The 57,671-nt window shown below is 71.8% G+C and carries 43 protein-coding genes and 1 tRNA gene (2 of these 44 running past the window's edge); 19 read left to right on the top strand and 25 right to left on the bottom strand.

Annotation, left to right across the window (positions count from 1 at the left end; all coding sequences use genetic code 11):
* The 10 genes from ACIQOE_RS41025 to ACIQOE_RS40980 all read right to left on the bottom strand — a co-directional run.
* Positions 1-2,715: the 5' portion of a GH92 family glycosyl hydrolase gene (locus ACIQOE_RS41025; protein ID WP_401417166.1), read on the bottom strand. 570 nt of this gene lie to the left of the window's left edge; only the first 2,715 of its 3,285 coding nucleotides appear in the window; it begins with the start codon at positions 2,713-2,715; its stop codon lies off the left edge, out of view.
* Between the two features lie 434 nt (positions 2,716-3,149).
* On the bottom strand, positions 3,150-6,083 hold the full coding sequence (locus ACIQOE_RS41020) for a hypothetical protein (RefSeq protein WP_401417165.1): 2,934 nt from the start codon (positions 6,081-6,083) through the stop codon (positions 3,150-3,152).
* A gap of 2 nt (positions 6,084-6,085) precedes the next feature.
* The gene (locus tag ACIQOE_RS41015; RefSeq protein WP_399013206.1) at positions 6,086-7,936 is read right to left on the bottom strand and encodes an HSP90 family protein; all 1,851 of its coding nucleotides are present in this window, start codon (positions 7,934-7,936) and stop codon (positions 6,086-6,088) included.
* A 43-nt stretch (positions 7,937-7,979) separates the two neighbouring features.
* Entirely contained in the window at positions 7,980-8,966 is a 987-nt protein-coding gene (locus ACIQOE_RS41010) for a hypothetical protein (protein WP_351315019.1), read from the bottom strand.
* 108 nt (positions 8,967-9,074) lie between these two features.
* Positions 9,075-9,680: a class I SAM-dependent methyltransferase gene (locus ACIQOE_RS41005; RefSeq protein ID WP_365557681.1), complete on the bottom strand. Its 606-nt coding sequence runs from the start codon at positions 9,678-9,680 to the stop codon at positions 9,075-9,077.
* Positions 9,681-9,711: 31 nt separating this feature from the next.
* Positions 9,712-11,679 (bottom strand): discoidin domain-containing protein, encoded by a 1,968-nt coding sequence (locus tag ACIQOE_RS41000; RefSeq protein WP_401417164.1) that lies wholly within the window; start codon positions 11,677-11,679, stop codon positions 9,712-9,714.
* An 84-nt stretch (positions 11,680-11,763) separates the two neighbouring features.
* A complete protein-coding gene (locus ACIQOE_RS40995) occupies positions 11,764-15,324 on the bottom strand; it encodes a choice-of-anchor D domain-containing protein (RefSeq protein WP_351315028.1) in 3,561 nt (1,186 codons plus the stop codon).
* A gap of 240 nt (positions 15,325-15,564) precedes the next feature.
* Entirely contained in the window at positions 15,565-18,351 is a 2,787-nt protein-coding gene (locus ACIQOE_RS40990) for a discoidin domain-containing protein (RefSeq protein WP_401417162.1), read from the bottom strand.
* Between the two features lie 183 nt (positions 18,352-18,534).
* Complete coding sequence (locus ACIQOE_RS40985) at positions 18,535-19,962, bottom strand: MFS transporter (RefSeq protein ID WP_401417161.1); 1,428 nt, start codon at positions 19,960-19,962, stop codon at positions 18,535-18,537.
* 32 nt (positions 19,963-19,994) lie between these two features.
* Positions 19,995-20,393, bottom strand: coding sequence for a VOC family protein (locus ACIQOE_RS40980; RefSeq protein ID WP_401417160.1), 399 nt, complete (start codon positions 20,391-20,393; stop codon positions 19,995-19,997).
* Positions 20,394-20,485: 92 nt separating this feature from the next.
* Here ACIQOE_RS40980 and ACIQOE_RS40975 point away from each other — a divergent pair, with 92 nt between their 5' ends.
* Positions 20,486-21,475: a helix-turn-helix transcriptional regulator gene (locus ACIQOE_RS40975; RefSeq protein ID WP_401417159.1), complete on the top strand. Its 990-nt coding sequence runs from the start codon at positions 20,486-20,488 to the stop codon at positions 21,473-21,475.
* A 70-nt stretch (positions 21,476-21,545) separates the two neighbouring features.
* Here the strand turns inward: ACIQOE_RS40975 and ACIQOE_RS40970 are convergent.
* The 4 genes from ACIQOE_RS40970 to sucC form a co-directional block, all read right to left on the bottom strand.
* Positions 21,546-21,630, bottom strand: a tRNA-Leu gene (locus ACIQOE_RS40970).
* 205 nt (positions 21,631-21,835) lie between these two features.
* Complete coding sequence (locus ACIQOE_RS40965) at positions 21,836-23,371, bottom strand: aldehyde dehydrogenase family protein (RefSeq protein WP_401417158.1); 1,536 nt, start codon at positions 23,369-23,371, stop codon at positions 21,836-21,838.
* Positions 23,372-23,373: 2 nt separating this feature from the next.
* Positions 23,374-24,258 carry a succinate--CoA ligase subunit alpha gene (gene sucD / locus ACIQOE_RS40960; protein WP_401417157.1) on the bottom strand — a complete coding sequence of 295 codons (885 nt, stop codon included), beginning with the start codon at positions 24,256-24,258 and terminating at the stop codon, positions 23,374-23,376.
* A gap of 11 nt (positions 24,259-24,269) precedes the next feature.
* Entirely contained in the window at positions 24,270-25,400 is a 1,131-nt protein-coding gene (sucC, locus tag ACIQOE_RS40955) for an ADP-forming succinate--CoA ligase subunit beta (protein ID WP_401417156.1), read from the bottom strand.
* Positions 25,401-25,588: 188 nt separating this feature from the next.
* Here sucC and ACIQOE_RS40950 point away from each other — a divergent pair, with 188 nt between their 5' ends.
* From ACIQOE_RS40950 to ACIQOE_RS40930, 5 genes are all read left to right on the top strand, one after another.
* Entirely contained in the window at positions 25,589-27,271 is a 1,683-nt protein-coding gene (locus ACIQOE_RS40950) for a thiamine pyrophosphate-binding protein (protein ID WP_365576421.1), read from the top strand.
* A gap of 12 nt (positions 27,272-27,283) precedes the next feature.
* Positions 27,284-28,516 carry a formyl-CoA transferase gene (gene frc, locus ACIQOE_RS40945; protein ID WP_401417155.1) on the top strand — a complete coding sequence of 411 codons (1,233 nt, stop codon included), beginning with the start codon at positions 27,284-27,286 and terminating at the stop codon, positions 28,514-28,516.
* 4 nt (positions 28,517-28,520) lie between these two features.
* Positions 28,521-30,665: an acetate--CoA ligase family protein gene (locus tag ACIQOE_RS40940; RefSeq protein ID WP_365576423.1), complete on the top strand. Its 2,145-nt coding sequence runs from the start codon at positions 28,521-28,523 to the stop codon at positions 30,663-30,665.
* Positions 30,666-30,789: 124 nt separating this feature from the next.
* On the top strand, positions 30,790-32,178 hold the full coding sequence (locus ACIQOE_RS40935) for an OFA family MFS transporter (protein WP_351315057.1): 1,389 nt from the start codon (positions 30,790-30,792) through the stop codon (positions 32,176-32,178).
* Position 32,179: 1 nt separating this feature from the next.
* On the top strand, positions 32,180-33,580 hold the full coding sequence (locus ACIQOE_RS40930; protein WP_401417153.1) for an OFA family MFS transporter: 1,401 nt from the start codon (positions 32,180-32,182) through the stop codon (positions 33,578-33,580).
* Between the two features lie 62 nt (positions 33,581-33,642).
* On the opposite strand, the gene ACIQOE_RS40925 is transcribed toward ACIQOE_RS40930, so the two are convergent.
* The gene (locus ACIQOE_RS40925; RefSeq protein ID WP_399011382.1) at positions 33,643-34,494 is read right to left on the bottom strand and encodes a helix-turn-helix domain-containing protein; all 852 of its coding nucleotides are present in this window, start codon (positions 34,492-34,494) and stop codon (positions 33,643-33,645) included.
* Positions 34,495-34,510: 16 nt separating this feature from the next.
* The gene (locus ACIQOE_RS40920; protein ID WP_399011380.1) at positions 34,511-35,266 is read right to left on the bottom strand and encodes a DUF6879 family protein; all 756 of its coding nucleotides are present in this window, start codon (positions 35,264-35,266) and stop codon (positions 34,511-34,513) included.
* Between the two features lie 173 nt (positions 35,267-35,439).
* Here ACIQOE_RS40920 and ACIQOE_RS40915 point away from each other — a divergent pair, with 173 nt between their 5' ends.
* Positions 35,440-35,646 (top strand): hypothetical protein, encoded by a 207-nt coding sequence (locus ACIQOE_RS40915; protein ID WP_365557717.1) that lies wholly within the window; start codon positions 35,440-35,442, stop codon positions 35,644-35,646.
* Positions 35,643-35,882, top strand: coding sequence for a hypothetical protein (locus tag ACIQOE_RS40910; RefSeq protein ID WP_401417168.1), 240 nt, complete (start codon positions 35,643-35,645; stop codon positions 35,880-35,882). The genes ACIQOE_RS40915 and ACIQOE_RS40910 overlap by 4 nt, the downstream gene beginning before the upstream one ends.
* Positions 35,883-35,925: 43 nt before the next feature.
* Here the strand turns inward: ACIQOE_RS40910 and ACIQOE_RS40905 are convergent, their stop codons facing one another.
* From ACIQOE_RS40905 to ACIQOE_RS40890, 4 genes are all read right to left on the bottom strand, one after another.
* Complete coding sequence (locus tag ACIQOE_RS40905) at positions 35,926-36,603, bottom strand: GntR family transcriptional regulator (protein ID WP_351315067.1); 678 nt, start codon at positions 36,601-36,603, stop codon at positions 35,926-35,928.
* A 136-nt stretch (positions 36,604-36,739) separates the two neighbouring features.
* Positions 36,740-37,687, bottom strand: coding sequence for a beta-ketoacyl-ACP synthase III (locus ACIQOE_RS40900; RefSeq protein ID WP_365557720.1), 948 nt, complete (start codon positions 37,685-37,687; stop codon positions 36,740-36,742).
* 147 nt (positions 37,688-37,834) lie between these two features.
* Positions 37,835-37,969, bottom strand: coding sequence for a hypothetical protein (locus ACIQOE_RS40895; RefSeq protein ID WP_351315073.1), 135 nt, complete (start codon positions 37,967-37,969; stop codon positions 37,835-37,837).
* A complete protein-coding gene (locus ACIQOE_RS40890) occupies positions 37,944-39,272 on the bottom strand; it encodes an OFA family MFS transporter (RefSeq protein ID WP_401417151.1) in 1,329 nt (442 codons plus the stop codon). The genes ACIQOE_RS40895 and ACIQOE_RS40890 overlap by 26 nt, the downstream gene beginning before the upstream one ends.
* Positions 39,273-39,477: 205 nt before the next feature.
* Here ACIQOE_RS40890 and ACIQOE_RS40885 point away from each other — a divergent pair, with 205 nt between their 5' ends.
* From ACIQOE_RS40885 to fdhD, 5 genes are read left to right on the top strand one after another with little or no spacing between them, the layout of a single operon-like run.
* Positions 39,478-40,449: a 2-dehydropantoate 2-reductase gene (locus ACIQOE_RS40885; protein ID WP_362183160.1), complete on the top strand. Its 972-nt coding sequence runs from the start codon at positions 39,478-39,480 to the stop codon at positions 40,447-40,449.
* On the top strand, positions 40,446-42,365 hold the full coding sequence (locus ACIQOE_RS40880) for a molybdopterin oxidoreductase family protein (RefSeq protein ID WP_401417150.1): 1,920 nt from the start codon (positions 40,446-40,448) through the stop codon (positions 42,363-42,365). The genes ACIQOE_RS40885 and ACIQOE_RS40880 overlap by 4 nt, the downstream gene beginning before the upstream one ends.
* 4 nt (positions 42,366-42,369) lie before the next feature.
* Complete coding sequence (locus ACIQOE_RS40875) at positions 42,370-44,187, top strand: NAD(P)H-dependent oxidoreductase subunit E (protein WP_401417149.1); 1,818 nt, start codon at positions 42,370-42,372, stop codon at positions 44,185-44,187.
* On the top strand, positions 44,184-45,044 hold the full coding sequence (locus ACIQOE_RS40870) for a 2Fe-2S iron-sulfur cluster-binding protein (RefSeq protein ID WP_365557726.1): 861 nt from the start codon (positions 44,184-44,186) through the stop codon (positions 45,042-45,044). The genes ACIQOE_RS40875 and ACIQOE_RS40870 overlap by 4 nt, the downstream gene beginning before the upstream one ends.
* Before the next feature lie 7 nt (positions 45,045-45,051).
* On the top strand, positions 45,052-45,900 hold the full coding sequence (gene fdhD, locus ACIQOE_RS40865) for a formate dehydrogenase accessory sulfurtransferase FdhD (RefSeq protein ID WP_351315089.1): 849 nt from the start codon (positions 45,052-45,054) through the stop codon (positions 45,898-45,900).
* Between the two features lie 72 nt (positions 45,901-45,972).
* Here fdhD and ACIQOE_RS40860 read toward each other — a convergent pair whose 3' ends face one another.
* Positions 45,973-46,806 (bottom strand): LysR family transcriptional regulator, encoded by an 834-nt coding sequence (locus ACIQOE_RS40860; protein ID WP_399011370.1) that lies wholly within the window; start codon positions 46,804-46,806, stop codon positions 45,973-45,975.
* Between the two features lie 139 nt (positions 46,807-46,945).
* Between ACIQOE_RS40860 and ACIQOE_RS40855 the strand changes: the two genes are divergently transcribed.
* Positions 46,946-47,665 (top strand): SDR family oxidoreductase, encoded by a 720-nt coding sequence (locus ACIQOE_RS40855; RefSeq protein WP_401417148.1) that lies wholly within the window; start codon positions 46,946-46,948, stop codon positions 47,663-47,665.
* A 4-nt stretch (positions 47,666-47,669) separates the two neighbouring features.
* On the opposite strand, the gene ACIQOE_RS40850 is transcribed toward ACIQOE_RS40855, so the two are convergent.
* Together ACIQOE_RS40850 and ACIQOE_RS40845 are read right to left on the bottom strand one after the other, a co-directional pair.
* The gene (locus ACIQOE_RS40850) at positions 47,670-48,197 is read right to left on the bottom strand and encodes an isochorismatase family protein (protein WP_401417147.1); all 528 of its coding nucleotides are present in this window, start codon (positions 48,195-48,197) and stop codon (positions 47,670-47,672) included.
* Between the two features lie 87 nt (positions 48,198-48,284).
* Positions 48,285-49,337: a bile acid:sodium symporter family protein gene (locus ACIQOE_RS40845; protein WP_401417145.1), complete on the bottom strand. Its 1,053-nt coding sequence runs from the start codon at positions 49,335-49,337 to the stop codon at positions 48,285-48,287.
* 157 nt (positions 49,338-49,494) lie between these two features.
* Here ACIQOE_RS40845 and ACIQOE_RS40840 point away from each other — a divergent pair, with 157 nt between their 5' ends.
* Positions 49,495-50,358 carry a LysR substrate-binding domain-containing protein gene (locus tag ACIQOE_RS40840; RefSeq protein WP_351315103.1) on the top strand — a complete coding sequence of 288 codons (864 nt, stop codon included), beginning with the start codon at positions 49,495-49,497 and terminating at the stop codon, positions 50,356-50,358.
* 4 nt (positions 50,359-50,362) lie between these two features.
* Here ACIQOE_RS40840 and ACIQOE_RS40835 read toward each other — a convergent pair whose 3' ends face one another.
* Complete coding sequence (locus ACIQOE_RS40835) at positions 50,363-51,358, bottom strand: Lrp/AsnC family transcriptional regulator (protein ID WP_401417143.1); 996 nt, start codon at positions 51,356-51,358, stop codon at positions 50,363-50,365.
* Positions 51,359-51,469: 111 nt separating this feature from the next.
* Between ACIQOE_RS40835 and ACIQOE_RS40830 the strand changes: the two genes are divergently transcribed.
* The 3 genes from ACIQOE_RS40830 to ACIQOE_RS40820 all read left to right on the top strand — a co-directional run bounded on the left by ACIQOE_RS40830 (position 51,470) and on the right by ACIQOE_RS40820 (position 56,157).
* A complete protein-coding gene (locus tag ACIQOE_RS40830; protein WP_401417141.1) occupies positions 51,470-52,969 on the top strand; it encodes an MFS transporter in 1,500 nt (499 codons plus the stop codon).
* Positions 52,970-53,216: 247 nt separating this feature from the next.
* Complete coding sequence (locus ACIQOE_RS40825) at positions 53,217-55,043, top strand: long-chain fatty acid--CoA ligase (protein ID WP_351315112.1); 1,827 nt, start codon at positions 53,217-53,219, stop codon at positions 55,041-55,043.
* 277 nt (positions 55,044-55,320) lie between these two features.
* Complete coding sequence (locus ACIQOE_RS40820) at positions 55,321-56,157, top strand: aldo/keto reductase (RefSeq protein WP_401417140.1); 837 nt, start codon at positions 55,321-55,323, stop codon at positions 56,155-56,157.
* A 97-nt stretch (positions 56,158-56,254) separates the two neighbouring features.
* On the opposite strand, the gene ACIQOE_RS40815 is transcribed toward ACIQOE_RS40820, so the two are convergent.
* Positions 56,255-56,866: a hypothetical protein gene (locus ACIQOE_RS40815; protein ID WP_401417139.1), complete on the bottom strand. Its 612-nt coding sequence runs from the start codon at positions 56,864-56,866 to the stop codon at positions 56,255-56,257.
* 226 nt (positions 56,867-57,092) lie between these two features.
* Here ACIQOE_RS40815 and ACIQOE_RS40810 point away from each other — a divergent pair, with 226 nt between their 5' ends.
* Positions 57,093-57,671, top strand: the 5' portion of a protein-coding gene (locus tag ACIQOE_RS40810) for a glycoside hydrolase family 75 protein (RefSeq protein ID WP_351315121.1). It continues 117 nt past the right edge of the window; 579 of the gene's 696 nt are visible here — the first part of the coding sequence; its start codon is at positions 57,093-57,095; the stop codon falls past the right edge of the window.

Raw genomic sequence — 57,671 nt, 5'->3', positions numbered from 1 at the left:
GTACGGCCACAGCGCGCCGGCCTTGGCGACCGCGACCCGCAGGACCGCGCCGGGCAGGGCCGTGCCGGTGGCGTGGTCGGTCAGGGCGAAGGAGACCGGGAAGGTGCCCTCGTCCTGGCCGGCCGTGACGTGGATCTTCGCCTCGGCGCTGCCCGAGGCGGGCACGGTCAGCGAGCCGGACGCGGTGTCCAGGGTGACGCCGGCGGGTGCCGTCGCCGTCCAGTCGACCGTGGCCGTCCTACCGCCCAGGTTGGTCAGGTCCAGGGTGGCGTCGTCGCTCGCGCCCGGCTGGAGGACCAGCCCGTTGGCGGGGCCGGTGGCCGCCAGCACCCGGTCGCCGCCGGTGGTGTCCGACGGCGGCACCGCCGACGGTCCGGACGCCCAGCCGGTGTCCGGCTGCGTGCCGAGCGTGAAGTCGAGCGTGCCGGCACCCTTGAACTGCTGGTAGGTGAGCCAGGAGGCGTTCCACGCCTTGCCCTTGACGTTCAGCGACTGCACGTAGGGCGCGTCGGTCGCGGCCTGCGGGGCGTTGATCCGCACCGTCTTGCCGTTGCCGAGGGTCACCTGGGCCACCGGGAACACCGGGCTGCCGAGCACCAGGGTGTCCGCGCCCGGGGTCTCCGGGTACATGCCCAGCTCGGACCAGACGTACCAGGAACTCATGGCGCCGAGGTCGTCGTTGCCGAACGAGCCTACGGGGGCGTTGAAGTACAGGCCCTGCTGGGCCGCGCGGACGGCCGCCTGGGTCTTCCACGGCTCACCGGTGTAGTTGTACTCCCAGGGGATCTCCACGCTGGGCTCGTTGCTCAGGTCGGCGTCGGTGCCGCCGGGCCGCGTGATGTCGTCGAGGAGGCTGTCCAGGTAGGACGAGTAGGCCTTGGTGCCGCCGCGGGCCTGGATGAGCTGCTTCAGGTTGAAGGGGACCATCGGGGTGTACTGGGCCGAGGTGCCCTCCACGAAGCCGTTGGAGGTGCCGGGGGTGAACCCGGTCGCGAACTGGCCGTCCTTGTTCTTGGCCTGGAGGTAGCCGGACTGCGGGTTGAAGACGTTCATCCAGTCCTGGGCGCGGGCGGCGAACTTCTCGTAGACGGACGTCTTGCCGAGCGACTTGGCGAACGCGGCGAGGGCGTAGTCGGCGGAGTCGTACTCCAACTGCGTGGAGACCGGGCCGTAGAAGTTGCAGCAGCCGTAGCTCTGGTCGAGCGGCAGGTAGCCCATGGCGTCGCGCACCGACTCGCCGGGGCGGTCGTTGTTCGGGACGGTCGCCTCGTGCTGGAGGGCCGCGAGGGCCTTGTCGGTGTCGAAGCCGGTGGCGCCGAAGGCGTACGCGTCGGCGATGATGCCGGCGGCCGGGTCACCGACCATCACGTAGCTCTCGCCGTTGTTCGAGGCCCACTTGGGCAGCAGACCGGTCTGGTCGTAGCCGTTGAGCATCGAGGTGACGACGTCGCTCGCGACCTTGGGCTCCACCAGTGCCATCAGCTGGGTCTGGGAGCGGTAGGTGTCCCAGCCCGAGTAGTTGGCGTACTGGGCCTGCTGTCCCTTGGCCAGCTTGTGGACCTGGTTGTCCATGCCCATGTACTGGCCGTTGGTGTCGGAGAAGACGTTCGGGTGCAGCAGCGCGTGGTAGAGCGCGGTGTAGAACTGCGTCTGCTGGTCGGTGGTTCCGCCGCCGACCTGGAGCTTCTTCAGGACCGTGTTCCAGGCGTCGTGGTTGGCCTTCTCGACGGCGCCGACGTTCCAGCCGCCGATCTCCGCGCCGAGGTTGGCCGAGGCGTTCGCGTCGCTCGTGTACGAGATGCCGACCTTCGCCGTCACCTTGGGGTTCGCGGAGGTGTCGAAGGTGAGGTACATGCCGTTCGCGCCGGTCGTGGGCGGCTGGGCGGCCGCCGCCTGCGAGGCGCCGTGCGTGTGGACCGTCGGGGACGGCTTCGCCGGGACGGTGAAGTGCTTCTCCTTCAGCGGCGCGGGCGTCGCCTTCTTCGGGACCGGCGCCACCTTGCCGGCCTTCAGCGACGTCGCGTCGGGCGTGATGGTGCTGCCGACCCAGGTGCCGCTCGCGGTGAACGGCCGGTCGAACTTGATGTCGAAGTGCAGCGTGTACCGGTTGGCGGCGCCGCAGAAGTGGCCGCTGTCGATCGCGCCGCTGATCTCCTTGCTGTTCACCACCTGGACGCGGGTCCCGTCCACCTGGGTGGCGCCGCCGCTGAGCTTGAACAGCAGGTTCGCCTGCCGGTCCGCGGGGAAGGTGAAGGTGCCGATCCCGGCGCGGGTGGTGTCGGTCAGCTCGGTGGCGACCCCGTTCGCGTCGGTGACCTTGTAGGAGCCGACGGCGGCCTGTTCCCTGTCGTGGCCGAATCCCACGGACGTGCTGCCGAGGTCGCCGGTCAGGGCGCCGGTCACCGGCAGGACGGGCAGGTCGCCGGCGACGGGGCAGCCGGGTCCTGAGATGTGGGTGAGGCTGAAGCCGGAGATCTTGCTGTCGGCGTACTCGTAGCCGCCGCCGTCGGGGCGGTGGGGGGTGGTGTCGGGGCCCCACTGCACCATGCCGGCCGGCATGTCGGGGCCGGGGAAGGTGTCCACCGCACCGGAGGTGCCGATGAGCGGGTTGACGAGGGACGCGGGGTCCTTCACCAGGGGCGGGGTCGCGTTGCCCGCGGCCTGGGCGGTGCCGGCCGCCTGGAGCGGCAGGGCCGCCAGGCCCAGGACGCACACGGCGACCAGGTGTCGGCGGATTCGTGCTCGGTCGGCTGGTGCAGGTTGACGTCGGGGTCTCACCATCGGTTGCCTCCGCAGCGGTTCGTGCTTCGCACATCAGGTGTCGGCGCGCCGAAAAACACCGGACTGCCGGCGACAGGCAACGGATCGGGTCGCTCCCACGGCCTGACAACGTTGCCATGCACGAGTGTCGAGTGAAACGCCTGTGCTTGCGGCGTGTCAACGAGGCCAACAAGACTTTCTGAGTGCGAAGTTCACGTCCGGCCCCGGTGCGCGCTCCGGCGGCCGCGCCACCGCGGACGCATCCGCGCGGGTCCGCGCCGTCACTCCCCGGTTCCGCCCGGGATGCGGGCGGAACCGGAGAGCGCGGCCGAACTCGTCGATTCCTTGCGAGAGTTACGACCGCTCGGCAAACGTCTTCGGCCGGCCGCTCACTGCTCGTCGCGCAGCTGGGCCGCCAGGGAGGTGAGCGCCTCGGTCTCCTCGGTCCGGCCCAGGGCGGTGAGACGGGAGACCGCCGCGTCGAGGCGGGCGAGGGCGGGAACGGGGCGTTCCAGGTAGAGGCCCTCCACGACCGACGCGAGGCGGACGCATTCGGCCCACTCGCCTTCGCGGCCGTCGTCGGGCCCGGATCCGCCGAGGAGGACGACGGCCTTCTCCAGCGCGGACAGGGCCGTCCCGTACTCGCCCGCGTAGGCGTTGACCCGCCCGTGCTCGTAGGCGAGGGCGCTGTCCAGGGAGCGGTCGCGGGCCTCGTACCCGGCTTCCCTGGCCTCGTCGGCGACCCGGCCCGCGTCGGCGAGGAGGCCGAGGGCGTCGGACAGCCCCTCGGCTCCCTGCCGCTGGGTCCGCAGCCGGGCGATCTCGCGCAGGCAGCTGCTGACCTGCTCGTAGCGCGGGGACCGGGCGTGGGCGGCGAGGGCCTGGTCGGCGGCCTCGCGGGCCCGGTCGAACTCACCTGACTCGGCGAGGAGCACGGCGGTCTCGGCCGCGATCATGGCATGGCTCGCGGGGTCGTCGTCCCAGCCGGCCGACTCGGCCGCGAGGGCGGCGAACTCCGCGGTGGCCGCCTTGAGGTCCTCCCCCGCGTGCAGCGCGCGGGCCCGGTACAGGCGCAGTTGGGCGACGAGCCGGTCGTCGACCTCGCCGGCGGTGACGTCCGGTTCGGCCAGCACCGAGTCGAGGAGCGCGATGCAGTCCTCGACGCGGCCGAGTTCGAGGCTGATCTGGGCCGCGGTGCCGTAGGTGCAGAACGCGTCCGTCCGGCTGCCGTGGCGCAGTTCCCGCTCGGCCGAGCGGGTCAGGTGCCGCAGCGCCTCGTCGTGGCGGCCCAGGCGCATGCAGGTCTGCGCCAGGTCGGTGTGCAGGCGGGCCGTGTCGACGGCCTCCGACGGCCACCCGGCGGCCAGCCGCAGGCCCTCCGCCAGGTCCGTGTACGCGGCCTGCGTGTCGTCCTGGCCGAGCCGGAGCCGGCCGCGCAGACCGAGGGTGCGGGGCAGGTGCCAGGCGGGACCGTGCGACCTGAGCCGGTCCAGGAGGTCGTCGGTCTCCGTGAGCGCGGCGGGCAGGTCGCCGGCGAGGGCGTACGTGGTGGCGCGCAGCAGACGGGCGCCGGAGATCTGTCCGGCGATGTCGTGCCGGGCGGCGAAGTCGAGCAGCAGGTCCACCTCGGCGTGGACCGCCGCGGCGTGCTCGTCGTCCCCGGTCGCCTGGAGCCGCAGGCCGAGCGCGCTCGCCCGCAGCCGCAGCACCCGGGCCTCCTGGTACGGGGCGAGGCCGGACGCCTCCTCCTGGAGCCGGACCAGGGCCTGGTGGGCGGCGGTCAGCGCGGCGGCCTTGGCGTCGGGCCCGTCGTCGTCGCCGGTCGGGATGTCGGAGGTGGGGAGCACGGCGCAGGCACGGGCGAGCGCCGCGTCCCCCGCGGCTCCGGCCTCGTCGTACAGGCGCGCGGCCTCCTGCCACAGCGCGGACGCCTGGTCGAAGTCGTCCTTGTCGCCCGCGCGGGTCGCGTCGTCGGCCAGCAGGTCCGCGCGCAGGCGGGCGAGCGGCCCCACGGCGGGGTCGACGGGGTGGACGTAGCCGGGGTCGGCGACCAGGGTGCGCAGCCGGGCCCGGCAGACCGTCGCGTCCGGATGTCCCTGCTCCTCCAACTCTCTTGATGTGAGGATGAGTTCGGGCAGGGACTCGGGGACGGTGGTGGTGGCGGGGCGGGCGGCGGGCGGGGCGGCCGGGGCCACTTCGTCGAGGCCGCGGGTGCGCAGGGTCAGCTCCAGTGCGTCCAGGAGCGGGGCGCGGTCCAGGCGGGCGGTGCGCCGGTCGGCGTGGGCCGTGGTTCCGTTGCGGGCGTCGAAGCGGGCGGCGAGGCCGTCGGCCCGCTGTCCCACCTCGGCGCGCAGGGCGGCGACCGTCCAGGTGCGGCCCGGGTACCCGGCGGCGGGCAGGTCACCGTGGCCGAGGGCCTCGACGCGCCGCAGCAGGACCTCGACGCCGGTGAGGAAGGCGAGCTGGTCCAGCGGCGAGTCGACGTCGTCGAACAGGTTCCGGTTCTCCGCGAGGAGTTCCAGGCCGCGGGCCTCGTTGCCGGTCAGCGCGCAGAACTCCAGGTGCCGCCCGACCTCGCCGGACATCGACGGATTGCGGCGGCAGGCGCGGTAGCCGGTGAGGTGCAGTTCGCGGGCCTCCTCGGTGCGGCCGGCGCGCAGCAGCGGGAGCAGGGCGTGGGAGACGGAGCGGGCGGGCTCCTCCTGGCAGGACTCCTTGCCGGTCAGGACCGGCTCCCAGGCGCGCAGCGCCCGTTCGTCGTCGTCCGCCGCGAGATGGTGCAGGGCGCGCTCGCAGATCTCGCACGCCTCGCAGTCGCTGAGCCGGGTGCGGGCCCGCCCGGCCCACAGCTCGAAGGCCAGGTCGGTGTCCTCGCCGACGTGTGCGGCGAGCCGGTGGGCCTGCCCGTAGTAGGGCTGGAGTTCCAGTCCGGCCTTCTCGTAGCGGTCGCGCATCTCGGTGAGCCACTGGCGCAGGCTGGCCAGCGGTATCTCCGGGAGCGCCAGCAGGGCGTTGGCCACCCACTTGAACCGCCAGAAGAGGGTGTGGCGCATCCGCTCGTCGAAGACGTCGGGCTGCTCGTCGAAGAGGGTGAGCAGGCGGGCGAAGACCACGGGCGACTTGCGGGGCTCGGAGCCGTAGGTGTACGCCTCCTGGAGTTCCAGCAGGGCGTGGACGAGCGGCCGCGGCTCCGCGAACTGCTCGGCCAGCTCGGTCAGTTCCTCGGCCGTGACGGTCCGGGCACGGCCGTAGGGGCGCCGGTCGTTCTCCTGGAGCGCCCGGTACAGCTCGTCCGTGTTCTGGGGAGGGGGTGCGGTGGGCATCGTCAGCTGTCCTTGCGGAGGGCGTGGGCGAGGAGGTCGAGGAAGGAGCGGTTGATGAGGCTCGACTCGGCGGGCCTGAGCGGACGCCGGGACAGCATCGCGGCCTGTCCGTAGAGGGCTTCGGCGCTGGTGCGGGCCAGTTCGGGTTCGTCGATGGTGACCGCGGTGCGGACCAGCGGGTTGAGCTGGTTGAGGATCAGCTGCGCGCGCGGTGCCTCCTGGCGCAGGTGGCCGAGGATGTCGCCCCACACGCCGCCCTGCTGTTCGCGGGCCAGTTGGGAGCGGGTGCGTTCGTGCCGGGCCTCGCGGCTGTCGAGCAGGAGGGCGGGGGCCGAGGCGGGCTGGAAGGTGCGCAGCGCCACGTCGCAGTCGAAGACGGCGAGGGCGTCGCGGGCCTGGGTGAGGTAGGCCGCGGCGGCGAGTTCCGTCTCCCGGTCGACGGGGTCGAGGTGGGCGGTGAGGGTGGCCGGGTCGAGGTCGGCGACGCTGATCTCCGGCCTGATCTCGGGCAGCCGGTGGACCAGTTCGCGGTCGTAGGTGTAGCCGCCGTTGACGACGCCGAGGCCGGCGGCCGAGGCGATCGCCGCGACCTGCCGGAACTCCTCGACGCTGGCGGTGACGAGCACGGTGCGGTGGGTGCGGGCGAACTCGTCGAGGGTGGCGTGTCCCGCGGTGGTCTCGAACGGCAGCCAGGGCAGCAGCATCCGCAGGATCTCGTCGTCGTGCACGGCCAGCGATTTCACGGCCAGGTGGTGGGCCTGGAGGAAGCGGCCGAGGAGGTCCGGGTCGCTGGCGGCGGTGCGGGCGATCCAGGCGCGCAGCCGTTCGGCGAGGGCGTCGCGGACCGCGGCGAGGGTGTCGTCCTCGTAGAGGGACTCGCGGGACGCGGTCGGGCGCAGGCTCTCGGCGTCGAGGACGCAGCGGACGAAGAACGCCCACTCGGGCAGGATCTCGGCGGCCTGTTCGGACAGCAGCATGCCCTTGACGTGCACCCGATGACCGTGCCGGCGTCCGGCGGGCACCGCCTCGGGCAGGACGCACGCGATGCCCTTCAGGCCCACGGCCGGCAGGTCCAGCTCGATGGTGTCCAGCGGCGTGAACCCGAAGGTCTCCTCGCCGTGGGCGGCCAGCGCGCGGGCGCGGGCGCCCGGCGTCGGGTAGCTGCGCGCCCAGGGCGCGGGCTCGGGATTGACGGGCGTGCCGGGGCCGCCGGTGCCGCCGTCGAAGGTCACCGGGTGGCGCAGCAGGGCGCCGAAGTGCTGTGCCAGGGCCTGCACCCGGGCCGGGGCGGTCCACTCGCCGGCGTCGGCGCGGGGCGTCAGGGTGACGGTGGTGCCGGGCCGGGTGCGGGCGGAGGCGGGCAGGGCGCGGACGGTGTAGCTGCCGTCGCCGCGTCCGCGCCACTCGACGGCGGGCGCGTCAGGGGTGCGTGCGGACCGGCTCAGGACGTGGATCTCGTCCGCGACCAGGAAGCAGGAGAGCAGTCCGATGCCGAACTGGCCGATGAAGTCGGCGCGTTGCTCGGCGATCTTCTCGGCGCGCTTGCTGCTGCGGCCGATCGTGGCGAGGAAGGTGTGGACGTCGGCCTCGGTGAGGCCGACGCCGTCGTCCTCCACCCTGACCACCGAGCCGTCGGCGTACAGCCGGATGCCGAACGCGCCGTCACCGGCGTCCGGTTCGAGGGCGTGCCGCGCGGTCAGTGCGTCGACCGCGTTCTGCAGGAGTTCCCGCAGGTAGACGCGGGGGCTGGAGTAGAGGTGGTGGGAGAGGAGGTCGACGAGGCCGCGCAGGTCCACCTGGAAGGTGCGGTCGGCGCCGTCGGCCGGATGCGAGGGGGTCTGGGACAGGGTCATCGGGCAGTCCGGGGTGAGAGGGGCGGCGGGCGGGGTGGCGGGGTCAGGCGTTGCGCCGGGCGCGGGCGTACATCTCCTCGGGCCGCGCCATGTACTCCCAGGGCCACGGGGTGTACGCGCCCCGCAGCTCGCGGAAGACCAGCGGCGTCGCGGTGCTCACGGACGCCAGGGACAGGGCCATGGCGAAGATGTTGAAGTCGTGCTGCCACCCGGGCCGCCGCACGTACGCGGGATGGAGGATGCTGTGCACGGCGGCCTCCACCAGCTCGTCCTGGATCTCGGGCTGCCTGAGGCAGTCCTTGCGGTCGGACTCGACCCAGTCCTCGATGTGCGCCATGGCGAGCACGCAGCCGAGGCGGTGGCCCTCGGGTGCGCCGGTGAACGCCTCCCGGGCGAACGCCAGCGCCTCACCCGGCTCGCCGCCCCAGCGGGGCTGCAGCTGCGACACCCACGCGAGGTGGGTCTCCGCATCGAGCGGGTCGCGGCGCAGGGCGGCGGCGAGCCGTACCTCGTTGACCGCGGCGCCCCGGGAGATACCGCGGCCCGAGGTGAGCAGACGGCGCCAGGGCGTGATCCAGTCGGGCCGCAGTTCGGCGGCCTCCAGCAGTTGCTCCTCGGCGATGTCCAGCCGCTCCCGGAAGACCCGCCACTGGTCCCGCGTGACGTCCACGGCACGCGCGGCGGTGCGCGCCTCCCAGCCCCAGTTGACGTGGCGCGCCCCGGAGATCAGCAGCGCCGTAGCCCGGTGCTCCTTGTCCTCCTCGACGGCCCGGCCGATCCAGTCCTGCACGCCGTCGAGGTCGGCCAGCTCGCCGAGGACGGCGTGGTCCCTGCCGAGGTCGAAGGGGGCCAGGGCGGTCCTGACCGCCGCCCAGTCACCGGCCTCGGCCGCCTGCACCAGCGCGAGCACCCGCACGTCCCCGAGCGCGCGCAGCGTGTACACGCCGTTCCTGGTCCTGCGCGGCGCGGGCAGCGCGTGCGGATCCGCCGCCGGTCTCTCCCCGCCCCTGCCGAACAGCTTGCCGAACATGCCGCGCCCTCCCCAGGATCCGCGTGATCATCGGGGTGCAGCATAAGCGGCGTCACCGACATCGCTTCCACAGGGTTTCCGCCCGGTGGCGCACGGCGACCGGAGGAGTCAGCGGCGGTGCACGCTGACGGCGTAGCCGCCGCCGTCGTAGGGGTCGGCGTCCCAGGTGGCGAAGCGGTCGACGAGGGTGAGGCCGGCCGCGGCGCAGCAGTCGTCGTACTCCGGCAGGGTGATGCCGGGCGGCACGGGCAGGTGGGCCTCGTCCAGGCCGAACCCGGCGACCAGCAGGCCGCCGGGGCGCAGGGCCGCGGCCAGGCGTCCGGCCACGGCGGCCTCGGTGCCGGGCGCGAGCAGCGGGAAGATGTTCCCGGCGGCGACCACGAGGTCGAAGCCGGCCGGGACGCCGAGCGCGCCGGGCTCGAACTCGGTCAGGTCGGCCTGGAACCAGGGCAGTTCGGGCGCCTGCTGCCGGGCCACGGCCAGCATCGACGCGTCGAGGTCCACTCCCGTGCAGTCGTATCCGAGTGCGGCGAGCCGGATCATGACCCGTCCGGTGCCGCACCCGGCGTCCAGCACCCGGGCTCCCTCGGGCACCAGGGCCGCGCACAGCCGCGCCTCTCCGTGCATGTCCTTCCCGCTGCGGGCCAGGGCGGCGAACCGTTCGGCGTAGTCCTGCCCGGACGTGCCCCCGGTCAATTCGTGCCAGCGACTCATGCCCGGAACTATAGGCCGCGGCGGCGGGGCGTCAGGCGCCGTAGACCTGGAACTCCGCGACCTGTGCGGCCGGCCATCCGGTGTTGGCGGTGAAGGTGAGCCGTACGTAGCGGGTGGTGGCCGCGGGGAGGGTGAGGGTCGCGGTGTTGCCGGTCGCCGGGTCGAAGGTGCGGCTGGTGGAGGCGAGCAGCTGGGTGAAGGTGCCGCCGTCGGTGCTGCCCTGCACGGAGAGCGTCTGGGTCCGGGCGGCCCAGGCGGTCGCCGGAGGCAGGCGCAGGACGATCCTTCCGACCGTGGCGGCGGCGCCGAGGTCGACCTGGAGCCACTGCGGGAAGGCGTTGTTGGCCGACTCCCAGTAGGTGGAGGTGTCGCCGTCGGTGGCGTTGCCCGAGGCGTAGACCTGGGTGTGGCTGCTCTCCGCGGTGGGCCGGTGCAGGGCGAGGTCGGTGCTGGTGGACGGGGCGTCGGTGGTGGCGGTGACCTGGTTGGAGGGCTGCGACACGTTTCCGGCCGCGTCGAGGGCGACGACGTCGAAGGTGTAGGCGGTGGACGCGGCCAGTCCGGTGACGGTGAACGAGGTGGCGCCGGTGGTGCCGACCTGGGTGCCGGTCGTGCCGGACACCCGCAGGACGCGGTAGCCGGTGACGCCCACGTTGTCGGTCGCGGCGTTCCAGGACAGGGCGACGGAGCCGCTGGTGTGCCCGGTGACGGTCAGGCCGCCCGGCGCGGCCGGCGGGGTGGTGTCGCCGCCGGACAGGACCGGCTGGGTGGGGCGGGTCGCGGTCAGGGCGATCCGGCCCTTGAGCATGCGGCCGCCGTCGCCGGTCAGGCGCAGGTAGTAGTCGGAGGAGCAGGCGGTGCCGTCCTCGTCGAGGGCGAGGAACCCGGAGTCGGTGGGCACCCAGGCCTGGGTCTCGGCGGTCTTGGCGATCTGGTTGCCCTCGTTGTACTCGTCGAACATCGAGATGTAGATGCCCTGCGCTCCGGCGCGCACCACGTTGTAGAACTGCCGCCACATGAAGTCGCCGTGCGCCCGCTGCCGGGCGGAGACGTCGCCGGGCAGCACGCAGGGCTGGTAGTCGACGCCGTTGGCGTTGCAGTCGGCCTGGTCGCCGAGGGTGTAGGTGGTGTACGCGTTGTCGGCCTCGGAGACGGTCCCGATGGCGCCGACCATCCATGGCGAGAGCATGTGGAAGGCGTGGTAGACGCCGAGGAAGCCGGCCCGTGAGCCGCCGGTGCCGGTGCGCCATTCGCGCGGGACGCCGCCGATGACGTAACAGCCCTGGCTCTTGAACCAGTTGATGACATCGAGGCAGGCGTCGGCGGTGAAGGGGTGGTTGGGGTCGTTGAAGCCGAAGCCCCAGACGCACACGACCGGCCGGCCGTTCTGCCGCGCGTAGGCCGCGCTCGCGGTGTGCGCGGACATCTTGTTCGTCCAGTCCGTCTTGATCTCGGACTGCATGTTCGTCCAGTTGGAGACGTCGTACATGATGTAGAACTTCCGCCCGTACGCCTCGGCGGCGCTGCGTACCTTGGCCGCCATGGCGTCGCGGGTGGGGCCCTCGCCGCCGGTGGGGTTGAAGCGCTGCAGGGCGGCGGTGTCGATGTCGTTCTGCTGCATCCACAGGAAGTGGGTGTTCACCGTCTGCTGGTCGTACGAGGAGAACAGCCTCGCGGGCTGGCCGTTGCCGAGGGCCGCGTACGAGGTCTGATAGGTGCTGGTGTAGTCCCGGGTGTCGGGCCAGCACTTGATGTTGGTGTTGGTCCGGGACGGCGAGCGTCCCCAGTCCTGGCTCCAGTGCCACCAGCCGTTGATGGGCGCGCCGTCGCCGGCGCAGGCGAACCAGCCCTGGTAGCCGACGGTGACCTTGCCGACCACGTCGCCCGGCGCACTGGCCGCGGACGCGGCGGGGGCGAGCACCGTTCCGGTTGCTCCCACGGCTCCCACGGCGGTGGACGCGACCGCGGCCCTCAAGAACACTCTGCGTGTGACACCCATCTGGACTCCTCTGGTCGGCGTGGCCTTCGGTGGTCGGTGCCGCCGGACGCGGGTGCGTCCGGCGGCACCGTCAGGTCTGGATCGTCAGGTGTTCCAGACCTGGACCTCGGAGAGCTGGCCCGCGGGCCAGCCGTTGTTCGCCGTGATGTTCACTCGCACGTAGCGCTGGGTGGTCGCCGTGAAGGTGATGGTGACCGTGTTGTTGGTGGCGGGATCGAAGGTGTAGGCGGCCGACGACTTGATGGTGGAGAAGGAGGAGCCGTCGGTGCTGCCCGACAGGGACAGCGTCTGGTTGCGGGCGCCCCAGCCGGCCGGGAGCTGGAGGACGACGCGGCTCACGCTCTGCGCGGACCCGAGGTCGGCCTGGACCCACTGGGGGAAGGCGTTGTTGGCGCTCTCCCAGTAGGTGCCCTGGTTGCCGTCCGTCACGTTCGACGACGGGTAGACGTCGGTGTGACTGGACTCCGTGGTGGCCGCGCCGGCCGCCAGGTTCCGGCTGGTCGTGCCGGCGCCGGTGCCGGTCAGCGCGACGGTGGTCGTGCCGTTCGACGCGTTGCTGGCGATGCTGAGATCACCGGTGCGGGTGCCGGAGGCGGTGGGCCGGAAGGTGACGTTCACGGTGCAGGAGGCGTTCGCCGCGATCGACGTCCCGCAGGTGTTGGTCTGCGAGAAGTCGCCCGTGACGGTGATACCGGAGACGGTCGCGGCCGCTGTTCCGGTGTTGGTGACCGTGACCGTCTGCGCGCTGCTGGAGGTGTTGAGCGCCTGGGTGGCGTACGTCAGCGACGCCGGGCTGGCCGACAGGGTCGCCGGTGAGGATCCGCCGCCGCTGGGGAACACTTCGAGGTCGGACAGTTGGGCCGCGTTCCAGCCCGTGTTGGCGGTGATGTTCACGCGGACGTAGCGCGCGGTGGCGGCGCCGAACGTGATGGTCGCCGTGTTGTTGTTGGCGTTCGGGTCGAAGGTGTATCCGGCCGACGCCTTGATGGTGGAGAAGCTGGAGCCGTCCGTGGAGCCCTGCACCGACAGGGTCTGGGTGCGGGACGACCACGCGGTGGCCGGCGGGAGCTTGAGGACGACCTTGCCGACGCTGTAGTTCTGGCCGAGGTCGACCTGGGCCCACTGCGGGAACGAACCGTTCGTGCCCTCCCAGTACGTGGAGGCGTCCGGGTCGGTCAGGTTCGAGGCGACGTAGGGGCTGCTGCTGGAACTGGCCGTCGCGGGGCGTCCGGCCGCGATGTTCGTGGTGCTGTCGATGCCGCTGCCGGTCAGGGAGACGACGGTCGGGCTGTTGTTGGCGTTGCTGGTGACGGTCAGGCTGCCGTTGCGGGTGCCGCCGGTGGTGGGCTTGAACCCGACGTTCACCGTGCAGGAGGCGCCGACCGCGAGCGTGGCGCAGTTGTTGGTCTGGCTGAAGTCGCCGGAGGCCGAGACGCCCGAGACGGTCGCCGACGTGGTGCCCGAGTTCGTGACCTTCACGGTCTGGGCGGTGGCGGACGAGCCGACGACCGTGCCCTCGAAGGAGAGGCTGGCGGGGTCGGTGTTCAGGACCGGGCCGGGCGCGGTGCCGGTGCCGGAGAGGCTGACGGTGCTGGTGGTCCCGCCCGCGTTGACGGTCAGGGTTCCGGTGCGGCTGCCGGTCGCCGTCGGCGCGAACTTCACGCTGACGGTGCACGAGCCGTTGGCGGCGATCGAGGATCCGCAGGTGTTGGTCTGGGAGTAGTCGCCGGAGGCGGTGATCGAGGAGACGGCCGCGGCGCTGTTGGTCGGGTTGGAGACGGTCACGGTCTGGGCGGCGCTCGTCGAACCGGTCGCGACCGAGCCGAAGTTCAGCGCGCCGGGGGTGGCCGTGACGCCCTCGGACGGGTACGGCGGGTAGTTCGGGGCCGGCCAGCCGCCGCAGTACGGGGTGCCGCCGATGCCGGAGTTGCCGCCGCCGTCGGTGACGACGAAGTTGCCGCCGTTGCAGCTGTACACCGGGGAGGAGTAACCGACGCCGGTCGCGGTGACGTTGGTGAACTTGGCCGCGCCGCCGGTCTGTTCCTGGAGGGCGAAGGTCCCGGTGCCGGCGATGGTCACGTTGTTGAGGTTGACCCCGCTGATGGTGCCCTCGACCCACTGGACGGCCTCGTACGGGCTCTGCTGGATCAGCGCGTTGGTCACGTTGATCGGCCCGTTGATGGCGCCCTGGCTGCCGTCGAACCAGAGGGCGCCCACGCCGAACTGCCAGTTCGGGTCGAGGCTGCCGTCCCGGATCAGGGTGTTGTCGGAGATGGTGGTGGTGCCGACGGGCGTCGACGTGAAGCGCTGCCCCACGTGGATGCCGCCGCCCTGGGCGATGCCGGAGTCCACCACGCGGTTCCCGCTGACGGTGTTGTCGTGGCCGCCGTAGATCGCGATGCCGTTGGCGAGGATCTGCAGGGAGACGGTGTTGTTGGAGATGGTGTCGTTGGCGTCGGCTCCGATGGCGGAGTCCGCCCAGGTGGCGATGCCGTCGTCGCCGGTGTTGCGGATGTCGCTGTTGGTCACCTTGGAGTTGGTGACGCCGCCGTGGAAGTTGATGCCGTCCGCGGTGGTGTCACGGATGCGCATGCCGGTGAACGTCAGCCCGTCCATCGGCCCGTCCATCCAGGCGCCGACCTTCATGTGGTCGATCCACAGGTTGGAGACGGTCGAATTGCTCATCGCGCCGCCGATGCCGTTGACCTGGGCGCTGTCGTCGCGCTCCTGCACGTTCCCGAAGATCGCGAAGTTCTGCAGGCGCACGCCGGTGCTGCCCGAGGGCGCGGAGTTGCCGTAGAAGCCGGGCGCGGTGCCGGTGACGGTCGAGTACCACATGCCGGCGCCGGCGATCGTGACGTTGTTGACGCTGATGTGGCCGGGGATGTTGTAGGTGCCCGGCGGGATCCAGACGGTGCCGCCGGGTCCTGCCGCGCTGATCGCGGCGTTGAACGCGCTGGTCGCGTCGTTCGCACCGGTGGAGTCGGCGCCCTTGCTGGTCACCGACACCGCTCCGGAGGGCGCGGTCAGGGCCGCCCCGACCTGCTCGAAGTCGGCGAAGTCGATCGTGTACGAGGAGGCGGTGTCACCGGAGTCGACCTGCAGCTTGAAGGTCGTGCCGGCGGGATAGGTGGTGGAGAACAGCCGGTGCGCCTCGTCGAAGAAGTGGTGCGGGTTGCTGCCCGGGGTGTTGGTGAAGGGGTAGCTGCCGTAGTACCAGCTGTAGGCATTGGTCAGAGTGAAGTCGGGCTGCTTGACACCGTTGATGTAGAGGGAGAGCGCGGCGGTGTACACCGAGCCGCCCGAGGTGTCGGGGATGCTGTAGCGGAAGTTGATCGAGTTGGTCGCCACCGGGGTGGTGAAGGTGACGTACTGGCCGGTGCCCTTGAGCGTCGTCGCCTTGCGGTACGACGCCTCGTCGGCGAGTTGGCCCTGGGTGTAACTCGGCCCGATGTTGGTGCCGTTGGTGGCGGAGTTCTCCGCCTGCACCTCCACGTAGGGCAGGCTCGCGCCGCTGCCGCCGGTGGCGGTGGACGCCGCCCACGCGGGCTGGAGGGCCAGGGCGACGACACCGACGGCGGCCACCATCGCGGTGCTGACCGCCCAGACGAGGGCTCGTCTCAGATTTCGTAGGGAATGGAACACTTACCACTCCTTTCATCACGGGATGCCCGAACAGTTCCGCCGGTACCGCCGGAGGCGGGAGGGGAGACGGAGGGTGGTGATGACGCACGGGGGACCGTAATATCCGTGACATGGCCGCGCAATAACTAGACAGAACATTGCAACATTAAAAACTTGACCTGCAAGATCTAATGCGCCTCCGGGTGCGGGTACGGGTGCCGCCGGGCGGGGCGTCCGGCGGCACCGCGGGACCGGTGGCGGTCAGGAGTCCCAGACCTGGAAATCGGACACCTGGCCCGCGGGCCAGCCGTCGTTGGCCGTGACGGTGACGCGGAAGTAGCGCCTGGTGGCCGCGGGGAAGGTGAGCGTGACGGTGTTCCCGGTGGCCGGGTCGAAGGTGTGGGCGGCCGAGGACTTCAGGGTGGTGAAGGCGGTGCCGTCCGTGCTGCCGGAGAGGCTCAGCGTCTGGGTGCGGGCACCCCAGCCGGCGGGCAGTCGCAGGACCACGCGGGACGCGCTCCGGGCGGCGCCCAGGTCGACCTGGACCCACTGCGGGAACGCGTTGCCCGCGCTCTCCCAGTAGGTGGCCCGGTCGCCGTCGGTGACGTTGGACGACGGGTAGACGTCGGTGTGGCTGGACTCGCCGGTGGGCCGGCCGGCGGCGAGGTCGGTCCCGGCGGGGGCGTCCTGCGCGGCGAACGCGAGGTGGTTGATGTTCCAGCCGCCGGTGTCCTGGAAGAGCGTGAGGGTCTGCCGGCCGGCGGGCAGGGTGACGCGGGTGTCGGCGGTGGCCCAGCTCTGCCAGTCGCCGGTGGCGGGCAGGTCGACCGGGCCGGTGAGGTCCGCGCCCGAGGCGTCGGCCAGGTGCAGCGCGCCGGTCACCGCGGACGGGGCGGCGATCCGCAGTCCGAGGGTGTAGGTGCCGGCCGCGGCGACGTCCACGGTGTAGCGGAACCACTGCCCGCCACCGGTCCAGCCGAGGTTGTGCCCGCCGCCGGTGTCGGCGGTGTCGTCCAGGTCCACGCCGTCGGCGCGGTAGGAGTTGGCGTTGCCGTTGACGGAGGTGACGTTGTAGGCCACGCCCTGGCCGCCGGTGTCGTAGTCCTCCGCCTGGACCGTGCCCGGCACGGCGGCCGGGGTGCCGCCGAAGGGGCCCTCGGGCGCGGGCGGCGGCCAGTGGTTGCCGCTCAGCGTGGCGGCGAACCCGGTGGAGTTGTCGGCGTAGGCGGAGGCGCCCGCGGTGAGGCCGGAGACCGTGTTGCCGGTGATGGTCGCGGAGCCGGTGGGCGCGGGGTAGAACGGCGGTGAGATCACGATGCCGTTGCGGCCGGGGTCGCTGACCGTGTTGTCCTTGAGCAGGGTGCCGGTCGAGGTGGAGAAGCCGATCCCGTCGTAGAGGGAGTCGGTGACGGTGTTGCCGGTGACCGTGACGTCGTCGACGGTACCGGTGTTCTGTCCGTCGCCGCCGTTGCCGATGTGCAGGGCGGGCTGGCCCTGGCTGTAGGCGTTGCCGCCGGAGCGGACCACGGTGTTGCCCGTCAGGGTCGCGGACAGCAGGTCGCTGCCGTTGACGCCGAACCGCCCGGCGCCCAGACCTATGTAACGGGCCGTGTCGCTGATGTAGTTGTTCCTGACCTGGTGACCGCTGCCTCCGTAGACCGCGACGCCCTTGCCGCCCCACGGCGCGATCGAGGTGTTGTCGCTGACGGTGACGTCGGCCATCGGCTGGTAGTAGGTCCGGGAGCCGTCACTGTCGGTGTTGTAGGCCACCGAGTTGACGGCGATGGCGTCGTCCCCGGTGCCGCGGACGAAGTTGCCGGTGACCGTCAGGTCCTTGCCGGTGTCCGCGCCCAGCGACACGTTGTTGACGTTGATGCCGTCGGCCCAGATCGACGTCAGTCTGCTGTCGCGGACCGTTCCTCCGGTCCCGGAGGCCCAGAAGCCCGACATGGTGTGCTGGGTCCAGATGCCCTCGGCCAGCCAGCCGGTGCCGGTGGTGTCCATCGCGCCGCCGTCCCCGCCGATCGTGCTGCGGCTGACGGCGTTCGCGTCGATGTGGAAGTTGCGCACGGTGCACGAGGTCAGGTCGAACAGGGCGGCCAGCGGGGTGGTGTTGGGGACCGGGACGTCACGGTAGACGGTGCTGTACCACAGGCCCGCGCCCTCGATGGTGATCCCGCGCGCGTTCAGTCCCTGGGTGCCCTTCACGTAGAAGGTGCCCCGCGGGATCCACAGGGTCCGGCCCTGCGACTGGGCCTGGTCGATGCAGCTCTGGATGGCGGCCCTGCTGTCCACCGACCCGCTCGCGGCGGCGCCGTTGGTCGGGGTGTCGTCCGGGACCGCACCGCAGCTCGTGATCGAGAGCGAGCCCGCCGGCTGTGCCGCCGGCGCCGGCGGGTCCTCCACGTCGACGGAGTCCACGTCGTAGAAGGAGGCACCGTTGCCGGTGTCCTTGCGCAGCGAGAACGTGGCGCCCGCCGGGATCGGGGAGCCGGTGACGAAGGTGTGCGACTCGTCCCAGAAGACCCTCGGGTCGCCGTCGGCCGGGTTCTGGTTGTCACTCGTGTTGTAGTTGCCGTTGCCCTCGTACACCCAGCTCTGGCGGGAGTTGAGGTTCAGCGCCTGCCGGAACACGCCGTCGACGTACAGGTCCAGCGTCGCGGTGAGGCCGCCGCCAGCGGCCGAATCCGGGATGGCGGCACGGACGTTGAGGAAGGAGATGGGCCGCCCGGTGGTGTTCGTCCACTGCACCGACTGGCCGGTGCCGTCGAGGTGGACGTAGGAATGGCCCGAAGCCTCCAGGGCCGCGCTCGAGTACGGGGTGGTCGGCGCCGAGGTCAGCGACCGTACGGCGGCGCCCTGGCCCGGCGTTCCCGCCTCGGCCTCGTACACCGAGAACGGGGTCGCCGCGCCCACGGCCGGCCGCGCCGGGGGTGCCTCGGGTGCCTGGGGTGCCGCCGCGGCGGCCGGCAGGACGGACGCGCACAGCGCGCCGGCCGCGGCGACGGCTGCCACCGCCAGGCGCCGCGGTCCCGGGATCATCCGCATGTGATGCTCCTTCAGAAGTGGGGGGAAACGGCCCCGACCGTACAGAGCCCCCACCCGGCCCGCTAGATTCTGACGAAGCAAAGAAATGAATCATGTAAGTGATTGCAAGTTTCTGGCCAATATCCGCAAATCATGGATAGTCCGACCGTTCGGGGCGCCGGGAGACTCGCCGGGGTACCGCGCTCAGGTCCGCTTCGGCCGCGCGGGCACGCAGCGCCACGCGAGTCCGGCGGCGGTCAGGTACGCGAGCGCGCCGACGGCCATGCCGGTGCGCAGCCCGGTGCCGTAGTCTCCGGCCGTGGCGAGCAGGCTGCCGCCGAGCGCGACACCGGCGGCGCTGCCGATCTGCCGGGCGGTGTTGAACAGGGCGGACGCGGCGCCGGAGTACGCCGGGGGCGCGGCGCCCATGACGGTGGCGGTCGAGCCGGTGAGGGCGAAGGAGGTGCCGAATCCCGCCGCCGCCATCGGACCGATCAGCAGCGGGTAGCCGGGGTCGGCGCCCGCCGCGGCCCAGCCGGTCAGGCCGAGGGCGGCCAGCAGCATGCCGGAGACCACCAGCGGACGGTCGCCGGTGCGGCGGGCCAGCCGCCCCGAGAGGACGGAGGCGAACATGGTCATCGCGACCGCGGGGAACAGCGCGAGCCCGGTGCCCAGGGCGCTGAGCCCGCGCTGGTGCTGGAACTCCAGGCTGGCGGTGAACACCATGCCGTAGAAGCCGAAGTTGAACAGCAGGCCGATGGCGGCGCCGCCGCTCATCGCGCGGGACCGCAGCAGGCTCGGCGGCAGCACGGGCGAGCGGGCCAGCCGCTCGCGCACCACGAACGCGGCGGCGGCCAGCACGGCCAGACCGGCTCCGGCGAGCACGGCCGGGTCGGACCAGCCGCGCCGGCCGGCCTCGTTGAGGGCCGCGGTCAGCAGTGCGGCGGCGGCCACCACCGCGCACTGCGCCGGCCAGTCCAGGGCCCGGTCCGCGCGCCGGGGCGAGCGTGCCACGTGCCGCAGCGTCAGCAGCACGCAGGCCGCGCCGACCGGCAGGTTGACGAGGAACACCCAGCGCCATCCCAGCGTGGCGACGAGCAGCCCGCCCAGCAGCGGGCCCGCGGCGGCGGCGATGCCCGCCATCGAACCCCACAGCCCGAAGGCCCGCGAACGGGCGGCCGTCCCCGGATAGGCCTGCTGGAGCAGGGCCAGGGAACCGGGCACGATCAGCGCCGCGCCGAGCCCCTCCGCCAGCCGGGCGGCGACCAGGAACGGGACGCTCGCCGCGAGCGCGCACGCGGCCGAGGACAGCGTGAAGACGGCCACGCCCAGGATGAAGATCCGGCGGTTGCCGAGCCGGTCGCCGAGCGCGCCGCCCGTCAGCAGGAATCCGGCGAAGACCAGGGTGTACCCGTCGGTGATCCACTGGATGCCGGTGAGCGAGGCCGACAGCTGCCGGCCGATCACCGGCACGGCGACGTTGATGGCCGTCACGTCGAGGATCACCATGAAGTACCCCGCGCACACGGCGAGGAGCGGCGCCCGGGACCGTCGCCCGGACCGCGGATCCGGCTCAGCGCAGGCCACGGCCCCAGCTCCCTCCCGTCCGCCGACACACGACCCCCACACCATAGGGGACATATGCTGCGAAAAGGCGCTCGGCGTCAGCGCGCGAACTTCTCCTTGGCCGCGGCGGTGACCGGGGTGAAGAAGTTGACGAGGTTGCCGTCGGGGTCGCGGAAGAGCAGCGCGCGGTTGCCCCAGGGCATCGTGGTGGGCTCGGTGACGAAGTCGGTGACGACGTCGGCCAGGTTCCGGTGGACACGGTCCACGTCGTCGACGAGGAACTCGACGATCACGCTGCGGTTGTCGGCCGGGCGGGCGGAGCCCGGGGCGAAGAGCGGGACCGTGCGGGTGCCGCCGATCGCCAGCGTCGCGCCCGCCGTCCGCAGCTCGGCGAAGTCCTCGGTGGCCCATTCGGCCCGCGCCCCCGTGGCCCGCTCGTAGAAGTCGACGAGGCGCGCGACGTCGGCGGTGATGATGCGGATCGAGACGAATTCCATGGGATCTCCCAGGCCGTGCTGAAGGCTGACCCTGTGCACGCTAGGAGAGATAGCGGACAGAATCGGTCCGGTATCGGCGTTAGATTGTCCGCATGTCTCGTCCCACCGGCCGTGTCCTGACCCTGCTGGAGCTCCTGCAGTCCGGCGGCACCCGGACCGTGGCCGAACTCGCCGAGCGGCTCGGCGTCGAAGGACGCACCGTGCGGCGGTACGTGAACCAGCTGATCGACCTGGACGTGCCCGTGGAGTCGGTGCGGGGCCGCTACGGCGGCTACCGGCTCGCCCCCGGGTACCGGCTGCCGCCGCTCATGCTCGGCGACGACGAGGCGCTGGCCGTCCTGCTCGGCCTGGTCCTGGGCCGCCGGGCGGGGCTGACGACCGCGGAGCGCACGGCGAACGAGACGGCCGCGGCGAAGATCCGCCGGGTGCTCCCCAGACACCTCGCCCGGCGGCTCGACGCCCTCACCGAGGCGCTGGAGTTCACCGAGCGGCCCGGCGACCTCGACACCCCGGACGCCGATGTCCTGCTCACCGTCGCCGACGCGGTGCGCCACCGCCGTCCGCTGGCGCTGCGCTACACCGACCGGGAGGGGCGGCGCAGCGAACGCACGCTCCACGCGTACGGGATCGTCGCGCACGCGGGCCGCTGGTACGTCACCGGGCGGGACGCCGGCATCGGCGAGGACCGCACCCTCCGGCTCGACCGCATCGCGGACGCCCGGACCCTGCCCGGCTCCTTCGAGGCACCCGCGGGACCCGGCCCCGCGGAGCGCGTGCTGACCGGGTTCGCCGCGGCCCCCTACCGGCACGAGGTGGTCCTGCGGGTGCACGGGACACCCGAGCAGGTCCGCGCCCGCCTGCCCGTGACGGTCGCGAGCATCGAGGAGCACCGGCCGGCGGCGGACCAGGACCTGACGGCGGAGCGCTGGCTGCGGGTCGCGCTGCGGGCGGAGCGGCTGGACTGGCTGCCCGCGGTGCTCGCCGCCCTCGACCGGCCGTTCGTCGTCGAGCGCCCGGAGGAACTGCGCGGCCTCGTCACGGCACTCGCCGACCGCCTCGCGTCCTGCGCCCGCCAGGAGTGACACCCCGCGAAACGCCTCGTGCGGGCCGGGACTCAGCCCGACCCGCACGAGGGGAAACGATATGTATACGTGTCCGAGGGGGGACTTGAACCCCCACGCCCGATAAAGGGCACTAGCACCTCAAGCTAGCGCGTCTGCCATTCCGCCACCCGGACCAGGTGTCTGCCACCCGACCGGGGGTGTTCCCCGCGGCGACATGGACAACAATACCAAGCTTTCGGAGTGCCCTTCACCTGCGTTTCCGGTGGCGTTTGCGCAGGTCGGATCCTGCTCACCGTCGGTGTCCGGATCGCTACCCGCCCGGTCGCGCCCGTCGTTCCGGGCCGCCGCACGAGGCCGTGCGGCGGCCCGGAACCGCCGTCACGGCATCAGCTGGTAGTCCGGGAAGTTGCCGGGCAGCCGCTCCCCCGCCGGCCCCTGGGTGACGGCCCGCACGAGCAGTTCGCCGCCGACGAAGGCGCCCCGCCAGGAGGCGCCGAAGCCGCCGAACAGCTCGTCGCGGTCCCCGCGGGAGCGGGGCTTGCCGTGTCCGACCTTGAAGGCCCGGATCTGCGGGGCCAGCCGCGCGAAGGTGGCCTCGTCGTCGGTGGAGAGCGTGGCGACCAGCGCGCCGTTGGACGCGTTCATGGCGGCCAGCAGTTCGGCCTCCGTGTCGGCCAGGACGATCGTGTCGACCGGGCCGAACGGTTCCGCGTGGTGCAGCGGGGAGGACCGCGGCGGGTTGAGGAGGGTGACCGGGTGGACGTACGACGACGTGTCCTGGCCGGGCAGGAAGCGCGCGTCGGCGGGACGGCCGCGGTGCAGCGGGACGGCGCCGCGGTCGATGGCCTCGGCCACCTGGTCGGTGAGGTCCTTGGCCTTGGCCGGGTTGATCAGCGGCCCGAGGTCCAGCTCGGGCAGCGGATCGGCGGGGTCGGACACGGCCAGCGGATGACCGATCCGCAGGCCCCGGACGGCCGGCAGGTAGGCGGTCAGGAACTCGTCGAAGAGGTCGCGCTGGACGACGAAGCGCGGGTAGGCGGTGCAGCGCTGCTTGCCGTAGTCGAAGAGCTTGGGGACGACCGCGGTGAAGGCCTTCCAGTCGGTGAAGTTCCAGATGCCCCAGGTGTTGAGTCCCTCCTGTTCGAGCACGTGCCGCTTGCCGAGGTCGGTGACGGCGGTGGCGACCGCGGCGCCCGTGTCCCGGCCGCCGACGAACGAGACGCAGCCGATCTCCGGGGCCCGTACCAGCACCTCGGACAGCTCGCGCCCGCTGCCGCTCAGCAGCGTCACCGGCAGGCCCTCCCGGGCGGCCAGCGCGCAGGCCAGGGTGAGGCAGGCGACGCCGCCGTCGGTCGGGGTCTTCGCCACCACCGCGTTGCCCGCGAGGGCCTGGACCAGGACCGCGTGGACGAGGACGCTCATCGGGTAGTTCCAGCTGGCGATGTTGGACACCGGACCGTCCAGCGGCGTGCGGCCGGCGAGCATCGGCTCGATGCCGTCGACGTACCAGCGCACCCCGTCGACCGCCCGGTCCACGTCCGCCTGGGCGGCCCGCCAGGGTTTGCCGATCTCCCAGACCAGGAGCAGGGCGAGCAGTTCGCGGTGCGCGGCCAGGGCGTCCAGGGCGGCCGCGACCCGGGCCCGGCGCTCCGCCGGGGGCACGTGGCGCCAGGCGCGGTGCTGGTCGAGGGCGGCGCGGACGGCCCGGCGGGCGGTGCCGCGGTCGAGCCGCGGGGCGCCGGCGACGGGGCTGCCGTCGACGGGGCTGGTCGCGGGCAGCGGGCGGCCGTCGGGGTGCCAGGCGGCCGTGTGCAGGTTGAGGACGCGGTCGTCCCTGAACGCCTCGGGGGCGGCGGCGAGGCAGCGCGCCCAGGCGTCGTCCCAGCCGGTGCCGGGCTTGCGGACCAGGGCCATGGTCAGCCTCCGGCTTCCAGCAGTTCCAGCACCAGCCGTGCGGTCTCGGTCGGTGTGCTCCCCACCCGCACGCCGGCCGCCTCCAGTGCCTCCCGTTTGGCCCGCGCGGTGCCGGCCGAGCCGGAGACGATCGCGCCCGCGTGGCCCATGGTCCGGCCCTCGGGCGCGGTGAATCCGGCGATGTAGCCGACGACGGGCTTGGTGACGTGCCCGCCGATGTAGGCGGCGGCCCGCTCCTCCGCGTCGCCGCCGATCTCGCCGATGAGGACGACGAGTTCGGTGTCGGGGTCCTCCTGGAAGGCGGCCAGGCAGTCGATGTGGCTGGTGCCGACGACCGGGTCGCCGCCGATGCCCACGCAGGTGGAGAAGCCGATGTCCCTCAGTTCGTACATGAGTTGGTAGGTCAGGGTGCCCGACTTGGAGACCAGGCCGATCCGGCCGGGCTTGGTGATGTCGGCCGGGATGATGCCCGCGTCGGACTGGCCGGGGGTGATCAGGCCGGGGCAGTTGGGGCCGATGATCCGGGTGCCGCGGTGGCGGGCGTAGGAGGTGAAGGCGACGGAGTCGTGGACCGGGATGCCCTCCGTGATGACCACCGCGAGGCCGATCCCGGCGTCGGCCGCCTCCAGCACCGCCGCCTTGGCGAAGGCGGGCGGCACGAAGACGACGGTGACGTCCGCGCCGGTGGCGGCGACGCCCTCGGCGACGGTGCCGAAGACCGGGACCGCGCGTCCGTCGAAGTCGACGGTCCGCCCGGCCTTGCGCGGGTTGACCCCGCCGACGACGTCCGTGCCGGCGGCGAGCATCCGGCGGGTGTGCTTCATGCCCTCGCCGCCGGTCATGCCCTGGACGAGGACCCTGCTCTCGTGGGTGAGGTAGATCGCCATGACGGAACTCCTCAGGCGGTGGTGGCGAGTTCGGCGGCGCGGCGGGCGGCGCCGTCCATGGTGTCGGCCTGTTCGACCAGGGGGTGGGCGCGGTCGGCGAGGATCGCGCGGCCGCGCGCCGCGTTGTTGCCGTCGAGGCGGACGACCAGCGGTTTGGTCAGCCGGACGGTCTCCAGGGCCTGCACGATCCCGTCGGCGACCGCGTCGCACGCCGTGATCCCGCCGAAGACGTTGACGAGGACGGACTTCACGGCCGGGTCGGAGAGGACCACCGAGAGGCCGTCGGCCATGACCCGGGCGGAGGCTCCGCCGCCGATGTCGAGGAAGTCGGCGGGCCGGGCGCCGCAGCCGGCCACCACGTCCAGGGTGGACATCACCAGGCCTGCGCCGTTGCCGATGACGCCGACCTCGCCGTCCAGCTTGACGTAGTGGAGACCGCGGGCGGCGGCCGCGGCCTCCAGCGGGTCGTGGTGCTCGGCCGCCTCGTCTCCCCAACGGGTCTGGCGGAAGCCCGCGTTGTCGTCGAGGGTGACCTTGCCGTCGAGCGCCAGGACGGTGCCCTGGGCGGTGCGCACGAGCGGGTTCACCTCGACGAGCAGGGCGTCCTCCCGGACCAGCACCTGCCACAGGCGCACCAGGACGTCCACGGTCTGCGGCGGCAGCCCGGCCGCTCCGGCGATCTCCTGGGCCTTGGCGGAGGTGACGCCGACCGCGGGGTCGACGGGGATGCGGGCCACCGCCTCGGGCCGGGCGGCGGCCACCTCCTCGATCTCCGTGCCGCCCTCCGCGGAGGCGATCGCGAGGAAGCCGCCGGCCGCCCGGTCGAGGACGTAGGAGACGTAGAACTCGCGCTCGATGTCGACGGGTTGGGCCAGCATCACCTTGCCGACGGTGTGGCCCTTGATGTCCATGCCCAGGATCTGCCGGGCCGTCAGTTCCGCGGCGGCCGGGTCAGCGGCGAGCCTTACGCCGCCCGCCTTGCCCCGGCCGCCGGTCTTGACCTGCGCTTTCACCACGACCCTGCCGCCGAGCCTGCGGGCGATCCCGCGGGCCTCCTTGGGCGAGTCGGTGACCTCGGCCCTCGGCACCACGATGCCGTGTTCCTCGAAGAGTTCCCTTGCCTGGTGTTCGTACAGGTCCATTCCGGCTCCTGTCTGCGAAGTCATCCGGACGTCATCGCGAGGCCGAACTGCGATGACCGGAAAGTGCCGCACGCCCCCTGGACACCACCCACCGGATGCGGGATAACAAGCTTCATACAGTATTCGTCGACTGTATGCAATGTACGAAGACGGCATCCCCACCCCCTACGAAGGGACAGGACTTCGCCATGCCCGACGACACCCAGGACGCAATATCCGGTGGTCATCTCGTTGCCAAGGCGCTGAAGGCCGAGGGGGTCGACCGCGTCTACACCCTCTGCGGCGGCCACATCATCGACATCTACGACGGCTGTGTGGACGAGGGCATAGAAGTCGTCGACGTCCGCCACGAGCAGGTGGCCGCGCACGCCGCCGACGGCTACGCCCGCATCACCGGGAAGCCGGGCTGCGCGGTGGTCACCGCGGGACCGGGGACGACCGACGCCGTCACCGGGGTCGCCAACGCCTTCCGCGCGGAGTCCCCGATGCTGCTGATCGGCGGCCAGGGCGCCCTCACCCAGCACAAGATGGGGTCCCTGCAGGACCTTCCGCACGTCGACATGATGACGCCGATCACCAAGTTCGCGGCGACCGTCCCGGACACCGCCCGCGCCGCCGACATGGTCTCCATGGCGTTCCGCGAGTGCTACCACGGCGCACCCGGCCCCTCCTTCCTGGAGATACCGCGCGACGTCCTGGACGCCAAGGTCCCGGCCGACAGGGCGCGCGTCCCCACGGCGGGCGCCTACCGGGCCTCCACCCGGTCGGCCGGCGACCCCGAGGCGATCGAGCAGCTCGCCGACCTCCTCGTGCACGCGGAGAAGCCGGCCGTCCTGCTCGGCAGCCAGGTCTGGACGACCCGGGGCACCGAGGCCGCCGTCGAACTGGTCCGCACCCTCAACGTCCCGGCCTACATGAACGGCGCCGGACGCGGCACCCTGCCGCCCGGCGACCCGCACCACTTCCAGCTCTCCCGCCGGTACGCGTTCTCCCACGCCGACGTCATCGTGATCGTCGGTACGCCCTTCGACTTCCGGATGGGCTACGGCAAGCGCCTCTCCCCCACCGCGACCGTCGTCCAGATCGACCTCGACTACCGGACGGTCGGCAAGAACCGGGACATCGGCCTCGGCATCGTCGGCGACGCCGGCCTGGTGCTCAAGTCGGTGACCGAGGCCGCCTCAGGGCGCGTCGACGCCGGCGCCTCGCGGCGCAAGGAGTGGCTCGACGAGCTGCGCGCCGCCGAACAGAGCGCTCTGGAGAAGCGGTTGCCGAGTCTGCGGTCGGACGCCTCGCCCATCCATCCCTACCGGCTGGTCAGCGAGATCAACGACTTCCTCACCGAGGACTCGATCTACATCGGCGACGGCGGCGACATCGTCACCTTCTCCGGCCAGGTCGTGCAGCCCAAGTCGCCCGGCCACTGGATGGACCCGGGCCCGCTCGGCACCCTCGGCGTCGGCGTCCCCTTCGTGCTCGCCGCCAAGCAGGCCCGCCCCGACAAGGAGGTCGTCGCGCTCTTCGGCGACGGCGCCTTCTCGCTCACCGGCTGGGACTTCGAAACGCTGGTCCGCTACGACCTGCCCTTCGTCGGCATCGTCGGCAACAACTCCTCGATGAACCAGATCCGTTACGGCCAGGCCGCCAAGTACGGCAAGGAGCGCGAACGGGTCGGCAACACCCTCGGCGACGTCCACTACGACAAGTTCGCCCAGATGCTCGGCGGCCACGGCGAGGAGGTCCGCGACCCCGCCGACATCGGCCCCGCACTGCGCCGGGCCCGGGAGTCGGGCAAGCCGTCGCTGATCAACGTCTGGGTCGACCCGGACGCGTACGCCCCCGGAACCATGAACCAGACCATGTACAAGTGAGGTGGAACGCCCATGACCGCCACAGCACTCGAGGGCATTCGCGTCCTCGACATGACCCACGTCCAGTCGGGCCCCTCCGCCACCCAGCTGCTCGCCTGGCTCGGCGCGGACGTCGTCAAACTGGAGGCGCCGACCGGTGACATCACGCGAAAGCAGCTGCGTGACCTGCCGGACGTCGACTCGCTCTACTTCACGATGCTCAACTGCAACAAGCGGAGCATCACCCTCAACACCAAGACCGAGCGCGGCCGGGAGCTGCTGACCGAGCTGATCCGGCGCTCGGACGTCATGGTGGAGAACTTCGGCCCCGGCGCGGTCGACCGGATGGGGTTCACCTGGGACCGCATCCAGGAGATCAACCCGCGGATCGTGTACGCGTCCATCAAGGGCTTCGGAGAAGGCCCGTACACCGACTTCAAGGCGTACGAGGTCGTCGCGCAGGCGATGGGCGGCTCGATGGCCACCACCGGCTTCGAGGACGGGCCGCCGCTGGCCACGGGCGCGCAGATCGGCGACTCGGGCACCGGGGTGCACGCGGTGGCCGGCATACTCGCGGCGCTCTTCCAGCGCGAGCGGACCGGACGCGGCCAGCGGGTCAACGTCGCCATGCAGCACGCCGTGCTCAACCTCTGCCGGGTCAAGCTCCGCGACCAGCAGCGGCTGGCGCACGGGCCGCTCCCCGAGTACCCGAACGACGACTTCGGCACCGAGGTGCCCCGCTCCGGCAACGCCTCCGGCGGCGGCCAGCCCGGCTGGGCGGTGCAGTGCGCGCCCGGCGGCCCGAACGACTACGTGTACGTCATCGTGCAGCCCGTCGGCTGGGAGCCGATCACCCGGCTGATCGGCCGGCCGGAGCTCGCGGACGACCCCGAGTGGGCGACCCCGCAGGCGCGCCTGCCCAAGCTCGGCAAGATGTTCCAGCTGATCGAGGAATGGTCCCTGGCGCTGCCCAAGTGGGAGGTGCTGGAGCGGCTCAACGCCCACAACATCCCGTGCGGGCCGATCCTCTCCACCAAGGAGATCATCGAGGACGAGTCGCTGGCCGCCAACGAGATGGTGGTCACCGTCCCGCATCCCGAGCGCGGCGACTTCGTCACCGTCGGCAGCCCGCTCAAGCTCTCCGACTCCCCCGTGCGCGTGACCGCCTCGCCGCTCCTCGGCGAGCACAACGCCGAGGTCTTCGTCGGCGAACTCGGTCTCGGCGACGAGGAGTTGCGCCTGCTCAAGTCGAACGGAGTGATCTGACGTGATGGCAGAGGACCGGGAGCGGCGGGTCCGCGCACTCCTCGACTCGGTGCGCGCGCAGGGCCGTACGGCGCTCACCGCGCCCGAGGGCAAGGTGATCGCCGACGCGTACGGGATCGCCGTACCGGGCGAGGAGCTGGCAAGGGACGTCGAGGAGGCGGTGGCGTACGCGGCACGCTTCGACGGGCCGGTGGTGATGAAGATCGTCTCCCCGGACATCCTGCACAAGACCGACGCGGGCGGAGTGGTCGTCGGGGTCGAGGGCGCGGCCGACGTACGCGCGGCCTTCCACCGGATCGTCCAGAACGCGCGCGCCTACGACGCGGACGCCCGCGTCGAGGGCGTGCAGGTGCAGGAGTTGCTGCCGAAGGGCACGGAGGTCATCGTCGGCGCGGTCACCGACCCCACCTTCGGGAAGGTCGTCGCCTTCGGGCTCGGCGGGGTGCTGGTCGAGGTGCTGAAGGACGTCACGTTCCGGCTGGCCCCCGTCTCGGCCGACGAGGCGCTGTCCATGCTGGACTCCATCGAGGCGGCCGAGGTGCTGCGCGGGGTGCGCGGACAGGCCGGCGTGGACCGGTGGGCCCTCGCCGAGCAGATCCGCCGGGTCTCGCACCTGGTCGCGGACTTCCCGGAGATCGCCGAGGTGGACCTCAACCCGGTGATCGCCACCCCGCGGGGCGCGGTCGCCGCCGACATCCGGATCATCCTCGCCGAGCGGCAGCCGCCGCCGCGCCGGACGTTCACGCGCGAGGAGATCCTCACCTCGATGCGCCGGCTGATGCAGCCCCGCTCGGTCGCCGTGATCGGCGCTTCCAACGAGGCGGGCAAGATAGGCAATTCGGTGATGCGCAACCTCGTCGACGGCGGCTTCGCCGGGGAGATCCATCCGGTGAACCCGCGGGCCGATGACATCCTCGGCCGCAAGGCGTACAAGAGTGTCACGGACGTTCCCGGTGAGGTGGACGTGGCAGTCTTCGCCATTCCGGCCAGGTTCGTGGCGGCGGCGCTGGAGGAGGTGGGCCGCAAGAGGATCCCCAACGCCGTCCTGATCCCCTCCGGTTTCGCGGAGACGGGCGAGCAGGAACTCCAGGACGAGATCGTCGCGATCGGCGAGCGCCACGGCATCCGCCTGCTCGGCCCGAACATCTACGGCTACTACTCCACCTGGCAGGACCTGTGCGCCACGTTCTGCACGCCGTACGACGTGAAGGGCGGCGTGGCGCTCACCTCGCAGTCCGGCGGGATCGGCATGGCGATCCTCGGCTTCGCCCGCACCACCAGGACGGGCGTCTCGGCGATCGTGGGGCTCGGCAACAAGTCGGACCTGGACGAGGACGACCTGCTGACCTGGTTCGGCGAGGACCCGCGCACCGAGTGCATCGCGATGCACCTGGAGGACCTCAAGGACGGCCGCGCCTTCGTGGCGGCGGCGCGGGCCACCGTCCCGAAGAAGCCGGTCGTGGTGCTGAAGGCCGGGCGTACGGCGGCCGGTGCCAGAGCGGCCGGTTCGCACACGGGCGCGCTCGCGGGCGACGACGCGGTGTACGACGACATCCTGCGGCAGGCGGGCGTCATCCGCGCGCCGGGCCTGAACGACATGCTGGAGTACGCGCGCGGGCTGCCGGTGCTGCCGGCCCCGAAGGGCGACAACGTCGTGATCATCACCGGTGCGGGCGGCAGCGGGGTGCTGCTGTCCGACGCGGTCACCGACAACGGCCTGTCCCTGATGGAGATTCCGCCGGACCTGGACGAGGCGTTCCGCCGCTTCATCCCGCCGTTCGGAGCCGCCGGCAACCCGGTGGACATCACGGGCGGCGAGCCGCCGTCGACGTACGAGGCGACGATCCGGCTGGGCCTGGAGGACCCGCGGATCCACGCGCTGGTCCTCGGCTACTGGCACACCATCGTCACCCCGCCGATGGTGTTCGCGGAGCTGACCGCGCGGGTGGTCGCGGAGTTCCGGGAGCGGGGTGTCGAGAAGCCGGTCGTCGCCTCGCTCGCCGGGGACGTCGAGGTCGAGGAGGCCTGCCAGTACCTGTACGAGCGGGGTGTCGTGGCGTACCCGTACACGACCGAACGGCCGGTGGCCGTACTCGGCGCCAAGTACCGCTGGGCGCGGGCGGCCGGAGTGCTGGGAGGCGGCTCATGACCTAGCCGAGGAGGGGGCCGGCCGGCGGTGCGCTGCGGCCGGCCCCGGGACCCGTGCGCGCACGAAAGGCATTTGGACAGGGGGCGCTGGCCAGAGCTTTCGACGCAAGGGGTGCTGAACGAACATGTCATCCATCGATCTCACGGCGTCCGTCCCCTTCAGGGAGGTGACGGACCGCAACGGCCGCACGTACCGGATCGGCGAGAGAGACGTCGATCTGATGGGCCGGACACGCAAGTGGATGGTCATCCTGCCCTGGGTGGGCATGATGGGCATCAGTTCCGCCGAGTACGCGTTCACGTCGGCGGAGGACACGCTGCACGAGGCACATCTGTGGAGCAGCGGGCACATCTTCTGGCTGATGGGCGTCTGGGTGTTCTTCCAGGCGGCCGTGGCCTTCCCGGCCGGGCAACTGCGCGAGAGCGGACGGCTGCCCGCGCGCACGGCCATGCTGATCGGCGCGGTGGGCACCCTGCTCGGCTACGTGGCGCTGGCGTTCGCGCCGAACGTGGTCGTCGCCTATCTCGGCTTCGGCATGTGCAGCGGCATCGGCGCCGGTCTCGTCTACGCGACCTGCGTGAACATGGTCGGCAAGTGGTATCCGGAGCGCAAGGGCGGCAAGACGGGGTTCGTGAACGGCGGTTTCGCCTACGGGTCGGTGCCGTTCGTGTTCCTGTTCACCTCCGTCCTGGACCTCGGCAACTACCGGGTCCTGCTCACCTCGGTCGGTGTCGGGCTGTGCCTGGTGGTGGCGTCGGCCGGCTGGTTCTTCAAGGACCCGCCGAAGAACTGGTGGCCGCCGCACGTCGATCCCCTGAAGGCCACGCAGGATCCGCGGATCCGCCGGGCACTGGAGAAGAACCCGCCCGCCGTCAAGCAGTACTCGCCGAAGGAGGCGGCCCGTACGCCCGTGCTGTGGATGATGTGGTTCTGTCTGCTGTGCACGGCCGGGATCAACATCTTCGGCATCGCCTTCCAGGTGCCGTTCGGCAAGGACATGGGGTTCGCCGGCGGGATCGTCGCCACCGCCATGTCGCTGAAGGCGATCGTCAACGGCACCGGGCGCGGGGTCATCGGCTGGATCTCCGACCGCTACGGCCGCCGCCACACCCTGATCATCGTCTGCATCGTGCTGGGCACCGCCCAGTTCGGAGTGCTGGTCTCCGGCCAGATGCACAGCATGCCGTTCTTCCTGTTCTGCTCCATGGTCTCGGGGTTCGGCGGCGGGGCGATCTTCCCGCTGTTCGCGGCCATGACGGCGGACTACTTCGGTGAGAACAACAACGCCACCAACTACGGGATGGTCTACAGCTCCAAGCTGATCTCCGGTCTGGTGGGCTCCGGTCTGGGCGCGGTCGTCGTCGGTGAGTGGGACTACCACGGCGCGTTCGTCCTGGCGGGCTCCGTCGGCCTGGCCTCCGCAGTGCTGGCCCTGTTCCTCAAGGCACCGGGCAGGCCCAGCGCCCGGCGCATCGTCCCCAACCCGCACCCGCTCGGCGAGGAGATGGCGTGACATGACGGCTGACCCTGTAGCCACGAACAGCACCGGCGCCGGACGACCCCCGTACCGCGAGGTCACGGACGCCCGCGGCCGGGTGTACCGGATCGGCGAGACCGACCGGGACATCCTCGGCCACTCCCGCAACCTCATGGTGTACCTGCCCTGGGTGGCCATGATGGCCATCAGCGTCTTCGAGTACGCGTACGGCTCCGCGGAGGACACCCTGTCCCACGCGCACGGCTGGACGCAGTCCAACACCTTCTGGATATTGAGCGTCTGGGTGTTCTTCCAGGCCGGCATCGCCTTCCCGGCGGGCTGGCTGCGCGAGAAGGGCATCCTGACCGCCCGCCGCGCCATGTACACCGGGTCCTTCATGTGCCTGCTCGGCTTCCTGGCGCTGTCCCACATCAGCGAGATATGGCTGGCGATCATCGGCTTCGGCGTGGTCGGCGGGCTCGGCTCCGGGCTGGTCTACGCGACCTGCATCAACATGGTCGGCAAGTGGTTCCCCGAACGCCGGGGCGCCCGCACCGGGTTCGTGAACGGCGGCTTCGCCTACGGCTCGCTGCCGTTCATCTTCATCTTCAACTACGCGTTCGACACGGCCAATTACCACCGGGTCCTGGACCTGATCGGTGTCTACGTGATGGTCGTGGTCCTGGTCTCGGCGTTCTTCTTCAAGGACCCGCCGAAGAACTGGTGGCCGGCCGACATCGACCCGCTCGCCCGGTCGGCGGACGCGAAGACCGCGACGGCGCTCGCCAAGAACCCGCCCGCGGTGAAGCAGTTCACGCCGAAGGAGGCGATCCGCACCGGCATGCTCCCGCTGATGTGGATCTCCATCGTCCTGACGGCCGGCGTCTCGATCTTCGGCATCTCGTTCCAGGTGGACTTCGCCAAGGACGTCGGGTTCGGCCCGCTGGTCGCGGCCTCGTCGATGGGCGTGATGGCGGTCATCAACGGCATCGGCCGCGGTGTCGTCGGCTGGCTCTCCGACCGGCTGGGCCGCAAGCCGACGCTGGTCTTCGTGATCGTCGTGCTCGGACTCGCCCAGTTCGGCGTGATCTGGGCCGGTGACATGAAGAGCGAGTGGCTGTTCCTGTTCTTCGCCTTCCTGTCCGGCTTCGGCGGCGGCGCCTTCTACCCGCTCTTCGCCGCCCTCACCCCGGACTACTTCGGCGAGAACTACAACGCCACCAACTACGGCCTGGTCTACAGCGGCAAGCTGATCAGCGGCCTGTTCGGCGGCGGCCTTGGCTCCATGGTGGTCGGCGCCTGGGGCTACAACGGCGCCTACGCCCTGGCCGGCGGCATCTCGATGCTGGCGGCGGCCATCGCCCTCCTCCTCCGGCAGCCGGGCCGGCCCGGAACGGGCGCGACGGTGGCCGCGGCACAACCACAGACGGCCGGCTGACCGTCGGCGCGCCGGGTCCCGGGCACGCATCCGGGACCCGGCCGCGCTCCGCCCCTCGGACGTCAACGGGGGTCGAGGGCTCGGCGGGCGGCGTCGATGAGGTGGTGTGCGTCGGCTCCGTGGACGGCGGACTCGCGGAGGGTGCGCCAGGTGCGGAGATAGAGGGCGACGGAATCGGCGTCGTCCAGCCAGAGTTCGGCGTGCCAGGTCTCGGTGACCACCTGGCGGTCGTCGTAGAGCCAGAAGGCGGTGGCCGGGGGGATCTTCAGGGATGCCGACAGCGGGATGATGCCCAGCTCGACCGTGTCCAGGCCGATGGCGCCCGAGAGACGGTCCAGCTGAGCCAGTAGCACCGAGGGCGGGCAGATCAGGGCGCGGAGAGCGGCCTCCCAGAGGATGAGGTGAAACCGCTTCGAGGAGTCGTACAAGGCCTCCTGGCGCTTCATGCGGGAGCGGACGGCTTCCTCGGTGTCACGCGGCGACCGCTGAAGCTCGGCGTACCGGGTGAAGACCGACCGGGCGTAGTCCGGCGTCTGCAGGATTCCGAAGATCATGGAGGACTCCCAGCCCCGGAACACCGAGGCGTCGGCGTGCGCCCCGAGGTGGGTGTCCTGCACCGGCTTGTGCCCCGAGGCCAGCTGTCGACGCCACGACCGGATGTGCGACTCGAACCCCCTGAGCCTGGCCAGCAATTCGTCGCACGCCTCCGGCTGGCCGGTCACGTCGGCCCACTTGCGCAGGTCGTCGGCCGTGGGGGTCTGCCTGCCGTTCTCCAGCTTGCTGACCTTCGATTTGTTCCAGCCGTATGCGTCGGCCAACTGCTGACCGGTGAGACGGCCGCCCAGGGCCGACATCCGGAGTTCGCGCAGCCGCACGCCGAGCGCCTCGCGCGCCTGCTGATAGTCCGTGCTCACCGGTCAGCGACCTGCCTTACTCCTTCGCGGCGAGGTGCGCCGCGACCTGTTCGTACGGGACGGCGTAGTGCATGGCAGCATCTCGGGCCTGCGCGTACCTCAGGACCGCTGCGGGCTCGGTGATCAGCTCCACGTTCCGCAGGTTGTCGCCGTCGTCGAAGTTGAGGAGAGCGACCAGCCGGGAGTCGAACAGCCAGAAGTCCTCTGCGGGCAGACTCGCGCGGTCGGCGTCGGCGCGCGGCAGGCTGTAGATCTTCTCGCCGGCGGCACTGTTACGCCGGGCGTTTTCGAGGAGGTAGAGCTGTCCGGCGGTCGGCGGGCTGTCGATGACGCGGGCACGCTCGAACCGCTTGCCCATCGCGGTCTGCTCCAGGCGTTCGGCGCACCATGCGGCGTCCACTCCGTCCCAGTTCACGGCCTCGCCACGGGTGAACTGGGCGTAAGTGGCGGTGGCTTCGTCGGAGGCGTATCGGCGCCGCGTCTCCAGCCGCCAGGCAGTGTGCTCGAAGCGGGTGAAGAGCCGGTCGAACTCGTCCAGCCCGATGATGTCCTGCACCCGGTTGACCTCCTTCGGTCCGAAGTCGACGAGTAGCGCGCGGGGCACCACGATGGGCACCTCACCCTCGTGCAGATGCTGGAGCTGGCCGAGGTCCGCAGGGTCGGTGAGCGCCGGGCCGTGCACGATGACCTCACCCGAGTCGAGATCCTCGTGCACAGCAGGGCACCCGTTGACTCCACTGCCCGTGCCGTTGAAGCGCAGTCGTCGGGTCATGATCAGTTCCTTTCGTCAGAGGACTGATCTCCACAGCTTGTCCGAGTCCGGTGGCCGCTGACCGGGGTTCGGGCGACCTTTATCAGCAACTTCCCGCAACCGGAGAGAGGCGTCAAGCAACTTCGCGCAACTTCCATCGCCCTCCCCAACGCGCCAGCCCTAGCGTCAGCTTCATGGCACCGAAGAAGTCAAAAGACATCCGCGACACCCAGACGGCCGTCGAGACGCTCAGAGCCGCCCTGAACTCCGCGGGGATCGTCTTCCCCTCGCTGCGGGCGGATCCGGCGTCGCCCGCGCTGGGACTGGTCGAGCTGGGACGGGTACGCGCGGACGTCGCCGTACACCTCGCCAAGGCGCTGGAGAAGGAGCCCCCGGAGTGACCGCCGAGAACGGCGAACCGCCGGTCGGCGCCCTCATCGACACCGCGCGCGACCGGCTCGGGTACGTCATGGGTCGCGAGGGGCCCTGGGTCCAGCTGCGGCCGGTGGCCGGCGGGCGGGAGTGGGACGCCGAGCCCGCTCTGGTCCGCCGGGCCACCGACGAGGAGCGCTTGAGGGCCGTGGCCGAGCGCACCCGCGCCATGAACACCTTCAGCAGCGGCAGGATCTTCGGATGACCGGCCGCGGCCGGCGCGTGACTCCCGTGCGCACGGGCCGGGTTCAGGACTGCGCCCGCTCGTGGTACGACCGCCGCGTGTGTTCCGTGTGTTCGCGCATCAGGCGGGTCGCGAGCTGTTCGTCGCGGGACGTGATCGCCGCGATCAGTTCGCGGTGCTCGATCCAGGACTGGTGGCCGCGCTGACGGGCCACCGGCGTGTAGTACCAGCGGACCCTGCGGTCGACCTGGGCGGCGAGTTCGGCGAGGACCGTGTTGCCGGCCAGGTCCATGACCTTGGTGTGGAAGGCGGCGTTCAGGGCGACGGCGCCGTCCACGTCGTCCGCGGCGACGGCCTTCTCCCCCTCCGCGCACAGCGATTCGAGCGCGGCGACTCCCGCGCTGTCCGCGTGGGCGGCCGCCAGCCGCGCCGCCTCGGCCTCCAGCAGGGTGCGGACCGTCAGGAGCTGGTCGGCCTCGTCCTCGGTGGGCTCGTGGACGAACGCCCCCTGGGCGGGCCGCAGATCGACCCAGCCCTCGGTGTTCAGCCGCTGCAGCGCCTCGCGCACCGGCTGCCGGGAGACCCCGAGGTGTCCGGCGAGTTCGCTCTCCACGAGGTGCTGGCCCGGCTGGAGGGAACGGGTGGTGATGAGTTCCAGCAGTGCCTCGTAGACCCGGTCGCGCAGCGGTCCGGGGCGTTCGAGCTTGGGCACCGCGCCCTGCGGCAGTCCGGCTGACAACATCGGGTCCCCCTTCGGCAGACACCCGTCACGAGCGGACACTCCGTGCGAGGCTCAGTATCGATTGTCTTTCGTCTACAGTCTACGGCGCACATCTGCCAGGGGAAGCGGGAGTCGGCCTCGTCACACCGCCGTGCGCTCAGGGACAGCGCACGACCTGTCCGGCGTACGACAGGTTGCCGCCGAAGCCGAACAGCAGGACGGCGTCGCCGCTGGACACCCCACCCCGCTCGACCAGTTTGGACAGGGCCAGCGGGATGCTCGCGGCCGAGGTGTTGCCGGACTCGGTGACGTCCCTGGCGACCACCGCGTTGACCGCGCCGATCTTCTGCGCGAGCGGCTCGATGATCCGCAGGTTGGCCTGGTGCAGGACGACGGCGGCGAGGTCGAGCGGGTCCACCCCGGCCTTCTCGCAGGCGCGCCGGGCGATCGGCGGCAACTGCGTGGTGGCCCAGCGATAGACGCTCTGCCCCTCCTGCGCGAACCGCGGCGGGGTGCCCTCGATGCGTACCGCGTGGCTCATCTCGGGGACGGAACCCCACAGTACGGGGCCGATCCCGGGCTCCTCGCCGGGCCCGCAGGCCTCCACCACGGCCGCGCCCGCCCCGTCGCCGACCAGCACGCACGTCGTGCGGTCGGTCCAGTCCGTCACCTCGGACATCTTGTCGGCGCCGATGACGAGCGCACGGGTGGCGGCGCCGGCCCGGACGGCGTGGTCGGCGGTGGCGAGCGCGTGCGTGAAGCCGGCGCACACGACGTTGACGTCCATCGCCGCGGGCTGCGGGATGCCGAGCCGGGCGGCGACCCGGGCGGCCATGTTCGGGGAGCGGTCGATCGCGGTGGAGGTGGCGACCAGGACCAGGTCGATGTCCGCGGGGGTGAGGCCGGCCGCGGCGAGGGCCTTGGCGGCGGCGTGCGCGGCCAGTTCGTCGACGGGTTCGTCGGGGCCCGCGATGTGCCGGGTGCTGATGCCCACCCGGCTGCGGATCCACTCGTCACTGGTGTCGACCATGTCCGCCAGGTCCTGGTTGGTGAGCACCTTGGCGGGCTGGTAGTGGCCGACGGCGGCGATGCGCGAGCCGTTCATGGGTGGTGGATCCCCCTCGTTGCCTCGGTATGGGCCCACCAGTCTGTTCAGTGACTCACGGGTACGACGGCACGTAAGGCCACAGGAAACGGGCGTCCGAGTTGTCGGCTTCTTGCAGACCCCCGGACGCCCGGCCGTTCTCCCGGTTCAGCCGTTGAACAGCTGTGTCGCCTTCTGTACGAGTTCGTACACACCGTAGGCGAAGGGCGCGCCGACCCAGAGCCAGGCGACGGCGATCAGCCAGCGGCGGTCGGGCTCATGCAGGCTGCTGTCGTTCGACATCGACGGCCTCCCTGGGTGCGGGGATGTGGTGGCGGGCGTTCACCGGCCGGATCAGCTCGTTGGCGACGAACCCGACGACGAGCAGGCCGATCATGATGCCGAAGGACAGGGTGTACAGGTCGGCGCCGTGCTTGCCGGCGTCCTTCTGGTGGTCGGCGATCCGGTTGACGATCAGCGGTCCGAGCACACCGGCCAGCGACCAGGCGGTGAGCAGCCGGCCGTGGATCGCGCCGACCTGGTAGGTGCCGAAGAGGTCCTTCAGGTAGGCGGGGACGGTGGCGAAGCCGCCGCCGTAGAAGGAGAGGATCACCAGCGCGCACAGGATGAACAGCGGCTTGGAGGAGTCCCCGAACAGGGTGATGAGCAGGTACATCAGCGCGCCGACGCCGAGGTAGACACGGTAGATGTCCTTGCGGCCGATCAGGTCGGAGGTGGACGACCAGCCGATGCGTCCGGCCATGTTGGCGGCGGACAGCAGGGCGACGAACCCGGCCGCCGCGGACACCGTGACCGGGGTGGAACTGTCGGCGAAGAAGTCCGTGATCATCGGGGCGGCCTTCTCCAGGATGCCGATGCCCGCGGTGACGTTCATGCAGAGCACGACCCACAGGCACCAGAACTGCGGAGTGCGGATCGCGGTGTTCGCGGAGACCTGCACGCCCTCGAAGGCGCTCGGCGCGTCCGCGACCGGCTTCTCGCTGCGGGGCACCCGGATCAGCAGCACGCCCAGCGTCATGAAGACGGCGTACGACAGTCCGTGCACGAGGAAGGCGAGGGCGATGCCATCGTTGTCACTGCCGAAGGAGGAGAGCATCTGCGCGGACCACGGCGAGGCGATCAGCGCGCCGCCGCCGAAGCCCATGATGGCGATGCCGGTGGCCATGCCGGGCCGGTCCGGGAACCACTTGATCAGCGTGGAGACGGGCGAGATGTAGCCGATGCCGAGGCCGATGCCGCCGACGAAGCCGTAGCCCAGGACGATCAGCCAGTACTGCTTCGTCTCGGCGCCGAGAGCGGAGATCAGGAAGCCGGTGGAGAAGCAGATCAGGGCGACCGTCATCGCCCAGCGCGGCCCGTTGCGTTCGACGAGGGTGCCGCCGAACGCGGCCGACAGGCCGAGCATCACGATCGCGAGCTGGAAGGGCAGCGCGCTCTGGGTTCCGCTGAGGTTCAGCGCGGATTCGAGCGGCGGCTTGAAGACGCTCCAGGCGTAGGCCTGGCCGATGGAGAGGTGGACGGCGAGGGCGGCGGGCGGGACGAGCCAGCGGCTCCAGCCCGGCGGTGCTACAGGGGGGCTGCTCATGAGTCCCGAACGGTAGGCGGGCGTCCGGTGGTTGAGAACCCGACGACCGGATCGTATGCGATGAGCGGTATCCAGAATGCGCCGAACGGTCATGGCCGGAACCCTTGCCGCCCCCTAGTCCATACTGTAGACAATATTTCGTCGACATCTTCCGGCCCCTGTCGGGCCACCTCCGCGGTATCCCTCAAACCGAACGGAGTGTTCCGTGAAAGTCGCAGTCCTCGGCGCCGGTGCGATCGGCGCCTACGTCGGTGCCGCGCTCCACCGCGCGGGCGCCGACGTGCATCTCGTCGCCCGTGGACCGCACCTGGCGGCCATGAGGCAGTACGGAGTACGGGTGCTGAGCCCGCGCGGCGACTTCACCGCGCACGCCCACGCCACCGACGACCCGGCCGAGGTCGGCCCGGTCGACTACGTGTTCCTCGGTCTGAAGGCCCACTCGTACGCGGCGTGCGGGCCGCTGATCGAGCCGCTGCTCGACGAGCGCACGGCGGTGATCGCGGCCCAGAACGGCATCCCCTGGTGGTACTTCCACCGGCACGGCGGCCCGCACGACGGCCACCGCGTCGAGAGCGTCGACCCGGCCGGCGCGGTCAGCGCCGTACTCGCCCCCGAACGCGCCGTCGGCTGCGTGGTCTACGCGGCCACCGAACTCGAAGCCCCCGGCGTGGTGCGGCACTTGGAAGGCACCCGGTTCTCGATCGGCGAGCCGGACCGCAGTGTGTCCCAGCGCTGCGTGCGGTTCAGCGAGGCCATGCGGACCGGCGGGCTGAAGTGCCCGGTCGAGCCGGACCTGCGCAACGACATCTGGCTCAAGCTGCTCGGCAACATCTCCTTCAACCCGATCAGCGCGCTGGCCCGCGCCACCATGCGGCAGATGTGCCTGCACGGCGGCACCCGCCGAGTCATCGAGATCATGATGCGCGAGACGCTCGACGTCGCCGAGGCGCTCGGCTGCGAGGTCGGCGTCTCCATCGAACGACGGCTCGCGGGCGCCGAGAAGGTCGGCGACCACCGCACCTCCACGCTCCAGGACCTGGAACGCGGCAAGCCGCTGGAACTCGACGTGCTCCTCGCGGCCGTCGTCGAACTGGCGGAGATCACCGGCGTGGAGGTGCCCACCCTGCGCACCGTGCACGCCCTCTCGGACCTGCTCGCGCTGAGGAGCGCCGCATGAGGAAACGGCAGCAGAAGACGTACACCCGGCTCACCCACCCGCTGGTCCGGGACTCCCGCGACGAGCCGTTCCGGCGGGCGAGCTGGGAGGAGGCCCTGGACCGGACGGCCCGCGGCCTGGAACGCAACCGCGACGCGTTCGGGATGTTCTCCTGCGCCCGCGCCACCAACGAGATGAACTACGTGGCCCAGAAGTTCGCCCGGGTGGTGATGGGCACCAACAACGTCGACTCCTGCAACCGGACCTGTCACGCGCCGAGCGTGGCCGGACTGAGCGCCGCCTTCGGCTCCGGCGGCGGCACCTCGTCGTACGAGGAGATCGAGCACACCGACGTCATCGTGATGTGGGGCTCCAACGCCCGCTTCGCGCACCCGATCTTCTTCCAGCACGTGCTCAAGGGCGTCAGGAACGGCGCCCGGATGTACGCCGTCGACCCGCGCCGCACCTCCACCGCCGAGTGGGCGGAGAGCTGGCTCGGGCTGAACGTCGGCACCGACATCCCGATGGCGCACGCGATCGGCCGGGAGATCATCCGCGCCGGACTGGCCAACGAGGGCTTCGTCCGGCGGGCGACGACCGGCTTCGAGGAGTACCGGGCGCTCGTCGAACCGTGGACGCTCTCGCTCGTGGAGAAGGTGACCGGCGTACCGGCCGCCGCGATACGGGAGTTGGCGCACGCCTACGCCCGCGCCGAGCGGGCCCAGCTGTGCTGGACCCTCGGCATCACCGAGCACCACAACGGCACCGACAACGTCCGCGCGCTGATCAACCTCTCCCTGCTCACCGGCCACGTGGGCCGCTACGGCGCGGGACTGCAGCCGCTGCGCGGGCAGAACAACGTGCAGGGCGGCGGCGACATGGGGGCGATCCCCAACAAGCTGCCGGGCTTCCAGGACATCCTCGACCCCGACGCCCGGCTGAAGTTCGAGTCCGCCTGGGACACGGTCATCCAGCCGCACCACGGACTGAACCTCACCGAGATGTTCGAGGCGATGGAGGAGGGCACGCTCAGGGCGGTCTACTGCATCGGCGAGAATCCGGCCCAGTCGGAGGCCGACAGCGAGCAGGCCGTACGACGGCTGCGGGCCCTCGACTTCCTCGTCGTCCAGGACATCTTCCTCACGAAGACGGCGGAGCTGGCGGACGTGGTGCTGCCGGCCACCGCCGGCTGGGCCGAGACCGAGGGCACGACGACCAACAGCGAGCGCCGGGTCCAGCGGGTGCGCCGGGCCGTGACCCCGCCCGGCGAGGCCCGCGAGGACATCGACATCCTCTGCGACCTGGCCGGCCGCCTCGGCCACGCCTGGAAGTACGCCGACGCGGAGGCCGTCTGGAACGAACTGCGGTCGGTCTCCCCCGACCACTACGGGATGACCTACGACAGGCTCACCGAGCACCAGGGCATCCAGTGGCCGTGCCCGAGCACCGAACGGCTCGAACCGGCTTACCTGCACGGCAGGTTGTGGGAGAAGGACCCGGCACGGCGCGGCACGCCGGCCCCCTTCGGACTGGTCCGGCACGATCCGCCGGTCGACCTCACCGACGAGGAGTACCCGGTCCGGCTCACCACCGGGCGGCGCCTTGACTCCTACAACACCGGTGTGCAGAGCGGCGGTTACGCCTCCCCGCTGCGGCGCGGCGAGTACGTCGAGCTGTGCCCGGAGGACGCCGAGCGGTACGGGGTGACGGTCGGCGAGGAGGTCCTGGTGTCCTCGCGGCGGGGCTCGGTGGTGGCCCCGGTCTGGGTCGACACCGCGCTGCGCCCCGGCCTCGCCTTCATGACCATGCACTTTCCCGACGAGGTGGACACCAACCAGCTGACGATCGAGGCCAACTGCCCGATCGCGGGGACGGCGGAGTTCAAGGCGTCGGCGATCCGCATCGAGAAGCTTCCGGTCGCGACCATCGTGAGGTGACAAGGTGGACCTGCACTTCGGCGACAGCAAACCGACGGACGACGAACGGGCCGCCGTCGACGCCCTGCTGGGCCCTCCGGAGTCCTCCTGGGAGGGCGCCGACCGCTCCGACGCGGACCTGCGGTGGGCCCGCGGCGGACGCCCCGCGCGCGACCGCCGGGACCAGCTGCTGCCGGGGCTGCACGCGATCAACGACCGGATCGGCTGGATCAGCGAGGGCGCCCTCGGCTACCTCTGCCGCCGCCTGACGGTCCCCCCGGCCGAGGCCTACGGCGTGGCCACCTTCTACGCGATGTTCTCCGTCACGCCGCGCCCGGCGACCGTCCTGCACGTCTGCACCGACCTGGCGTGCACGGCGGCCGGCGCGCGGGAACTCCTCGCCGGCACCGAGCGGCGGCTCGGCCCGGACGTCCACCTGGAGCACAGCCCGTGCCTGGGCCTGTGCGAGCGGGCACCGGCGGCCCTCGCCATCCGGGCCGGGGATCCGGTGCGCACGGCGGTGGCGGCGCCCGCGACGGCCGGCTCGGCCGTCCTCGCGGCGACCGCGCCCGACTCGGCACCCGAGGAACCGCCGCCCGTCGCGGCCGTGCCCCAGGCGGGCCGGGCCGGTCTGACGCTGCTGCGGCGGGTCGGCGTCGTCGACCCGGCCTCGCTCGACGACTACCGGGCGCACGGCGGCTACACCGCGCTGCGCCGGGCCTTCGACCTCGGACCCGCCGGAGTCATCCGCGAGGTCACCGACTCCGGCCTGGCCGGACGCGGCGGCGCCGCCTTCCCCACCGGCCGCAAGTGGCAGGCCACCGCGTCCCAGCCCGACCACCCGCACCACCTCGTCTGCAACGCCGACGAATCGGAGCCCGGCACCTTCAAGGACCGCGTGCTCATGGAAGGCGACCCGTACGCGCTGGTGGAGGCCATGACGATCGCCGCGTACGCGATCGGCGCCCGCCACGGCCACATCTACCTCCGCGGCGAGTACCCGCGGGCCGCCCGCCGGCTCCGGCACGCGATCGGCCGGGCGCGCGCCCGCGGCTTCCTCGGCGACGACGTCCTCGGCCAGGGCTTCGCCTTCGACATCGAGATCCGGCGCGGCGCCGGGGCGTACATCTGCGGTGAGGAGACGGCCCTGTTCAACTCCGTCGAGGGGTACCGGGGCGAGCCGCGCTCGAAGCCGCCGTTCCCGGTGGAGAAGGGGCTGTTCGGGAAGCCGACGGTCGAGAACAACGTGGAGACGCTGGTCAACGTCCTGCCGGTGCTGACCATGGGCGCCGCGGCGTACGCGGCGATCGGGACCGCCGGGTCCACCGGGCCGAAGCTGTTCTGCGTGTCCGGGAGCGTGGACCGGCCGGGCGTCTACGAGCTGCCGTTCGGGGCCACGCTCGGCGAACTCCTCGACCTGGCCGAAGTGCGCGGGAACCTGCGGGCGGTGCTGCTCGGCGGGGCCGCGGGCGGCTTCGTACGGCCCGACGAACTCGGCATCCCGCTGACCTTCGAGGGCACCAGGGACGCGCACACCACGCTCGGCTCCGGTGTCGTCATGGCCTTCGACGACACCGTCCCGCTGCCCGGACTCCTGCTCCGCATAGCCCGGTTCTTCCGCGAGGAGTCCTGCGGGCAGTGCGTGCCGTGCCGGGTGGGGACGGTCCGGCAGGAGGAGGCGCTGCTCCGGATCTCCGGGCGCACCGGAGCCGACGCCGCCGACGACATCGCGCTGCTGCGCGAGGTCGGCCGCACGATGCGGGACGCCTCGATCTGCGGTCTGGGCCAGACCGCGTGGAACGCCGTGGAATCCGCCATCGACCGTCTGGGGGCCTACGAATGACCGTCACACCGCTGGGGATCCCGCGCCGCCTGCTGGAGTTCACCCTCGACGGCGAGCCGGCCCGGGTGCCCGAGGGCTCGACGATCCTGGACGCCTGCCGGGCGGCCGGGACGGACGTGCCGACGCTGTGCGAGGGCGACACCCTGCGCCCGAAGAACGCCTGCCGGGTGTGCGTGGTCGAGGTGGAGGGCGCCCGGACCCTGGTACCGGCCTGCTCCCGCAGGGCCGAGCCCGGGATGGTGGTGCGCACCGGCACCGAGCGCGTCCGGCACAGCCGCCGGATCGTCCTGGAGCTGCTGGCCTCCTCGGTGGACCTGTCGACGACCCCGCGGGCCGCCGCATGGATCAAGGAGTACGAGGCGAAACCGGACCGCTTCGGCCCGGACGCGGCCCGTGTGGAGGAGGAGCCGCGGGTCGACAACGACCTGTACGTGCGCGACTACGGCAAGTGCGTCCTGTGCTACAAGTGCGTGGACGCCTGCGGCGACCAGTGGCAGAACAGCTTCGCGATCTCGGTCGCCGGGCGCGGCTTCGACGCCCGGATCGCGGTGGAGCACGACGCCCCGCTGACCGACTCGGCCTGCGTCTACTGCGGGAACTGCGTGGAGGTGTGCCCGACCGGGGCGCTGTCGTTCAAGTCGGAGTTCGACATGCGGGCGGCGGGCACCTGGGACGAGGACCGGCAGACGGAGACGACCACGGTGTGCGCGTACTGCGGTGTGGGCTGCAACCTCACGCTCCATGTGCAGGACAATGAGATAGTCAAGGTCACCTCGCCGCACGACAATCCGGTGACCCACGGCAACCTCTGCATCAAGGGCCGTTTCGGCTACCAGCACGTACAGAACCGGGGCTGATCAGACCATGGGACGAGTCACGGAACGACGCAAGGTCCTCCGCATCCGCGACGGAGCGGTCTCCGCCCGGCCGGACACCCTCGTCGCCGAGGAACCGCTGGAGATCAGGCTCAACGGGAAACCCCTGGCCATCACGATGCGCACGCCCGGCGACGACTTCGCGCTGGCCGCCGGTTTCCTGGTGAGCGAGGGCGTCCTGGCGACCGCCGACGACCTGCAGAACATCGTCTACTGCGCGGGAGCGACGGTGGACGGCTCGAACACCTACAACGTGGTCGACGTGCGCACCACGCCGGGCGTCCGGCTGCCGGACTTCACCCTGGAGCGGAACGTCTACACGTCCTCGTCCTGCGGGCTGTGCGGCAAGGCCAGCCTCGACGCGGTACGGACGACGGCCCGCTGGCCGATCGCCGACACTCCCCCGGTCCGGGTGGAGCCCGAGCTGCTCGCGAGCCTCCCCGACCGGCTCCGCGCGTCGCAGCGGGTCTTCGACCGGACCGGGGGTCTGCACGCGGCGGCCCTGTTCGCGGAGGACGGCGAGCTGCTGGACATCCGGGAGGACGTGGGCCGGCACAACGCGGTGGACAAGCTGGTCGGCCGGGCGCTGCAGAGCGGCGGCCTGCCGCTGTCCCGCTCCATCCTGCTGGTCTCCGGGCGGGCCTCCTTCGAGCTGGCGCAGAAGGCGGTGATGGCGGGCATCCCGCTGCTGGCGGCGGTCTCCGCGCCGTCCTCGCTGGCGGTGGACCTGGCGGTGGAGACCGGGCTGACCCTGGTCGGCTTCCTGCGGGGCCCCAACATGAACGTGTACGCGGGCGAGGACCGCATCGCCCTGCGGGCCGCGGCCGCCCAGGGCTGATCCGGTTCCCCGCGGCACGGCGGCGGGGCCCCGACCGGCGGGGAGCGCCCCCTGCGCCGCAGGGGCCCCGTCTCAGCCGGAGGCTTCGGCGCCCGCCGCGCCCGCCGCCGCCCGGACGAACGCGGCGATCAGCGGGGAGTTGCGGCCGGCCGCCCAGGCCAGCAGGACCCGGTCGGGTTCGGCGTCGGCGACCGGGACGTAGGCGATGTCCGGGCGGGAGTACAGCTCGGCGACCGAGCGCGGCACCATCGTGATGGCGGTGCCGGCGGCCACGCACTCGAACTTCTCCTCGATGGTGCGCAGCGGCAGGTCGCCGGGGCGCGGGTCGTTGTAGCGCACCCACTGCTCGCCTCGGAGGTCGGCCAGCGAGATCTCCTGCTTCCCGGCCAGCCGGTGCCGGTCCGGGAGCATGGCCACCCGGGGCTCGCTGTACAGCGGGCGCAGTTCGAGTCCGTCCGGCCGGACCGGCTGCCGTACGTAGGCGATGTCGACGGTGCCCTGGAGGATCAGCTCCTCCTGGTCGTCCCACTCGACCCGGCAGGCCTTGGTCTCGACGTCCGGGTGGGCCGCGGTGAAGGCGCGCAGGGCCTGGGTGACGACGACGCCGGCCCGGAAGCCGACCACCAGGCGGCGCCGGCCGCGGGCGGCCTCGCGGACGCGGCGCCGGGTGCCGTCGGCGACGGCCAGCAGCTGCCGGGCGTCGTCGAGGAGCTGGCGCCCGGCGTCGGTCAGGGTCACGCCGTGGCTGTCGCGGACGAACAGCTCGGCGCCCAGGTCCTTCTCCAGCGCGCGGATCTGGCGGCTGAGCACCGGCTGGGCGATGTGCAGGCGCTCGGCCGCCCGCCCGAAGTGGAGCAGGTCGGCGACCGCCGTGAAGTAGCGGACCTTGCGCAGATCCAGGTCCATGCTTACGCCTCCCGGCCGCCGACGACGATGCCTTCAGGGTATCGCCGTCGGCGGAAGAGGTCTTGGACGGCGGCTGCCGTCCGGTCGCAGGCTGGAAGCGTCCGAACGGGACGGAACAGCAGCTCGGAAGGGGTCTGTCATGGGTCTGCAGGGTCAGCGCGTGGTCGTCGTCGGGGGTACGTCGGGCATCGGGCTCGCGGTCGCCGAGGGCGCGGCGCGGGAGGGCGCGGACGTGGTGGTCGCCTCGCGCCGTCAGGAGAACGTGGACGCGGCGCTGAAGGTGCTGCCCGAGGGTGCGCGGGGGCGGGTGCTGGACGCCACGGACGAGGAGGCGGTGCGCGGCTTCTTCGCCGAGGTCGGCGGCTACGACCACCTGGTGTTCACGGCGGGCGACGCGCTGCTGCTGGAGACCGTGGCCGAGACGAGGGTGGAGGCGGCCCGGCGTTTCCTGGACACCCGGCTGTTCGGTGCGTACACCGTGGTGCAGCAGGGGGTCGGGGCGATCCGTCCGGGCGGTTCGGTGGTGCTGACGACGGGGACGGCGGGGCAGCGGCCGCTGCCGGGGTCGAGTGTCGCGTCGGCGCTGTGCGGGGCGATGGAGTCGCTGACGCGGGCGCTGGCCGTGGAGCTGGCGCCGGTGCGGGTCAACGTGGTCTCGCCGGGTGTGGTGCGCACGGATCTGTGGCGGTCGCTGCCGGAGGCGACGCGCGAGGAGCTGTACCGGTCGTCCGCCGAGTCGCTGCCGGTGGGGCGGATGGGCGAGCCGGCGGATGTGGCGGAGGCGTACCTGTACCTGATGCGTGGGGGGTACAGCACCGGGTCGGTGGTGGTCGTGGACGGCGGCGGGACGCTGGTCTGAGCGGTCAGGCGGGGTCGAGGCGTACGTCGGCGGCGGTGACGACCGTGCCCAGGCGCGGGAAGTCGAGCCGGACGGACGCCTCGTGCTCGGCGGCCGTGAGGGCGGCCATGGCGTCCGCGACGAAGACGAGGTCGTAGCCGAGGTCGGCGGCGGCGCGGGCGGTCGACTCGACGCCGAGGTTGGTGGCGATGCCGGCGAGGACCAGGCGGGTGACGCCGAGCGCGCGCAGTCTCGCGTCGAGTCCGGTGTCCTGGAAACCGCCGATCGTGCGCTTGACGATCTCCAGGTCTCCTTCTCCGCGGAGTCCGGCCACCAGGTCGCTGCCCGGCGGCTGTTCGGCGAGCGCGGGCCGTTCCACGCGGAGCAGCACCACCGGGGCGCCGGCTTCGCGGAAGGAGCGGGCCAGCTCCTCGGCGGTGTGCAGGACTTCGGTCCCCTTGCGGGGCTCCAGGGGCAGCGCGACGATGCGGTCCATCAGGTCGACGAGGACGAGAGCGGTGCGCGCCGGGTCGAGCGCCAGAGGTGCGGTCATGACGGAACGTTAGCCGTCATCAGCCGTCCGTACCGGGCATCCGGATCAACAGGCCCGTGAACCCGTCGTGTTCGGCACCCCGCCGGGTCAGCCGGCGGGGTTCCCGGTGCGGACGGCGGGCCGTGACCGGGCCGCTCCGGCGGCCGGCGGGGCGGTGTCCGCCTCCTGTGCCTGCGGGTCGTGGGCGCGGCGCTTGGCGATGACCGCGCAGACCATGAGCTGCATCTGGTGGAACAGCATCAGCGGCAGCACGGCCAGCGAGGCGTGCGCGCCGAACAGGACGCTGGCCATGGGCAGTCCGGAGGCGAGGGACTTCTTCGACCCGGCGAACTGGATGGCGATCCGGTCGCCGCGCCAAAAGCCGAGCGCCTTGGCGCCGTACCAGGTCAGCAGGAGCATCACGGCGAGCAGTACGGCCTCGACGGCGAGCAGCCCGGCCAGCCGCGCGGCGCTGACCTGGTGCCAGATGCCCCGGACCATGCCCTCGCTGAACGCGGTGTAGACGACCAGCAGGATGGAGCCGCGGTCGACCAGGCCGAGGATCTTCTTGTACCGGGTGATGAACGGCCCGATCCAGCGGCGCAGCAGCTGTCCGGCGAGGAACGGCACCAGCAGCTGGAGGACGATCTTGACGGCGGAGTCGGCGGAGAAGCCGCCGCCGTCGCCGCCGAGCAGCGCCGCGGCGAGCAGCGGGGTGAGGACGATGCCGATCAGCGAGGAGAAGGATCCGGCGCAGATCGCCGCGGGGACGTTGCCGCGGGCGATCGAGGTGAAGGCGATCGACGACTGGATGGTGGAGGGCACCAGGGTGAGGAAGAGGAGCCCCTGGTAGAGGGGCTGGCTGAGCAGGACGGGCACCAGGCCGCGGGCGGCCAGCCCGAGCACGGGGAAGATCACGAAGGTGCAGGCCAGGACCGTGACGTGGAGCCGCCAGTGGCGCAGTCCGTCGACGGCCTCGCGGGTGGAGAGCCGGGCGCCGTAGAGGAAGAAGAGGAAGGCGATCGCGGCCGTGGAGGCGCCGGACGCCACGTCGGCCGCGGTGTCCCGGGCCGGGAGGAGCGCGGCGAGGCCCACCGTCCCGAGCAGCAGCAGGACGTACGGGTCGATCGGCATCCAGCGGGGCCAGCTCAGGCGTTTCACGGTGCTCCACTTGCGGGTCGGTCAGGATGTCGTGCCGGCGTGCGGCCGGCCTCCGGCCGGGGCCGGAAGGCCCCTCTCCATCGTCCTCCTCCCGACAGTGATCGGGAATCCGGCATACCACTCTCACTGCCATTGCGTTCCGCGATAACATGTCCGAGTGTACGACCCTTCGCAGCTGCGCACCTTCCTGGCGGTGGCCCAGACGCTCAGCTTCACCCAGGCCGCCCGCCGCCTGGGACTGCGCCAGTCCACCGTCAGCCAGCACGTGCGCCGGCTGGAGGACGCCGCGGGACGCCAGTTGTTCTCCCGTGACACGCACTCCGTGGAACTGACCGAGGACGGCGAGGCGATGCTCGGCTTCGCCCGCCGGATCCTCGACGTGCACGAGCAGGCGGCGGCCTTCTTCACGGGTACCCGGGTACGCGGCCGGCTGCGCTTCGGCGCGTCGGAGGACTTCGTCCTGACCCGCCTGCCGGAGATCCTGGAGGGCTTCCGCCACGACCACCCGGAGGTCGACCTGGAGCTGACGGTGGAGCTGTCGGGCACCCTGCACGAGCGGCTGGCCGCCGGGAAGCTGGACCTGGTCCTGGCCAAGCGGCGAGCCGAGGACCCGCTGGGCGAACTGGTCTGGCAGGACGACCTGGTGTGGATCGGCGCCGAACGCCTGCGCCTGGACCCCGCCCGCCCGGTCCCCCTGATCGTCTACCCCCCGCCCGGCATCACCCGCGCCCTGGCCCTGGAGGCGCTGGAACGCCAGGGCCGCGACTGGCGGATCGTCTGCACGAGCGGCAGCCTCAACGGCCTGATCGCGGCGGCGCGGGCGGGCCTGGGCGTGATGGCCCATTCGAGGGGCCTGATCCCGCCGGGCCTGTTCCGCGTCCCGGACCGGGCCGGCCTGCCGGAACTGGACCGGGTCGACTTCGTCCTGGTGCACAGCCCCGCACGCACCCCGGCCCAGTCGGCGGCGGACGCACTGGCGGCCGCGATCCTGACCAGCGGAGCCCGCCTCAGACGTCCCTAGGCCGTCACCGCGCCGCACCTTGGTACGTCAGCTGCTTCACCTGGCGCAGGAACGGCGTGGCCTCCACGTGCTGCACGCCCTCCAGGCGTCCCAGCGGGCCGCTCAGGTACGCGTACAGGTGGGCCGTGTCGCGCAGCACCGCCGTCACCACGAGGTGCGACGGGCCGGCCGTGGCCGCGGCGAACGCCACCTCCTCGTGGCCCGCCAGCGCCTGTCCCACGGAGTGCATCGCGGCCGGCGTGGTGGTGATCCACAGCATCGCGGCCGTCGCGAATCCCAGCGCCGCGGAGCGGTACTCGACGTCGATGTAGACCGCTCCGGAGCCGAGCAGCGCGGCCAGCCGGCGCTTCACCGACGACTCGGACCGTCCCGTCGCCCGCTGCAGCTCCGGAAAGGTCGCCCGGCCGTCCCGCTCCAGCGCGGCGAGCAGCGGCGCGTCCTCGGCCTCCAGCCGTACCGGCCCCTCGGTCCGCGGCGCCGTCGGCCGCAGCGCCGCGATCTGCTCGTCGGTCAGCGCCCGGAACTTCCGCATCCACCCGGACGGGCCGCCGTAGAAGCGGTGCAGGAGCTGCTGGGCGCGGATCTCCACCACGCTGGGGGTGCGCGGCAGCCTGCCGAGCAGCAGGTCGTCGTGGTCGCCGGGACGGCGCGGCCGGGTCATGCAGACGATCTCCGTGCCGCCGGAGGCCAGCCCGATCCAGGCGGTGTCGGGGCGCTTGGCGAGGGCCTCGGCGATGACGGCGGCGCCGTCGGGCGCGCAGCGCAGCCGGAGCATCCACTGGTCCTGGCCGAGCCGTTCCGCGTCCCGGACGGCGACCACCCGCAGCCCGGCCTCGGCGCACAGCCTGCGGTAGCGGCGGGCGACGGTCTGGTCGGAGACGCCGAGCACCGCCGCGATACGGCTGAAGGGGGCGCGGCCGTCGACCTCCAGGGCGCTCAGCAGTCCCAGGTCCAGCGCGTCGAACGTGTCGGATTCCAGTGCCAGCACGGCCTCTCCCATCGGATTCCGCCGAGAGCCCCTGTTCCACCGGCCCGATCGGCCGGACCGGCCCCATGGTACGGAGCGAGGCCGGCCGTCCGGGCCGGCAGGTCTGCCGAAGGGTGACGTGACATGCGCAGGTGGGGGCCGCTGACCGCGGTGTGTCTGGGGACGTTCATGTTGTTGCTCGACGTGACGATCGTGGTGGTGGCGCTGCCGGACATGGCGGCGGCGCTGCACGCGTCGCTGAGCGATCTGCAGTGGGTGGTGGACGGCTACGCGCTGGCGCTGGCCGCGCTGCTGCTGGGGGCCGGGGCGGCGGCCGACCTCCTCGGCCGCCGCCGGGTGCACGTGGCCGGGATCGTGGTGTTCGCCGCCGCGAGCCTGCTGTGCGGGCTGGCGCCGGGGCCCGGCACGCTGGTGGCGGCGCGGGCCGTGCAGGGAGTGGGCGCGGCGGCGATGTTCGCGACGACGCTGCCGCTGCTCGGCTCGGTCTACCAGGGGCGCCGGCGGTCGGCGGCGCTCGGCGTGTGGGGCGCGGTGAGCGGCGGGGCCGCGGCCGTCGGACCGGTGGTCGGCGGGCTGCTGACGGCGGGGCCCGGTTGGCGGTGGATCTTCCTGGTGAACCTGCCGGTCAGCGTGGTCGCGGTGTGGCTGACGCTGCGGGTGGTGCCGGAGTCCAGGGGGCCGCGCGGGATGCGGGTGGACTGGGCGGGCACGGTCGCGTTCGCGCTGTTCGCGGGCGGGCTGACGTACGGGGTCGTACGGGCCGGTGAGGACGGCTGGACGACGCCGGCGGCGCTCTGCGCGTTCGGCGCGGCGGCCCTCGGGCTGCTGGTGTTCGTGCTGGTGGAACGGCGGGCCGCGCATCCGCTGCTGGACCTGTCGCTGCTGCGCGGGCGGGCGTTCACCGGCGTGATGGTGGGCGCGTTCGCGTTCAGCGGGGTGGCGTTCGGCGCGCTGCCGTACGTGTCGATCTGGATGCAGACCCTGCTCGGGATGTCTCCGGTGCGGGGCGGCCTGACGCTGCTGCCGATGACGGTGGCCGCGATGCTGGTCGCGGTGCTGGTGGGACGGCTGCTGCACGGGGCGCCGGCCCGGTGGACGGTCGGCGGCGGGCTGCTGCTGATCGGGGCGGGCGACCTGGGCCAGGCGGTGCTGGGCGCCTCTTCCTCCTGGACGGCGCTGATACCGGGGTTCGTGCTGGTGGGTGTCGGCACCGGGTTCGTGTCGCCGACGGTGGCGGGCGCGGCGCTGGCGGCGGTCCCGGCGGAGCGGGCCGGGATGGCGGGCGGCGCGGTGAACACGGTCCGTCAGCTCGGGTACGCGCTCGGGGTCGCCGTCTCCGGGACCGTGGTGACCTCCCGGATGGCCGGCACCCTGCCCGACGGCGCGGCGCACACGCTGGCGGGCGGCGGGGCCGGCGCGCTGCGCGGCACCTTCGCCGAGCACACCCTGCGCACCGCCTTCGCCTCGGGCCTGGACGGAGCGCTGCTGGTGATGGGCGGGGCCGCGGTGGTGGCGGGCGTCCTGGTGCTGGTGCTGGTGCGGGCTCCGCGCCCGGCCGGCCGGGCGGTACGAGAGGTCCCGGCGGCACGGCCGCCGGAGGGTTCGGCGGTGCCGCGGGGCTGACCGCGCGGTAACCCGCCGGGGGCGGTAATCGGGTCGTACAGATTCAGTGGAGATTACGGAGGCGGAACTTACTCGACCGTAGGTATTCTGTCCGACCCTTCCCCATGTGAGCGCATTTTCCGGGCCCTGACGGGCGCATACGAGCGCAATGCTCGATTTCGCACCCCCTCCCGAACGGTTCTCCGGTGGGGTAGCTTTCACGGCGCTGTGCGGAGCGTGACTGGGGAGCGAGAAGCGGGAGCGGGGTTTGCGCGAGTTCACCAACCCGCCGTTGGCGTCGGCGCCGCCGGTGGGAGGCCTGGCCGACTGCGTGTTCGAGCACGCCCTGACGGACCCGCTGCACATCGCCCTGGGCCGCAAGGACGACCTCGGGAACTGGCGGGACGTGACCTCCGCCGAGTTCCGTGACGAGGTCCTGGCGCTCGCCAAGGGCCTGCTGGCCCGGGGCGTCCGGTTCGGCGACCGCGTCGCGATCATGTCCCGCACCCGCTACGAGTGGACGCTGTTCGACTTCGCCCTGTGGACGATCGGCGCCCAGGTGGTGCCGGTCTACCCCACGTCCTCGGCCGAACAGTGCTTCTGGATGCTGTACGACGCCGAGTGCACGGCCGCGATCGTGGAGCACGAGGACCACGCGATGACGATCGCCACCGTCATCGACCGGCTGCCGCAGCTGCGCCAGCTGTGGCAGCTGGACTCCGGCGCGGTGCAGGAGCTGTACGACGCGGGCGCGCACCTGGAGGACGAGGTCGTGCACCGGCACCGGCAGGCGGTCACCCCGGAGTCGGTCGCCACGATCATCTACACCTCCGGGACCACCGGCCGTCCGAAGGGCTGCGTACTCTCGCACGGCAACTTCATGTACGAGGCGGACACGGTCGTCGGGCGCTGGGAGTCGGTGTTCCGCGCGAAGCGGGGCGAGGAGGTCTCCACCCTGCTCTTCCTGCCGCTCGCGCACGTCTTCGGCCGCATGGTCGAGGTGGCGGCGATCCGGCACGGCGTCCGTTTCGGCCATCAGCCGCAACTGAACGCGGCCGCGCTGCTGCCCGATCTGGCCGCGTTCCGGCCGACGTTCATCCTGGCCGTGCCGTACATCTTCGAGAAGGTGTTCAACGCGGCCCGGCGCAAGGCGGAGAAGGAGGGCAAGGGCGGGCCGTTCGAGAAGGCCGTGGAGATCGCCGTGAAGTACGCCGACGCCGTCGAGGCGAAGGCGTGGGGCACCGGAGCCGGCCCGTCGGCGTCGCTGCGGGTGCAGCACCAGGTCTTCGACAAGCTCGTCTTCGCCAAGGTGCGGGCCGCGATGGGCGGCCGGATCCGCAACGCCATGTCCGGCGGTTCGGCCATGGACCGCAGGCTCGGCCTGTTCTTCGCCGGCGCGGGCGTGCAGATCTACGAGGGCTACGGACTCACCGAGTCGACGGCGGCCGCCACCGCCAACCCGCCCGAGCGCACCCGCTACGGCACGGTCGGCCAGGCCATCCCGGGCACCGCCGTGCACATCGCGGACGACGGCGAGGTCTGGCTGCACGGCGGCAACGTCTTCCAGGGCTACCTCAACAACCAGAAGGCCACCGACGCCTCGCTGCACGACGGCTGGCTGGCCACCGGCGACCTGGGCTCCCTGGACGAGGACGGCTACCTCACCATCACCGGCCGCAAGAAGGAGATCCTGGTGACCTCCGGCGGCAAGAGCGTCTCGCCCGGTGTCCTGGAGGAGCGGGTGCGTGACCATCCGCTGGTCAACCAGTGCATCGTGGTGGGCAACGACCGTCCCTACATCGCCGCCCTGATCACGCTCGACACCGAGGCCGTCGAGCACTGGCTGCAGATGCGCGGCAAGCCCCCGCTGTCCGCGGCCCAGTTGGTGCACGACGCCGATCTGGAGACCGAGGTGCGGCGCGCGGTGGTGGCCGCCAACACCCTGGTCTCGCAGGCCGAGTCGATCCGTACCTTCCGTATCCTCGCCCAGCCGTTCACCGAGGAACACGGCCTGCTGACCCCGTCGTTGAAGCTGAAGCGCAAGGCGATCGAGAGCGCCTACGCCAACGAGGTCGAGGCCCTCTACCGGGCCTGACGGCCCGTTCACGGGTGCCCGCCGGCAAAGCCGGTTCGTTCACAACCATGTATCACGTTCACCGATGCGTCCGGTCGTGCGCACCAGCGTCCCGGCGGAGAGGGCCGCGGTCAAGGGCCAGGACCGCGCGACCGGATGCGTTTTCGGCCATTCCCCGTTCCGTGAGGCCCACTCGGCGTTCGCTTCCGGCGGATTCCGGGCTCAGGAATGCATCACGGCCCGGTGATCGTTGACGATAGGGGTACCACCTGTCGACAACCCTAAGGATCGAGAGCTCGTGAGCAGCAAGGTCCCCCCGAAAATCCTCAACAACGGCATCGAGATGCCCCAGCTGGGCTTCGGTGTGTGGCAGGTGCCGGACGACGAGGCCGAGCGGGCCGTCGCGACGGCACTGGAGGCCGGGTACCGCAGCATCGACACAGCGGCGATCTACGGCAACGAAGAGGGCACCGGCAAGGCCATCGCCGCCTCCGGCGTGCCGCGCGAGGACGTCTTCGTCACCACCAAGCTCTGGAACGCCGACCAGGGCTACGACGCCACGCTGCGCGCCTTCGACGCGTCGCTGGCCAAGCTCGGCCTGGACTACCTGGACCTGTACCTGATCCACTGGCCGCTGCCTGCGCGGGACAGGTACGTCGACTCCTACAGGGCGTTCGAGAAGCTGCTGGCCGACGGCCGGGTCCGGGCCATCGGCGTCTCCAACTTCCTCCCGGAGTACCTGGAGCGCCTGATCGAGGAGACCTCGGTCGTCCCGGCGGTCAACCAGATCGAACTGCACCCGCACCTGCAGCAGCACGCGGCACGGGAGTTCCACGCCGAGCAGGGCATCGCCACCGAGGCCTGGTCCCCGCTCGGCCAGGGCAAGGGCCTGCTGGAGGTGCCGGCGATCGTCGCCATCGCCCAGAAGCACAACCGCACCCCGGCCCAGATCGTGCTGCGCTGGCACATCCAGCTGGGCAACGTGGTGATCCCGAAGTCGGTCACGCCGTCCCGGATCAAGGAGAACATCGAGGTGTTCGACTTCAGCCTGGACACCGAGGACCTCGCGGCGATCAGCGCGCTCAACGAGGACCGTCGCATCGGCCCCGACCCGGCCGCCTTCGACGTGGGCTGAGCGGAAGCCCCGGCGCACACCGGCCGTTTTGCCGTGACCCCGGCGGGACGGCCGTCCGCGTTCCGCGGCCCGTCCCCCGACTCCCGTGCGGGAGGCGTCAGTCGGAGTGCGATTCCGCGTGCAGGACCTCGAACTCCTCCAGCGCGACCACGGTCACGTGCGCCTTGGCCGCGTCCTGGCGCCGGGCCGCCGCCTGGCCGCCGAGGGACGCGGCCATCGAGGCACGGTCGACGAACAGCACGCCGACCGTGCCCCGGCCGGTGCCCGGGTCGATCAGGAGGGCGCACTGCGCGAAGCCGTGCAGGGCCTCCAGGCGGGGGACCGTGCACGCGCGGAACGTCTCGGTGAGCAGGCCCGCGTCGGACGGATCGAACTCCACCCTGGTCCTGCGCACCCCGCCGCCCACGCGCGGCGGCTGCACCGAGTGGAAGACGGCCACCTCGTAGTTCTCGACGGCCACGGTGCCGGCGAACGGCTCCAGCATCGGCAGGCGCCGCTCGCGCATCACCTGGTCGCTGTTGCGCCGGGCCGCCTCGGTGCCCCACCAGCTCACCGCGAGCAGTTTGCCCAGGTCCCGGTCGACGAAGACGCCCGCGCCCCGGTACTCGGGACGCTCCTCCAGCAGGCTGCGCCCCTCGCTGTTCAGCGCGCGGACGGCCGTCTCGATCCGCGCCGGATCGCCGGTGGCGTACACCGTGCGTACGAACATGGCCCCTCGCCTCCCAGGAGCCGCCGGAGCCACGGCTCGATCCCGCACGGCTCCTGCGTGAATGTGCGGAATGTCCTGCCCCACCAGTGTTCCCTGGGGCCCATTTAGTCGCAATGCATGACAATTCCCCGAGTTCACCCTCAGGGGTTGACGCGGACATGCGGCCGGGGCCACCTTGTACGGCACCCGGTCAGGAAACTTTCCTAACAGAAGGGGACCCCCCACAGTGCGCATCCGAACACTGACCCTCGCCGCGGCCTCCGGCGCCGCGCTGCTGGCCGCCGGCGTGCTTCCCGCGAGCGCGTCCGGCGCCACCGTCCCGAAGTCCGCCCAGGAGGGTTCGGTGAGCGCGGCCGACCTGCTCGCCAAGGTGACCTCCTGTTCCCAGATCTCCAGCGGCAAGTACAAGACCGACGACGAGACCTCCGCCACGATCCCCGTGTGCGGCAAGAACGGCGCGGTGTTCTGGAAGTCCGACATGGACATCGACTGCGACGGCCAGCGCACCACCAACTGCAACGAGGACCGCGACCCCTGGTACCAGGACGACACGGCCTTCCACCAGTCCGACGGCAAGCCACTGAAGGCGGAGACCCTGCCCTACGTGGTGGTGCCCAGTTCCAGCAGCATATGGAACTACTCCAGCGCCGGCATCAAGGGCGGTGGCGTGGTCGCCGTCATCTACAACAACAAGGTGGAGTACGCGGTGGTCGGCGACACCGGCCCCACGCAGATCATCGGCGAGGCGTCGTACGCCACCGCCAAGGCGCTCGGCATCGACCCCGACCCCGAGACCGGCGGCGCC

The sequence above is a fragment of the Streptomyces sp. NPDC091282 genome (assembly GCF_044757385.1).
Classification (GTDB): Bacteria; Actinomycetota; Actinomycetes; order Streptomycetales; family Streptomycetaceae; genus Streptomyces; species Streptomyces gramineus.
This window is presented reverse-complemented; position numbering and strand designations above follow the sequence as displayed.

Excerpts from the sequence above, each read along its gene's own strand:
- ACIQOE_RS40870 (WP_365557726.1), top strand. The coding sequence starts at position 44,184 with ATGACCGTCACACCGCTGGGGATCCCGCGCCGCCTGCTGGAGTTCACC.
- ACIQOE_RS40850 (WP_401417147.1), bottom strand. The coding sequence starts at position 48,197 with ATGACCGCACCTCTGGCGCTCGACCCGGCGCGCACCGCTCTCGTCCTC.
- ACIQOE_RS40900 (WP_365557720.1), bottom strand. The coding sequence starts at position 37,687 with ATGAACGGCTCGCGCATCGCCGCCGTCGGCCACTACCAGCCCGCCAAG.
- ACIQOE_RS40815 (WP_401417139.1), bottom strand. The coding sequence starts at position 56,866 with ATGTTCGTACGCACGGTGTACGCCACCGGCGATCCGGCGCGGATCGAG.
- ACIQOE_RS41020 (WP_401417165.1), bottom strand. The coding sequence starts at position 6,083 with ATGCCCACCGCACCCCCTCCCCAGAACACGGACGAGCTGTACCGGGCG.
- ACIQOE_RS41015 (WP_399013206.1), bottom strand. The coding sequence starts at position 7,936 with ATGACCCTGTCCCAGACCCCCTCGCATCCGGCCGACGGCGCCGACCGC.
- fdhD (WP_351315089.1), top strand. The coding sequence starts at position 45,052 with ATGGGACGAGTCACGGAACGACGCAAGGTCCTCCGCATCCGCGACGGA.
- ACIQOE_RS40980 (WP_401417160.1), bottom strand. The coding sequence starts at position 20,393 with ATGGAATTCGTCTCGATCCGCATCATCACCGCCGACGTCGCGCGCCTC.
- frc (WP_401417155.1), top strand. The coding sequence starts at position 27,284 with ATGACCGCCACAGCACTCGAGGGCATTCGCGTCCTCGACATGACCCAC.
- ACIQOE_RS41000 (WP_401417164.1), bottom strand. The coding sequence starts at position 11,679 with ATGGGTGTCACACGCAGAGTGTTCTTGAGGGCCGCGGTCGCGTCCACC.
- ACIQOE_RS40930 (WP_401417153.1), top strand. The coding sequence starts at position 32,180 with ATGACGGCTGACCCTGTAGCCACGAACAGCACCGGCGCCGGACGACCC.
- ACIQOE_RS40880 (WP_401417150.1), top strand. The coding sequence starts at position 40,446 with ATGAGGAAACGGCAGCAGAAGACGTACACCCGGCTCACCCACCCGCTG.
- ACIQOE_RS40940 (WP_365576423.1), top strand. The coding sequence starts at position 28,521 with ATGGCAGAGGACCGGGAGCGGCGGGTCCGCGCACTCCTCGACTCGGTG.
- ACIQOE_RS40920 (WP_399011380.1), bottom strand. The coding sequence starts at position 35,266 with ATGACCCGACGACTGCGCTTCAACGGCACGGGCAGTGGAGTCAACGGG.
- ACIQOE_RS40835 (WP_401417143.1), bottom strand. The coding sequence starts at position 51,358 with ATGGGAGAGGCCGTGCTGGCACTGGAATCCGACACGTTCGACGCGCTG.
- ACIQOE_RS40860 (WP_399011370.1), bottom strand. The coding sequence starts at position 46,806 with ATGGACCTGGATCTGCGCAAGGTCCGCTACTTCACGGCGGTCGCCGAC.
- ACIQOE_RS40985 (WP_401417161.1), bottom strand. The coding sequence starts at position 19,962 with ATGGTGTGGGGGTCGTGTGTCGGCGGACGGGAGGGAGCTGGGGCCGTG.
- ACIQOE_RS40990 (WP_401417162.1), bottom strand. The coding sequence starts at position 18,351 with ATGCGGATGATCCCGGGACCGCGGCGCCTGGCGGTGGCAGCCGTCGCC.
- ACIQOE_RS41005 (WP_365557681.1), bottom strand. The coding sequence starts at position 9,680 with ATGAGTCGCTGGCACGAATTGACCGGGGGCACGTCCGGGCAGGACTAC.
- ACIQOE_RS40950 (WP_365576421.1), top strand. The coding sequence starts at position 25,589 with ATGCCCGACGACACCCAGGACGCAATATCCGGTGGTCATCTCGTTGCC.
- ACIQOE_RS41010 (WP_351315019.1), bottom strand. The coding sequence starts at position 8,966 with ATGTTCGGCAAGCTGTTCGGCAGGGGCGGGGAGAGACCGGCGGCGGAT.
- sucD (WP_401417157.1), bottom strand. The coding sequence starts at position 24,258 with ATGGCGATCTACCTCACCCACGAGAGCAGGGTCCTCGTCCAGGGCATG.
- ACIQOE_RS40890 (WP_401417151.1), bottom strand. The coding sequence starts at position 39,272 with ATGAGCAGCCCCCCTGTAGCACCGCCGGGCTGGAGCCGCTGGCTCGTC.
- ACIQOE_RS40905 (WP_351315067.1), bottom strand. The coding sequence starts at position 36,603 with ATGTTGTCAGCCGGACTGCCGCAGGGCGCGGTGCCCAAGCTCGAACGC.
- ACIQOE_RS40855 (WP_401417148.1), top strand. The coding sequence starts at position 46,946 with ATGGGTCTGCAGGGTCAGCGCGTGGTCGTCGTCGGGGGTACGTCGGGC.
- sucC (WP_401417156.1), bottom strand. The coding sequence starts at position 25,400 with ATGGACCTGTACGAACACCAGGCAAGGGAACTCTTCGAGGAACACGGC.
- ACIQOE_RS40975 (WP_401417159.1), top strand. The coding sequence starts at position 20,486 with ATGTCTCGTCCCACCGGCCGTGTCCTGACCCTGCTGGAGCTCCTGCAG.
- ACIQOE_RS40935 (WP_351315057.1), top strand. The coding sequence starts at position 30,790 with ATGTCATCCATCGATCTCACGGCGTCCGTCCCCTTCAGGGAGGTGACG.
- ACIQOE_RS40965 (WP_401417158.1), bottom strand. The coding sequence starts at position 23,371 with ATGGCCCTGGTCCGCAAGCCCGGCACCGGCTGGGACGACGCCTGGGCG.
- ACIQOE_RS40915 (WP_365557717.1), top strand. The coding sequence starts at position 35,440 with ATGGCACCGAAGAAGTCAAAAGACATCCGCGACACCCAGACGGCCGTC.
- ACIQOE_RS40895 (WP_351315073.1), bottom strand. The coding sequence starts at position 37,969 with ATGTCGAACGACAGCAGCCTGCATGAGCCCGACCGCCGCTGGCTGATC.
- ACIQOE_RS40830 (WP_401417141.1), top strand. The coding sequence starts at position 51,470 with ATGCGCAGGTGGGGGCCGCTGACCGCGGTGTGTCTGGGGACGTTCATG.